Origin of the sequence: Streptomyces herbicida (assembly GCF_032656585.1) — a bacterium.
Lineage (GTDB): Bacteria > Actinomycetota > Actinomycetes > Streptomycetales > Streptomycetaceae > Streptomyces > Streptomyces herbicida.
Window position 1 is genome coordinate 169452 of record NZ_JAUYWJ010000015.1, and the last position, 57464, is coordinate 226915.

53 protein-coding genes and 3 tRNA genes (2 of these 56 cut by a window edge) are annotated in these 57464 nt (G+C 69.5%); 30 read left to right on the forward strand and 26 right to left on the reverse strand.

Going from position 1 to position 57464, the window contains the following annotated elements; genetic code table 11:
• Together trxB and trxA are read left to right on the forward strand one after the other, a co-directional pair.
• Positions 1-472 carry the end of a thioredoxin-disulfide reductase gene (trxB, locus tag Q8A52_RS29870; protein ID WP_316757004.1) on the forward strand. Its footprint begins 497 nt before the window's first position, so 472 of the gene's 969 nt are visible here — the last part of the coding sequence; its start codon lies off the left edge, out of view; it ends in the stop codon at positions 470-472.
• Positions 473-516: 44 nt separating this feature from the next.
• On the forward strand, positions 517-849 hold the full coding sequence (gene trxA / locus Q8A52_RS29875; protein WP_316757006.1) for a thioredoxin: 333 nt from the start codon (positions 517-519) through the stop codon (positions 847-849).
• 94 nt (positions 850-943) lie between these two features.
• Here the strand turns inward: trxA and Q8A52_RS29880 are convergent, their stop codons facing one another.
• The 9 genes from Q8A52_RS29880 to rpmH form a co-directional block, all read right to left on the reverse strand.
• The gene (locus Q8A52_RS29880; RefSeq protein ID WP_316757008.1) at positions 944-1561 is read right to left on the reverse strand and encodes a GNAT family N-acetyltransferase; all 618 of its coding nucleotides are present in this window, start codon (positions 1559-1561) and stop codon (positions 944-946) included.
• A 332-nt stretch (positions 1562-1893) separates the two neighbouring features.
• The gene (locus Q8A52_RS29885; RefSeq protein ID WP_316757009.1) at positions 1894-2994 is read right to left on the reverse strand and encodes a ParB/RepB/Spo0J family partition protein; all 1101 of its coding nucleotides are present in this window, start codon (positions 2992-2994) and stop codon (positions 1894-1896) included.
• A complete protein-coding gene (locus tag Q8A52_RS29890; protein ID WP_316757234.1) occupies positions 2991-4064 on the reverse strand; it encodes a ParA family protein in 1074 nt (357 codons plus the stop codon). Before Q8A52_RS29890 ends, Q8A52_RS29885 begins: the two co-directional genes overlap by 4 nt.
• A gap of 265 nt (positions 4065-4329) precedes the next feature.
• On the reverse strand, positions 4330-5046 hold the full coding sequence (gene rsmG, locus Q8A52_RS29895; RefSeq protein WP_316757011.1) for a 16S rRNA (guanine(527)-N(7))-methyltransferase RsmG: 717 nt from the start codon (positions 5044-5046) through the stop codon (positions 4330-4332).
• Between the two features lie 117 nt (positions 5047-5163).
• Entirely contained in the window at positions 5164-5676 is a 513-nt protein-coding gene (locus Q8A52_RS29900) for a Jag family protein (RefSeq protein WP_316757013.1), read from the reverse strand.
• A gap of 15 nt (positions 5677-5691) precedes the next feature.
• Positions 5692-6951: a membrane protein insertase YidC gene (gene yidC / locus Q8A52_RS29905; RefSeq protein ID WP_316757015.1), complete on the reverse strand. Its 1260-nt coding sequence runs from the start codon at positions 6949-6951 to the stop codon at positions 5692-5694.
• Between the two features lie 3 nt (positions 6952-6954).
• Entirely contained in the window at positions 6955-7320 is a 366-nt protein-coding gene (gene yidD, locus Q8A52_RS29910) for a membrane protein insertion efficiency factor YidD (protein ID WP_263210605.1), read from the reverse strand.
• Positions 7317-7688 carry a ribonuclease P protein component gene (rnpA, locus tag Q8A52_RS29915; protein WP_316757018.1) on the reverse strand — a complete coding sequence of 124 codons (372 nt, stop codon included), beginning with the start codon at positions 7686-7688 and terminating at the stop codon, positions 7317-7319. The genes yidD and rnpA overlap by 4 nt, the downstream gene beginning before the upstream one ends.
• 21 nt (positions 7689-7709) lie before the next feature.
• Positions 7710-7847, reverse strand: coding sequence for a 50S ribosomal protein L34 (gene rpmH / locus Q8A52_RS29920; protein ID WP_003956500.1), 138 nt, complete (start codon positions 7845-7847; stop codon positions 7710-7712).
• A 427-nt stretch (positions 7848-8274) separates the two neighbouring features.
• Between rpmH and dnaA the strand changes: the two genes are divergently transcribed.
• The 9 genes from dnaA to Q8A52_RS29965 all read left to right on the forward strand — a co-directional run bounded on the left by dnaA (position 8275) and on the right by Q8A52_RS29965 (position 21052).
• Positions 8275-10206 (forward strand): chromosomal replication initiator protein DnaA, encoded by a 1932-nt coding sequence (gene dnaA / locus Q8A52_RS29925; RefSeq protein WP_408649278.1) that lies wholly within the window; start codon positions 8275-8277, stop codon positions 10204-10206.
• An 863-nt stretch (positions 10207-11069) separates the two neighbouring features.
• Complete coding sequence (dnaN, locus tag Q8A52_RS29930) at positions 11070-12200, forward strand: DNA polymerase III subunit beta (protein ID WP_316757022.1); 1131 nt, start codon at positions 11070-11072, stop codon at positions 12198-12200.
• 165 nt (positions 12201-12365) lie between these two features.
• Positions 12366-13241 (forward strand): phosphogluconate dehydrogenase (NAD(+)-dependent, decarboxylating), encoded by an 876-nt coding sequence (gene gnd, locus Q8A52_RS29935; protein ID WP_316757024.1) that lies wholly within the window; start codon positions 12366-12368, stop codon positions 13239-13241.
• 52 nt (positions 13242-13293) lie between these two features.
• Positions 13294-14415, forward strand: a complete 1122-nt coding sequence (gene recF / locus Q8A52_RS29940) for a DNA replication/repair protein RecF (protein ID WP_316757026.1) — start codon at positions 13294-13296, stop codon at positions 14413-14415.
• Positions 14412-14954 (forward strand): DUF721 domain-containing protein, encoded by a 543-nt coding sequence (locus Q8A52_RS29945; protein ID WP_316757028.1) that lies wholly within the window; start codon positions 14412-14414, stop codon positions 14952-14954. The genes recF and Q8A52_RS29945 overlap by 4 nt, the downstream gene beginning before the upstream one ends.
• A 375-nt stretch (positions 14955-15329) precedes the next feature.
• On the forward strand, positions 15330-17393 hold the full coding sequence (gene gyrB / locus Q8A52_RS29950; protein WP_316757030.1) for a DNA topoisomerase (ATP-hydrolyzing) subunit B: 2064 nt from the start codon (positions 15330-15332) through the stop codon (positions 17391-17393).
• A 42-nt stretch (positions 17394-17435) separates the two neighbouring features.
• Positions 17436-20045 (forward strand): DNA gyrase subunit A, encoded by a 2610-nt coding sequence (gene gyrA / locus Q8A52_RS29955; protein ID WP_316757032.1) that lies wholly within the window; start codon positions 17436-17438, stop codon positions 20043-20045.
• Positions 20046-20063: 18 nt separating this feature from the next.
• Positions 20064-20864 carry a DUF3566 domain-containing protein gene (locus tag Q8A52_RS29960; protein ID WP_316757034.1) on the forward strand — a complete coding sequence of 267 codons (801 nt, stop codon included), beginning with the start codon at positions 20064-20066 and terminating at the stop codon, positions 20862-20864.
• Between the two features lie 111 nt (positions 20865-20975).
• A tRNA-Ile gene (locus Q8A52_RS29965) sits at positions 20976-21052 on the forward strand.
• A gap of 225 nt (positions 21053-21277) precedes the next feature.
• On the opposite strand, the gene Q8A52_RS29970 is transcribed toward Q8A52_RS29965, so the two are convergent.
• The 3 genes from Q8A52_RS29970 to Q8A52_RS29980 form a co-directional block, all read right to left on the reverse strand.
• Positions 21278-25279, reverse strand: a complete 4002-nt coding sequence (locus Q8A52_RS29970; RefSeq protein ID WP_316757037.1) for an nSTAND1 domain-containing NTPase — start codon at positions 25277-25279, stop codon at positions 21278-21280.
• Between the two features lie 408 nt (positions 25280-25687).
• Positions 25688-26236, reverse strand: a complete 549-nt coding sequence (locus tag Q8A52_RS29975) for a hypothetical protein (protein ID WP_316757038.1) — start codon at positions 26234-26236, stop codon at positions 25688-25690.
• Positions 26237-26330: 94 nt separating this feature from the next.
• Positions 26331-26894 carry a hypothetical protein gene (locus Q8A52_RS29980; protein WP_316757040.1) on the reverse strand — a complete coding sequence of 188 codons (564 nt, stop codon included), beginning with the start codon at positions 26892-26894 and terminating at the stop codon, positions 26331-26333.
• 132 nt (positions 26895-27026) lie between these two features.
• Here Q8A52_RS29980 and Q8A52_RS29985 point away from each other — a divergent pair, with 132 nt between their 5' ends.
• The 3 genes from Q8A52_RS29985 to Q8A52_RS29995 are packed head-to-tail and all read left to right on the forward strand — an operon-like array spanning position 27027 to position 29388.
• The gene (locus Q8A52_RS29985) at positions 27027-28238 is read left to right on the forward strand and encodes an amidohydrolase family protein (protein WP_316757041.1); all 1212 of its coding nucleotides are present in this window, start codon (positions 27027-27029) and stop codon (positions 28236-28238) included.
• A gap of 38 nt (positions 28239-28276) precedes the next feature.
• Complete coding sequence (locus tag Q8A52_RS29990; RefSeq protein ID WP_316757043.1) at positions 28277-28471, forward strand: ferredoxin; 195 nt, start codon at positions 28277-28279, stop codon at positions 28469-28471.
• Positions 28468-29388: an FkbM family methyltransferase gene (locus Q8A52_RS29995; protein WP_316757045.1), complete on the forward strand. Its 921-nt coding sequence runs from the start codon at positions 28468-28470 to the stop codon at positions 29386-29388. Before Q8A52_RS29990 ends, Q8A52_RS29995 begins: the two co-directional genes overlap by 4 nt.
• A gap of 58 nt (positions 29389-29446) precedes the next feature.
• On the opposite strand, the gene Q8A52_RS30000 is transcribed toward Q8A52_RS29995, so the two are convergent.
• The 3 genes from Q8A52_RS30000 to Q8A52_RS30010 form a co-directional block, all read right to left on the reverse strand.
• The gene (locus Q8A52_RS30000) at positions 29447-30202 is read right to left on the reverse strand and encodes a glycosyltransferase family 2 protein (RefSeq protein WP_316757047.1); all 756 of its coding nucleotides are present in this window, start codon (positions 30200-30202) and stop codon (positions 29447-29449) included.
• An 8-nt stretch (positions 30203-30210) separates the two neighbouring features.
• Positions 30211-30999 carry a GntR family transcriptional regulator gene (locus Q8A52_RS30005; protein ID WP_316757049.1) on the reverse strand — a complete coding sequence of 263 codons (789 nt, stop codon included), beginning with the start codon at positions 30997-30999 and terminating at the stop codon, positions 30211-30213.
• A gap of 158 nt (positions 31000-31157) precedes the next feature.
• Positions 31158-31505 (reverse strand): DUF6344 domain-containing protein, encoded by a 348-nt coding sequence (locus Q8A52_RS30010; protein ID WP_316757051.1) that lies wholly within the window; start codon positions 31503-31505, stop codon positions 31158-31160.
• Positions 31506-31853: 348 nt separating this feature from the next.
• Between Q8A52_RS30010 and Q8A52_RS30015 the strand changes: the two genes are divergently transcribed.
• Positions 31854-31982: a DLW-39 family protein gene (locus Q8A52_RS30015; RefSeq protein WP_003999697.1), complete on the forward strand. Its 129-nt coding sequence runs from the start codon at positions 31854-31856 to the stop codon at positions 31980-31982.
• Positions 31983-32259: 277 nt separating this feature from the next.
• Positions 32260-33570, forward strand: coding sequence for a hypothetical protein (locus tag Q8A52_RS30020; protein ID WP_316757053.1), 1311 nt, complete (start codon positions 32260-32262; stop codon positions 33568-33570).
• Here Q8A52_RS30020 and Q8A52_RS30025 read toward each other — a convergent pair.
• Entirely contained in the window at positions 33534-34976 is a 1443-nt protein-coding gene (locus Q8A52_RS30025; protein WP_316757055.1) for a serine/threonine-protein kinase, read from the reverse strand. The two genes, Q8A52_RS30020 and Q8A52_RS30025, sit on opposite strands and share 37 nt — an antisense overlap.
• A gap of 144 nt (positions 34977-35120) precedes the next feature.
• On the reverse strand, positions 35121-35669 hold the full coding sequence (locus Q8A52_RS30030; RefSeq protein ID WP_316757057.1) for a helix-turn-helix domain-containing protein: 549 nt from the start codon (positions 35667-35669) through the stop codon (positions 35121-35123).
• Between the two features lie 179 nt (positions 35670-35848).
• On the opposite strand from Q8A52_RS30030, the gene Q8A52_RS30035 reads away from it, so the two are divergent.
• Together Q8A52_RS30035 and Q8A52_RS30040 are read left to right on the forward strand one after the other, a co-directional pair.
• Positions 35849-35921, forward strand: a tRNA-Ala gene (locus Q8A52_RS30035).
• Between the two features lie 238 nt (positions 35922-36159).
• On the forward strand, positions 36160-37248 hold the full coding sequence (locus Q8A52_RS30040) for a Ppx/GppA phosphatase family protein (RefSeq protein ID WP_316757059.1): 1089 nt from the start codon (positions 36160-36162) through the stop codon (positions 37246-37248).
• A gap of 57 nt (positions 37249-37305) precedes the next feature.
• Here the strand turns inward: Q8A52_RS30040 and Q8A52_RS30045 are convergent, their stop codons facing one another.
• Positions 37306-37998, reverse strand: coding sequence for a DUF5324 family protein (locus Q8A52_RS30045; protein WP_316757060.1), 693 nt, complete (start codon positions 37996-37998; stop codon positions 37306-37308).
• 334 nt (positions 37999-38332) lie between these two features.
• Between Q8A52_RS30045 and Q8A52_RS30050 the strand changes: the two genes are divergently transcribed.
• Entirely contained in the window at positions 38333-38866 is a 534-nt protein-coding gene (locus Q8A52_RS30050) for a peptidylprolyl isomerase (protein ID WP_316757063.1), read from the forward strand.
• A 103-nt stretch (positions 38867-38969) separates the two neighbouring features.
• The gene (locus tag Q8A52_RS30055) at positions 38970-39857 is read left to right on the forward strand and encodes a rhomboid family intramembrane serine protease (protein WP_316757065.1); all 888 of its coding nucleotides are present in this window, start codon (positions 38970-38972) and stop codon (positions 39855-39857) included.
• Between the two features lie 259 nt (positions 39858-40116).
• Here Q8A52_RS30055 and crgA read toward each other — a convergent pair whose 3' ends face one another.
• On the reverse strand, positions 40117-40371 hold the full coding sequence (gene crgA / locus Q8A52_RS30060) for a cell division protein CrgA (RefSeq protein WP_316757068.1): 255 nt from the start codon (positions 40369-40371) through the stop codon (positions 40117-40119).
• 140 nt (positions 40372-40511) lie between these two features.
• Here crgA and Q8A52_RS30065 point away from each other — a divergent pair, with 140 nt between their 5' ends.
• Genes Q8A52_RS30065 through Q8A52_RS30090 form a run of 6 tightly spaced genes read left to right on the forward strand, consistent with a single transcriptional unit; the run spans position 40512 to position 44674 of the window.
• A complete protein-coding gene (locus Q8A52_RS30065) occupies positions 40512-41300 on the forward strand; it encodes a DUF881 domain-containing protein (RefSeq protein WP_316757070.1) in 789 nt (262 codons plus the stop codon).
• Positions 41301-41321: 21 nt separating this feature from the next.
• Entirely contained in the window at positions 41322-42011 is a 690-nt protein-coding gene (locus Q8A52_RS30070; RefSeq protein WP_316757072.1) for a class E sortase, read from the forward strand.
• A gap of 15 nt (positions 42012-42026) precedes the next feature.
• Positions 42027-42224 carry a hypothetical protein gene (locus tag Q8A52_RS30075; RefSeq protein ID WP_316757074.1) on the forward strand — a complete coding sequence of 66 codons (198 nt, stop codon included), beginning with the start codon at positions 42027-42029 and terminating at the stop codon, positions 42222-42224.
• A complete protein-coding gene (locus tag Q8A52_RS30080; RefSeq protein WP_316757076.1) occupies positions 42221-42859 on the forward strand; it encodes an aminodeoxychorismate/anthranilate synthase component II in 639 nt (212 codons plus the stop codon). The genes Q8A52_RS30075 and Q8A52_RS30080 overlap by 4 nt, the downstream gene beginning before the upstream one ends.
• Positions 42856-43914 (forward strand): class E sortase, encoded by a 1059-nt coding sequence (locus tag Q8A52_RS30085; RefSeq protein ID WP_316757078.1) that lies wholly within the window; start codon positions 42856-42858, stop codon positions 43912-43914. The genes Q8A52_RS30080 and Q8A52_RS30085 overlap by 4 nt, the downstream gene beginning before the upstream one ends.
• A gap of 13 nt (positions 43915-43927) precedes the next feature.
• Positions 43928-44674 (forward strand): class E sortase, encoded by a 747-nt coding sequence (locus Q8A52_RS30090; protein ID WP_316757080.1) that lies wholly within the window; start codon positions 43928-43930, stop codon positions 44672-44674.
• An 87-nt stretch (positions 44675-44761) separates the two neighbouring features.
• Here Q8A52_RS30090 and pknB read toward each other — a convergent pair whose 3' ends face one another.
• The 6 genes from pknB to Q8A52_RS30120 form a co-directional block, all read right to left on the reverse strand.
• The gene (gene pknB / locus Q8A52_RS30095) at positions 44762-46753 is read right to left on the reverse strand and encodes a Stk1 family PASTA domain-containing Ser/Thr kinase (RefSeq protein WP_316757081.1); all 1992 of its coding nucleotides are present in this window, start codon (positions 46751-46753) and stop codon (positions 44762-44764) included.
• A 175-nt stretch (positions 46754-46928) separates the two neighbouring features.
• A complete protein-coding gene (locus tag Q8A52_RS30100) occupies positions 46929-48404 on the reverse strand; it encodes a penicillin-binding transpeptidase domain-containing protein (protein ID WP_316757083.1) in 1476 nt (491 codons plus the stop codon).
• 274 nt (positions 48405-48678) lie between these two features.
• Positions 48679-50148: an FtsW/RodA/SpoVE family cell cycle protein gene (locus Q8A52_RS30105; protein ID WP_316757085.1), complete on the reverse strand. Its 1470-nt coding sequence runs from the start codon at positions 50146-50148 to the stop codon at positions 48679-48681.
• Between the two features lie 27 nt (positions 50149-50175).
• Positions 50176-51732: a Stp1/IreP family PP2C-type Ser/Thr phosphatase gene (locus tag Q8A52_RS30110; RefSeq protein WP_316757088.1), complete on the reverse strand. Its 1557-nt coding sequence runs from the start codon at positions 51730-51732 to the stop codon at positions 50176-50178.
• Between the two features lie 120 nt (positions 51733-51852).
• Positions 51853-52371 (reverse strand): FHA domain-containing protein FhaB/FipA, encoded by a 519-nt coding sequence (locus Q8A52_RS30115; protein WP_263210673.1) that lies wholly within the window; start codon positions 52369-52371, stop codon positions 51853-51855.
• Between the two features lie 10 nt (positions 52372-52381).
• On the reverse strand, positions 52382-53230 hold the full coding sequence (locus Q8A52_RS30120; protein ID WP_316757090.1) for a DUF3662 and FHA domain-containing protein: 849 nt from the start codon (positions 53228-53230) through the stop codon (positions 52382-52384).
• A gap of 362 nt (positions 53231-53592) precedes the next feature.
• On the opposite strand from Q8A52_RS30120, the gene Q8A52_RS30125 reads away from it, so the two are divergent.
• From Q8A52_RS30125 to Q8A52_RS30140, 4 genes are all read left to right on the forward strand, one after another.
• Positions 53593-53676 (forward strand) — tRNA-Leu (locus Q8A52_RS30125).
• 460 nt (positions 53677-54136) lie between these two features.
• Positions 54137-55564, forward strand: coding sequence for a DUF2252 domain-containing protein (locus tag Q8A52_RS30130; RefSeq protein WP_316757092.1), 1428 nt, complete (start codon positions 54137-54139; stop codon positions 55562-55564).
• 96 nt (positions 55565-55660) lie between these two features.
• The gene (locus tag Q8A52_RS30135; RefSeq protein ID WP_316757094.1) at positions 55661-56473 is read left to right on the forward strand and encodes a hypothetical protein; all 813 of its coding nucleotides are present in this window, start codon (positions 55661-55663) and stop codon (positions 56471-56473) included.
• Positions 56474-56514: 41 nt separating this feature from the next.
• Entirely contained in the window at positions 56515-56862 is a 348-nt protein-coding gene (locus tag Q8A52_RS30140; RefSeq protein WP_316757095.1) for a rhodanese-like domain-containing protein, read from the forward strand.
• A gap of 22 nt (positions 56863-56884) precedes the next feature.
• Here the strand turns inward: Q8A52_RS30140 and Q8A52_RS30145 are convergent, their stop codons facing one another.
• Positions 56885-57464, reverse strand: the 3' portion of a protein-coding gene (locus Q8A52_RS30145) for an acyl-CoA dehydrogenase family protein (protein WP_316757097.1). It continues 554 nt past the right edge of the window; the window shows 580 of its 1134 coding nt (coding positions 555-1134); the start codon falls outside the window, past its right edge — the gene reads right to left on this strand; it ends in the stop codon at positions 56885-56887.

Genomic DNA, 57464 nt, shown 5'->3' on the forward strand with positions numbered 1-57464 from the left:
GCGCTTCGCCAAGTCCGTGACGATCGTCCACCGCCGGGACACCCTGCGTGCCTCCAAGGCGATGCAGGAGCGCGCCTTCGCCGACCCGAAGATCAAGTTCGCCTGGCACAGCGAGGTCGCCGAGATCCAGGGCGACCAGAAGCTCTCGGGCCTCAAGCTCCGCAACGTCAAGACCGGCGAGCTCTCGGACCTGGCGGTGACGGGTCTGTTCATCGCGATCGGCCACGACCCGCGCACCGAGCTGTTCAAGGGCCAGCTGGACCTCGACGAGGAGGGCTACCTGAAGGTCGCCTCGCCCTCCACCCGGACCAACCTGACCGGCGTCTTCGCCGCGGGTGATGTGGTCGACCACACCTACCGTCAGGCGATCACCGCGGCCGGCACCGGCTGCTCCGCCGCTCTCGACGCCGAGCGTTTCCTCGCCGCCCTCGCGGACGGCGAGAAGGCCGAGCCCGAGAAGACCTCCGTCTGATTCCCCTTCCCGCCCCACCGCACGATCAAGTTAAGGAGCCCGCCGTGGCCGGCACCCTGAAGAATGTGACCGACGACTCCTTCGAGCAGGACGTCCTCAAGAGCGACAAGCCCGTCCTGGTGGACTTCTGGGCCGCCTGGTGCGGACCGTGCCGCCAGATTGCGCCGTCCCTCGAGGCGATCGCCGCCGAGCACGGCGACAAGATCGAGATCGTCAAGCTCAACATCGACGAAAACCCGGCTACGGCCGCCAAGTACGGCGTCATGTCCATCCCGACCCTGAACGTCTACCAGCACGGCGAGGTCGCCAAGACGATCGTCGGTGCGAAGCCGAAGGCCGCGATCGTCCGCGACCTTGAGGACTTCATCGCCGAGTAGTCGCCTGGGCCGTCGAGGCGACGGCGGATGTTTCACGTGAAACACGAATGGGCCAACCCGGAAGGGCTGGCCCATTCGACGTTTCCAGAGGCTCTTAGAGCGGCCGCAGCACGGGTTCCTTCTGCACGGCCCCCAGCAGCCGGTCGATGGCCAGCTCCACGTCTTCCTTCCAGGAGAGCGTCGACCGCAGTTCCAGCCGCAGCCGCGGATGGGTGGGGTGCTGCCGGACCGTCTTGAAGCCCACGGCCAGCAGGTGGTCGGCGGGCAGGAGACAGGCCGGCTCCTTCCAGCGGGCGTCCCCGAACGCCTCGATCGCCTTGAAGCCCCGTCGCAGTAGATCCTTGGCGACCGTCTGGACCATCACTCTGCCGAGCCCCTGCCCCTGATAGCCGGGCAGGATGAAGCCGGTCATCAACTGCACGGCGTCTGGGGAGACAGGGCTCGTGGGGAACGCGGTCGAGCGGGGGACGTAGGCGGGCGGCGCGTAGAGCACGAAGCCGACCGGTGCGTCGTCCACGTAGACCACGCGGCCGCAGGATCCCCAGTCCAGCAGAACAGCGGAGATCCAGGCTTCCTTCTCCAGAGCGGGGGTGCCCGCCCTTACCGAGGCCTCACCGCTGACGGGGTCCAACTCCCAGAAGACACACGCGCGACAGCGCTTGGGAAGGTCCTGAAGGTTGTCCAGCGTGAGCGGTACGAGCCTACGCCCCATGAAGGCTGTTCCTCGCTTCCTTCGCCCGCGGCATCGCGAGCGGCTGTCAGAGCGCTGCGTTCCCTGAGCAGACTGCCGACGAAGCCGCCGACCGCGCCCAAGCCCAGGCCCGCGCTCACCAGTCCGGTACGGCTCATCGTTCGCATGGCCCCCGCCTCCCACTCAGAGGTGCTGCCAGGTGGATGCGCCAAACCCGATCGCATCGTATCCACGATGCGATCGCATCGATACCGCCTGAAAGCAAAGAGCGGATCGTGTTCCGGTACGCACCGGACACCATCCGCTCAACTGCCTGAACAAGCGAGTCCCCATCAAGGAGGACCGCCCACGGCTCAGTCCTCCGCCTCCTCGGGCAGATCGTCCTGGACGCCCCTCTGAAGGACCGGCCCCTCGCCCGGGGCGAGCGTGCCGAGGATTCGCTCAAGGTCTTCCATGGAGGCGAACTCGACGGTGATCTTGCCCTTCTTCTGGCCCAGGTCGACCTTCACCCGCGTCTCGAACCGGTCCGAAAGACGCGTGGCGAGCTCGCTCAGCGCCGGGGAGACCCGGGCACCGGCACGCGGTCCCTTGGCGCGCTGTGCCGTCTGAGGCCGCGAGCCCATGAGGGTCACGATCTCCTCCACGGCACGCACCGAGAGCCCCTCGGCCACGATCCGGTGGGCCAGGCGGTCCTGCTCCTCCGAGTCCTCGACGGACAGCAGTGCGCGAGCGTGCCCGGCGGAGAGCACACCGGCGGCTACCCGGCGCTGGACCGCGGGTGAAAGCTTCAGCAGACGCAGAGTGTTGGAGACCTGCGGACGGGAGCGCCCGATGCGGTCCGCCAGCTGGTCGTGCGTGCAGTTGAAGTCCTTCAGCAACTGGTCGTAGGCGGCTGCCTCTTCCAGCGGGTTCAGCTGGGCGCGGTGCAGGTTCTCCAGGAGCGCGTCCAGGAGGAGCTTCTCGTCCTCCGTGGCCCGCACGATCGCGGGGATCGCCTCCAGGCCGGCCTCACGGCAGGCCCGCCAGCGCCGCTCGCCCATGATGAGTTCATAGCGCGCGGGGCCGAGCTGCCGTACGACGACGGGCTGGAGGAGACCGACCTCCTGGATGGAGGTGACCAGCTCCTGCAGCGCGTCCTCGTCGAAGACCTCACGGGGCTGGCGCGGGTTAGGCGTGATGGACTCGAGGGGGATCTCGGCGAAGTGTGCCCCCACGGGAGGCGCGGGCGTCTCCGCGAAGCCGTTCACCGACGGCTCCTCGGTTTCATGTGAAACAGGCGGCAGCGTGGCCACCTTCGCCGCGGCCACCCCACGGTCGCTCGCCAGCACCGGAACCGCTGCGGGGGACGCGTGAGCCGCACCACCGATCGCGCTCTGGGCCGGGGTCTTCTCCGTCGGGGCAGCGGGGATCAGTGCGCCGAGTCCACGGCCCAAACCCCTCCGTCGCTCGCTCACTGGATCCCCTCCACCATGCTTGGGTTGTTCTGGGCGCCGATGTGGGCCTGCGTCGGGTCATAGCTGACGCCGACACCCTTCAGCGCGATTTCTCGGGCGGCCTCCAGATAGGAGAGGGCACCGCTCGATCCTGGATCGTAGGTCAGCACCGTCTGCCCATAGCTGGGCGCCTCGGAGATACGGACCGACCGGGGAATGCTAGTCCGCAGCACCTCGTCACCAAAGTGGCTGCGCACCTCGTCCGCCACCTGAGAGGCAAGACGCGTCCGGCCGTCGTACATGGTGAGCAGGATCGTCGAGACATGCAGGGCGGGGTTGAGGTGGCCCCGCACCAGGTCGACGTTGCGCAGCAGCTGTCCCAGGCCCTCCAGAGCGTAGTACTCGCACTGGATCGGGATCAGGACCTCCTGCCCCGCGACCAGAGCATTGACCGTGAGCAGACCGAGAGAGGGCGGGCAGTCGATCAGGATGTAGTCCAGCGGCTGCTCGTACGACTGGATCGCGCGCTGCAGCCTGCTCTCCCTGGCCACCAAGGACACCAGCTCGATCTCCGCACCGGCGAGATCGATCGTGGCGGGGGCACAGAAGAGACCCTCGACATCCGGGACCGGCTGTACGACATCCGCAAGAGGCTTGCTCTCGACCAGCACGTCATAGATGGAAGGAACATCGGCGTGATGGTCGATCCCCAGAGCAGTGGACGCATTGCCCTGTGGGTCGAGGTCGATCACCAGGACGCGGGCGCCATGCAGGGCCAGCGAAGCGGCAAGGTTGACGGTTGTCGTCGTCTTGCCCACACCGCCCTTCTGGTTGGCAACGACGATGACCCGGGTCTGCTCCGGTCGTGGCAGTCCTTCGCCGGCGCGGCCCAAAGCCTCCACCGCCAGCTGGGCAGCACGACCGATCGGAGTGTCGTCCATCGGAGGCGGTGTTTCACGTGAAACATCCGCCCCCATCGATTCGGTACGGGGACCGGGGACCGGATCGGTCATCGGTCCCGCGATGTTGGCGTCGGACCGCAAGGATTCACTCTCCTCGACTTCAGGCTCGCAATGAACAGAGCCTCCCATGTCTTCGGGGTCGTGAACCAGTGAGGCCTGTTGTTCTGTGGAGAAATCCACCTCTGTGGACAACTCCGATACCTCTCCGAGTGCCCCGAGAGGCCTGCGGTCGCGGGGTTCGGCCGCAGCGCGGCCGCGACTGATGATGCCGTGCAACAGTGAGCGACGTTTCACGTGAAACACGATGCACAGCGGCCGCGGCCGGGCCCTCACGACACTCCGGGATGCATGGGTCTGGCAGCTTGTGTGGAGTACGTCTCGTCCGCAGGACGGATCAGCGCCGTCGGCGTGCCCGCCCCGTACGGGCAGCCTTCGCCCGCTTCGCCGCGAACCGAACACCACCGGGGCTCTCCCCGACCTCGACCCGCACCACCGTGGACAGCGGGTCCACGACGCCTTCACCCACGTGGAGCACGGATGTCTCCACCGCCCCGAGCTTGCTCAGCGCGGTGGCAGCGCTCTTGAGCTCTTCCTCGGCGGTGTCACCCTTCAGGGCGAGCATCTCGCCGTACGGCCGCAGCAGCGGGATGCCCCAGGTGGCCAGTCGGTCCAGGGGAGCCACGGCCCGTGCCGTCACCACATGGACCGGCGGCAGCTTGCCCATGACCTCCTCGGCACGGCCACGCACGACTGTGACGTGATCCAGGCCCAGGAGCTCGACGACCTCGGTGAGGAAGGTCGTACGACGCAGCAGCGGCTCCAGGAGCGTGATCTTCAGGTCCTCGCGGACGAGCGCCAGGGGAATGCCCGGCAGGCCCGCGCCCGAGCCGACGTCGCACACCGTCACCCCCTCGGGGACGACTTCCGAGAGCACCGCACAGTTCAGCAGGTGGCGCTCCCACAGGCGGGGTACTTCCCGCGGGCCGATCAGACCACGCTGCACGCCCGCCTCGGCGAGCAGTTCCGCGTAGCGGACCGCATCGGCGAAGCGATCACCAAACACCTCCCGCGCCTGTTCGGGCGCAGGGGGGAGCTCCGCTGCCTCCGTCACGGGGACCGTCCTTCCGTACAGCGCCGACGCACCGAGCGCCGACCACCAGAACTACCAGGCTGACAAAGTTCGGCCCCGCCTGCGCAACAGACGGGGCCGGTGGAATGTGGAGACCGATCAGGCGGGCAGCACGACGACGAAGCGCTGCGGCTCCTCGCCCTCCGACTCGCTGCGCGCCCCCGCGGCCTTGACCGCGTCGTGCACGACCTTGCGCTCGAACGGGGTCATCGGCTTGAGCTTCACGGGCTCGCCGGAGCTCTTGACCTCGGCGGCGGCCTTGGCACCCAGCTCGGAGAGCTCGGCCCGCTTCTTGGCACGGTAGCCCGCGATGTCCAGCATCAGCCGGCTGCGGTCACCGGTCTCCCGGTGCACGGCCAGTCGGGTCAGCTCCTGCAGAGCCTCCAGCACCTCGCCGTCACGGCCGACCAGCTTCTGCAGGTCGCGGCTGCCCGCATCGCTGATGATCGACACGGAGGCGCGGTCGGCCTCGACGTCCATGTCGATGTCGCCGTCGAGATCGGCGATGTCCAGCAGACCCTCGAGGTAGTCCGCCGCGATCTCGCCCTCCTGCTCCAGGCGGGTCAGGGTGTCTGCGCCCTCGGCAGCGGCGGAGGTGGTGCCTTCCGTCACGGGATGGACTCCTTCTTACTTCTTGGACGGGGACTTGGGCCGCTGCGGACCCTTGCGCTGACCGGACTGGGCCTTGCTGCGGGACCCAGCACCGGGCTTCGGGTCCTGCTTGGCGGCGGGCTTGGCGTCCTGCGGCTCGTCGGACTTCTCCAGCGAGGTGGTCGGCGTGGGATCGTCGGCCTGCTTCGGGCCGCCGGACTGCCGCTGCGCCTTGGTCTGGCGCTTGGGCTGCTGGCGTCGGGGAGCGGCGGTCGTGCCGTCCTCGGACACGGCGGCGGCCTGGCTCTCGCTCTTCACCACGGTGCCGTCGGCCTCGGCAGCGAGGCCCGCCTTGTTCAGGGCGTTGATGAACTTGCGCTCGAACTCGTTGCGGTCACGGCCCTTGGCGACGATCGCCTTGACGATGGTCTTCTCGCTGCGACGACGGGTCTTGCCGTGGCTCGTCACGTGCTTGGTCAGACGCTCCAGGTAGGCGGCCTGAGCCTTGGAACCCGGGGTCGGGTTGTTGTGGATGACGTACATCTGCTGGCCCATGGTCCACACGTTGGTGGTCAGCCAGTAGACGAGGACACCGACGGGGAAGTTGATACCGAACACGGCGAACATGACCGGGAAGACGTACATCAGCATCTTCTGCTGCTGCATGAACGGCGTCTTCACCGTCGTGTCGACGTTCTTCGTCATCAGCTGGCGCTGCGTGTAGAACTGCGACGCCGACATCAGGACGATCATGATCGCGGTGACGACCCGGACGTCGGCGAGGGAGGCACCGAGCGACTCCACCTTCGCCGCGCTGTCCGTGAACTTCGCGGCCAGGGGAGCACCGAAGATGTGCGCCTTCTGTGCGCTCTCCAGGAGGCTCTGGTTGATGACACCGATGGTCTGGCCCGACGCGATGCCGTTGAGCACGTGGTACAGGGCGAAGAAGAACGGGGACTGCGCCAGGATGGGAAGGCACGAGGAGAGCGGGTTGGTGCCCGACTCCTTGTACAGCTTCATCATCTCTTCGGACTGACGCTGCTTGTCGTTCTTGTAGCGCTCCTGGATCTTCTTCATCTCGGGCTGGAGCGTCTGCATGGCCCGGGTCGCCTTGATCTGCTTCACGAAGAGCGGGATCAGGCAGATGCGGATCAGGATCACCAGAGACACGATGGACAGGCCCCAGGCCCAGCCGGTGTCAGGGCCGAAGATGGCGCCGTACACGGTGTGGAACTGGACGATGACCCAGGAAACGGGTGTCGTGATGAAGCTGAAGAGGCTGGCAATCGTGTCCACTAATCATGCTCCTTGGGCATGGGACGAGGTCTCTGCGGCCGGGCTCGAAGGGGGCTCGGAAGGGAGCTTCCCGTCGATGGCCGGTTCGGCGGCGGAGGGCCCGCCCCTGCGTGCGCGCCAGGCGCCGCGCAGCATTTCGTGCCACCGCGGGCGCTTGCGCGGCGGAACATGGTCCACACCGCCGAGCGACCACGGATTGCACCGGAGGATGCGCCAGGCCGTGAGTGCCGTTCCCTTGATCGCACCGTGCCGGTCGATGGCTGTGTAGCCGTAGTGGGAGCACGACGGGTAGTACTTGCACACCGGCCCGAGCAGCGGACTGATCGTCCACTGGTACAGCTTGATCAGGGCCAGTAGTGGGTACTTCATCGCGCGCCCCCTCCCAGCAGCCGTTGAAGGGCGGCGTCCAGGTCTCGGGCCAGCTGTGCATGGTCTGCGTCACCCGCTCCGGGCAGCGCTCGTACGACTACCAGGCTACCGGGGGGAAACAGGGCGACTCGGTCACGCATCAGATGGCGAAGTCTGCGCTTCACTTTGTTGCGTACGACCGCGCCACCGACTGCCTTGCTCACGACGAAACCCGCACGCGTCGAGGGAGCGCTCTCCCCAGGCGCGTGCGGGTCCGTGGCACCGCTACGAAGGTGGACGACGAGAAGCGGGCGGCCAGCCCGACGACCCCGTCGTACCGCGGTCGCGAAGTCCTCGCGCCGCCTCAGCCGGTTCTCGGTGGGCAGCACGACGTCATGACCTGATCGGGATCAGGCGGACAGGCGGGCGCGACCCTTGCTACGGCGGGACGCGAGAATCGCGCGGCCGGCACGGGTGCGCATACGCAGCCGGAAGCCGTGGGTCTTCGCGCGACGACGGTTGTTCGGCTGGAAGGTGCGCTTGCTCACTCGGGGGCTCCAGTAAGAATCGGGTAGTTGCGGGGTGCCGTCCTGGCTGTCACCGTGCGCCCACGAGTAGCTCGCGTTACGCCCGAGTGCACCGCTTACCGATCACCTTCAGTGACCTGTGCCCATCGGAGGCAGGCGGCAGCAGCCATCGACAACTCGACCTGGTTACGGTACGCGCGGCTGCGCCATCCGGTCAAACCAGGGGTCACGGAGAGACACTATCCACAGGCTGGGGACAACAACTTGAACCGCACGGGCCGCGCTGACTACCGTGACTGAACTCCGATTCGTTCCTTTATCCCCGGCCGAGCGGGGTTCCTCCCGCCCGCCCACCCGAGTTACATCCCGACCCGTCCTCGAACCACACGTTCGTGGGACCTGTGAGAGAGCGTGCCCTGTGGCTGACGTACCTGCCGATCTTGCCGCAGTGTGGCCACGCGTACTGGAGCAGCTCCTCGGTGAGGGCCGCGGTCAGGGTGTCGAGGCGAAGGACGAGCACTGGATCCGGCGCTGCCAGCCCCTCGCGCTGGTCGCGGACACCGCTCTGCTCGCCGTACCGAACGAATTCGCGAAGGGCGTACTGGAGGGCCGTCTCGCCCCGATCGTCAGCGAGACCCTGAGCCGCGAGTGCGGCCGCCCGATCCGCATCGCGATCACCGTCGACGACTCCGCGGGCGAGCCCCCGGGCCCGCCGGCGCCCCCCTCCCAGCCGCAGTCCCGCTACGAGGAGCCGGAGCTCCCCACCGGGCAGTACGACGGCTACGGCCGCCACCGCGCCGACCAGCGGCAGGGCGGCGACCAGGGACCGCGCCCGGACCAGCTGCCGACCGCCCGCCCCGCCTATCCGTCCGAGTACCAGCGCCCCGAGCCCGGCGCCTGGCCGCGCCCGGCCCAGGACGAGTACAGCTGGCAGCAGCCCCGCCTCGGCTTTCCGGAGCGGGACCCCTATGCCTCGCCGTCTCAGGACTCCTACGGGCCACCGTCACGCGACTCGTACGGTCCGCCCTCGCAGGACTCCTACGGCTCACAGGACGCGTACGGCGCGGGCAAGGATTCCTACGGTTCGGGCCAGGACTCGTACGGCTCGCCGTCCCAGGACTACCGCCCGCAGTCGATGGAGCGACCTTCCTACGAGCAGCAGCGCTCCGAATACGACCCGTCACGCATCGACTACGACCAGCGCGACACCGGCCGCCGTGACCTGCCCGAGCCGTCCGGCTCCGGTCAGGCGCACCGCGGGGGTCCGGGCGGCTCCGGGCGGCCGGCGACCGGTGCTCCCGGCCCGCTGGCCGCGCAGCCCGCGCCGGCGACCGGTCCGGGCGAGCCGACAGCGCGGCTGAACCCGAAGTACCTCTTCGACACGTTCGTCATCGGCGCCTCGAACCGCTTCGCGCACGCGGCCGCGGTCGCCGTCGCCGAGGCGCCCGCGAAGGCGTACAACCCCCTCTTCATCTATGGAGAGTCGGGACTCGGCAAGACGCACCTGCTGCACGCGATCGGGCACTACGCGCGCAGCCTGTACCCGGGCACGCGCGTGCGCTATGTGAGCTCCGAAGAGTTCACCAACGAGTTCATCAACTCCATCCGCGACGGCAAGGGCGACAGTTTCCGAAAGCGCTACCGCGAGATGGACATCCTGCTCGTCGACGACATCCAGTTCCTGGCGGACAAGGAATCGACGCAGGAGGAGTTCTTCCACACCTTCAACACGCTCCACAACGCGAACAAGCAGATCGTGCTGTCCTCCGACCGGCCGCCCAAGCAACTGGTCACGCTGGAGGACCGGCTGCGGAACCGGTTCGAGTGGGGTCTGATCACCGACGTCCAGCCGCCCGAGCTCGAGACGCGCATCGCGATCCTCCGCAAGAAGGCGGTGCAGGAGCAGCTGAACGCCCCGCCGGAGGTGCTGGAGTTCATCGCCTCCCGCATCTCGCGCAACATCCGCGAGCTGGAGGGCGCGCTGATCCGGGTGACCGCGTTCGCGTCGCTCAACCGGCAGCCGGTGGACCTGGGCCTGACGGAGATCGTCCTCAAGGACCTGATCCCGGGCGGCGAGGACTCGGCGCCGGAGATCACAGCGACGGCCATCATGGGGGCGACGGCGGACTACTTCGGCCTCACGGTCGAGGACCTGTGCGGCACCTCGCGCGGCCGCGCCCTGGTCACCGCACGCCAGATCGCCATGTATCTGTGCCGTGAGCTCACCGACCTGTCGCTGCCGAAGATCGGCGCGCAGTTCGGGGGCCGCGACCACACGACCGTGATGCACGCGGACCGCAAGATCCGCGCGCTGATGGCCGAGCGGCGATCCATCTACAACCAGGTCACCGAGCTGACCAACCGCATCAAGAACGGCTGACCGCCACCCCCCTCAGACGACGAAAGGCGCCCCCGGAAGTACCTCCGGGGGCGCCTTTCGTCGTTCCACCGAGGTTCCGGCCGTCGCTCGTCAGCAACCCGATGTTCGATTACCAGCCGGGTTACGGCCGCTCTCCACAGATTCGGTGACTTTCTTCCGTCCACATCCTGGGGACTGTGGAGTTGTCCAGATCGTGTCCACAGCCGACCCTGTTGAAAGACCATCAGACCAGGTCACCAGGTTGTGGATTGGTGGACGAAGGATCTCCACAGACTGTGGACGAAGGAAAGATCCACAGGCTGTGCACGGAGTTGTCCACCGGCAGCCCACAGGCTGAGGCCGGTTGTCCCCAGCGATCCCCAGCTTCTCCACATGGCTGTCCACTGTTCGGCAACGCGGCGCACCCGATCACCGCGTCGAGTGAAAGGCGTCACATCAAGGTGCCGGATTGGGGTGTGGGAAACGTGGGTAAATCTGGGGACGCAGCTGGGGAGAAGTGCCCTCGGGCTGTGGGCGGTGTGTGCAGAACTTCCTGTTCTCCACAGAGACGCCTGGTTGTCCACTGCCGTCACCCACAGGACCGGTGGACAAAATTTCCGCGCTGAGCTGGGCAAACGTGGTTATCCACGGTATCCACAGGCCCTACTACTACTTCCGACTAGAGAGAGTGCGGAATCCGTTTCGAAGCGGGGCCTGTGCACAACTCGCCGTCTCGAGTCCGGCTGCCCCTCGGCACGACTTGACCCCGACGGGCACCTAGTGTCAGTGCCGTGCGTCAGACTGGTCCCCGGTGTTCTTCCCGTCGCAGTGGGCGGTGACACCGAGTCGTAGGACTCAGTAGCAACAGCAGGAGGCGGCTTACGGTGAAGATCCGGGTGGAACGCGACGTACTCGCGGAGGCAGTGGCCTGGGCGGCACGCAGCCTTCCGGCCCGTCCGCCGGCGCCTGTCCTCGCCGGCCTTCTCCTGAAGGCCGAGGACGGCCAGCTGAGCCTGTCCAGCTTCGACTACGAGGTCTCCGCTCGGGTGTCCGTCGAGGCCGAGGTCGAGGAGGAGGGCACGGTCCTCGTCTCCGGCCGTCTGCTCGCCGACATCTCCCGTGCCCTCCCCAACCGTCCCGTGGAGATTTCCACAGACGGTGTACGGGCGACGGTGGTCTGCGGCTCCTCGCGATTCACACTCCACACCCTGCCTGTGGAGGAGTACCCGTCCCTGCCCCAGATGCCGAACGCGACGGGCACGGTCCCCGGCGAGGTCTTCGCCTCCGCCGTGCAGCAGGTCGCCATCGCCGCGGGGCGCGACGACACGCTGCCCGTCCTGACCGGTGTGCGTATCGAGATCGAGGGCGACACGGTCACCCTGGCCTCCACCGACCGCTACCGCTTCGCGGTCCGCGAGTTCCTGTGGAAGCCGGAGAACCCGGACGCCTCGGCGGTCGCCCTGGTGCCCGCCAAGACGCTCCTGGACACCGCCAAGGCGCTCACCAGCGGGGACAGCGTGATCCTGGCGCTGTCCGGCTCGGGCGCCGGCGAGGGTCTGATCGGTTTCGAGGGCGCCGGGCGGCGGACCACCACCCGCCTCCTGGAGGGCGACCTCCCGAAGTACCGCACGCTGTTCCCGACCGAGTTCAACAGCATCGCCGTGATCGAGACCGCCCCCTTCGTGGAGGCCGTCAAGCGTGTGGCCCTGGTCGCCGAGCGGAACACCCCGGTGCGGCTGAGCTTCGAGCAGGGCGTGCTCATCCTGGAGGCCGGCTCCAGCGACGACGCACAGGCTGTGGAAAGGGTCGACGCGCAGCTGGACGGCGACGACATCTCGATCGCCTTCAACCCGACCTTCCTGCTCGACGGTCTGAGCGCCATCGACTCCCCGGTGGCCCAGCTGTCCTTCACGACGTCCACGAAGCCCGCGCTGCTCAGCGGCAAGCCGGCGCTGGACGCCGAGGCGGACGAGGCCTACAAGTACCTGATCATGCCGGTGCGCCTGAGCGGCTGAGCAGGTCGCTGTCCACAGCAGTCACCGCCCCCGTCGGACGAAGCCGCAGGTGAGGGCATACGCATGAGCGCGTATGCCCACAGATGTGCGTGAGGGTCCGGGTTTAGGCTCGGACGTAGGTACGAACGTGCCCCACACGTCACACAGCAACCTAAGGATCAACTGATGGACCTCGGTCTCGTCGGCCTCGGCAAGATGGGCGGCAACATGCGCGAGCGGATCCGCCGCGCGGGCCACACCGTCATCGGATACGACCGCAACGCGGACCTCGCGGATGTCCACAGCCTGGAAGAGCTTGTGGGCAAGCTCTCCGGCCCGCGCGTGATCTGGGTGATGGTCCCGGCCGGCGAGCCCACCCAGACCACGGTCGACCGGCTCGCCGAGCTCCTGGAGCCCGGTGACGTGGTCGTGGACGGCGGCAACTCCCGCTGGACGGACGACGAGAAGCACGCCGAGGAGCTGGCCGCCAAGGGCATCGGCTTCGTCGACTGCGGTGTCTCCGGTGGCGTCTGGGGCCTGGAGAACGGCTACGCGCTGATGTACGGCGGCGACGCCGAGAACGTCGCCAAGGTGCAGCCGGTCTTCGACGCGCTCAAGCCCGAGGGCGACTTCGGCGCGGTGCACGCGGGCAAGGTCGGCGCGGGCCACTTCGCGAAGATGGTCCACAACGGCATCGAGTACGCGATGATGCAGGCCTACGCCGAGGGCTGGGAGCTCCTGGAGAAGGTCGACTCCGTGACCGACGTCCGTGAGGTCTTCCGCTCCTGGCAGGAGGGCACGGTCATCCGTTCCTGGCTGCTCGACCTCGCGGTCAACGCCCTCGACGAGGACGAGCACCTGGACCGGCTGAAGGGTTATGCACAGGACTCCGGCGAGGGCCGGTGGACTGTGGAGGCCGCCATAGACAACGCGGTGCCGCTTCCCGCGATCACCGCCTCGCTGTTCGCGCGGTTCGCCTCCCGGCAGGAGGACTCGCCGCAGATGAAGATGATCGCCGCGCTGCGCAACCAGTTCGGCGGCCACGCCGTAGAGAAGAAGTAATCCACAGGGTCGCCCCGCGATCCACAACCCTGGGGGAGGTCGGCGAACGACCATGCACGTCACGCATCTGTCGCTGGCCGACTTCCGCTCGTACGCCCGGGTCGAGGTCCCGCTCGACCCGGGCGTCACCGCCTTCGTCGGCCCCAACGGGCAGGGGAAGACCAACCTCGTCGAGGCCATCGGCTATCTCGCCACCCTCGCCAGCCACCGGGTCGCCTCCGACGCTCCCCTGGTCCGCATGGGCGCCGACCGCGCGATCATCCGGGCGCAGGTCCGACAGGGCGAGCGACAGCAGCTGGTCGAGCTGGAGTTGAACCCGGGCAAGGCCAACCGTGCCCGGATCAACAGGTCCTCGCAGGTCAGGCCCCGTGATGTGCTCGGGATCGTACGGACCGTGCTGTTCGCGCCCGAGGATCTCGCCCTGGTCAAGGGCGACCCCGGTGAGCGGCGGCGCTTCCTCGACGAGCTGATCACCGCCCGCTCCCCGCGCATGGCGGGTGTGCGCTCCGACTACGAGCGGGTCCTCAAGCAGCGCAACACGCTCCTGAAGTCGGCCGCGCTGGCCCGTCGGCACGGCGGCCGTGCCACGGACCTGTCCACGCTCGACGTGTGGGACCAGCACCTGGCGCGCGCGGGCGCCGAGCTGCTCGCCCAGCGCCTCGACCTGATCGCCGCGATCCATCCGCTGACCGACAAGGCGTACGAGCAGCTGGCCCCCGGCGGCGGTCCCGTCGCCCTGGAGTACAAGCCGTCCGCCCCCGGCGAGGCCCACACACGCGAGGACCTCTACGCCCAGCTGATGGCGGCCCTGGCCGACGCCCGCAAGCAGGAGATCGAGCGGGGCGTGACGCTCGTGGGCCCCCACCGGGACGATGTGATCCTCAAGCTGGGTCAGCTGCCCGCCAAGGGATACGCCTCCCACGGCGAGTCCTGGTCGTTTGCGCTGGCGCTGCGCCTGGCGTCGTACGACCTCCTGCGCGCGGAGGGCAACGAGCCGGTGCTGATCCTCGACGACGTGTTCGCCGAGCTGGACGCCCGGCGCCGTGAGCGGCTGGCCGAGCTGGTCGCGCCCGGTGAGCAGGTCCTGGTGACCGCCGCGGTCGACGACGACGTGCCGCACGTGCTGGCGGGGGCGCGGTACACCGTGTCCGAGGGGACGGTGGAGCGCGTATGAGCACCGGCGAACCCACCCCCCAGGGCCGTGGGAAGACCCCCGAGCCGTCCGGAGTCGACCTGGCGCGCGTGGCGTTGCGCGCCGCCAAGGAGCAGGCGCGCGCGCGTGGCGCCGCGGCGCAGGAGAGGAAGCAGGCGCGGCGCGGTGGCCTGCGCTCCGGCGCGCGCGCCGACGGCCGTGACCCCATGGCGCTCGGTGCCGCGATCAACCGGCTGATCAACGAGCGTGGCTGGGAGGCCCCGGCGGCGGTGGGCGGGGTCATGGGCCGCTGGCCGCAGATCGTCGGCGAGGACCTGGCCAAGCACTGCGTACCGCAGCGGTACGACGAGGACGAGCGCGTCCTGAGCGTGCAGTGCGACTCCACGGCGTGGGCCACACAGCTGCGGCTGCTCGCCCCGGCGCTGGTCGCCCGGCTCAACGAGGACCTCGGCCACGGCACGGTGAAGATGATCAAGGTCAACGGCCCCGGCGGTCCCGTCCGCCGCTACGGCTCTTTGCGCGCCCCGGGGAGCACGGGCCCCGGCGACACCTACGGGTGACATACCTCACGTAGCGGTGCCGGTGCGCGGTCCGGTCGTACAGCGGAGCGCCGTCTTGTCGTACAACCGCACGCGGTTGCGAATCCCGACCTGACCCCGGAGTAGCAAAGGGTTGACAGCCGGAAGCGCTGAGTGCCTCCGTGAGCCTCTTGGAGCCCCCTTCCGTATATCGGGACCCGGCCGAGACCGGTTCAGGGCGGCACATGGGGACTCAGGTACCGGCAAACCCCCATCACTGTCGGCGCTACCGGTAGACTGGAAGCCAATCCCGCCCCACTCGTGGGGACCGTCCGGGAAAAGCTGAGCAACGCTGATCAAGGCTTACCAACGCAACATGCCGCAGCCGCTCCGGCAACCCGCCGACGAGCCCGGCTCGTGCTGTGCCAGAAAGGGCGCTTCGTGGCCGATTCCGGCAACCCCAACGAGAACATCCCGTCCACCGACGCCGGCGCGAACGGTGAGGTCACCGCCTCGTACGACGCCAGCGCCATCACCGTCCTCGAAGGGCTGGACGCGGTCCGCAAGCGACCCGGTATGTACATCGGCTCCACCGGCGAGCGCGGCCTGCACCACCTCGTGTACGAGGTCGTCGACAACTCCGTCGACGAGGCGCTGGCGGGTCACGCGGACACGATCGACGTGACGATCCTCGCCGACGGCGGCGTGCGTGTCGTGGACAACGGCCGTGGCATCCCGGTGGACATCGTCCCCTCGGAGAACAAGCCGGCCGTCGAGGTCGTGCTGACCGTGCTGCACGCGGGCGGCAAGTTCGGCGGCGGCGGCTACGCCGTCTCCGGCGGTCTGCACGGTGTCGGCGTCTCCGTCGTGAACGCCCTGTCGAGCAAGGTCTCCGTCGAGATCAAGCGCGACGGCCACCGCTTCACCCAGGACTACAAGATGGGTGTCCCGACGGCGCCGCTCGCCAAGCACGAGGAGACGGACGAGCACGGCACGTCGGTCACCTTCTGGGCCGACCCGGACATCTTCGAGACCACCGAGTACTCCTTCGAGACGCTCTCGCGGCGCTTCCAGGAGATGGCGTTCCTCAACAAGGGCCTGACCATCAGGCTCACCGACGAGCGCGAGTCGGCGAAGGCCACGGCCGGTGCGGACGAGGCGGGTGCGGACGAGAAGGACGAGGTCAAGACCGTCACGTACCGCTACGAGGGCGGCATCGTCGACTTCGTGAAGTACCTCAACTCCCGCAAGGGAGACGTGGTCCACCCCACCGTGATCGACCTTGAGGGCGAGGACAAGGACAAGAGCCTGTCCCTCGAGGTCGCGATGCAGTGGAACAGCGGCTACAGCGAGGGCGTGTACTCCTTCGCGAACATCATCCACACCCACGAGGGCGGTACGCACGAGGAAGGCTTCCGTGCCGCGCTGACCTCGCTGATCAACAAGTACGCGCGCGACAAGAAGCTGCTGCGCGAGAAGGACGACAACCTCACCGGTGACGACATCCGTGAGGGTCTGACCGCGATCATCTCGGTCAAGCTGAGCGAGCCCCAGTTCGAGGGCCAGACCAAGACCAAGCTGGGCAACACGGAGGCGAAGACCTTCGTCCAGAAGGCGGTCTACGAGCACCTCAACGACTGGCTGGACCGCAACCCGAACGAGGCCGCGGACATCGTCCGCAAGGGCATCCAGGCGGCCACCGCGCGCGTGGCGGCCCGCAAGGCCCGCGACCTCACGCGGCGCAAGGGCCTGCTGGAGTCGGCGTCCCTGCCGGGCAAGCTCTCCGACTGCCAGTCGAACGACCCGACGAAGTGCGAGATCTTCATCGTCGAGGGTGACTCCGCCGGCGGCTCGGCCAAGTCCGGGCGCAACCCGCAGTACCAGGCGATCCTCCCGATCCGAGGCAAGATCCTCAACGTCGAGAAGGCGCGGATCGACAAGATCCTGCAGAACCAGGAGATCCAGGCGCTGATCTCGGCCTTCGGCACGGGCGTGCACGAGGACTTCGACATCGAGAAGCTCCGCTATCACAAGATCATCCTGATGGCGGACGCCGACGTCGACGGCCAGCACATCAACACCCTGCTGCTGACCTTCCTGTTCCGCTTCATGCGGCCGCTGGTCGAGGCCGGGCACGTGTTCCTGTCCCGTCCCCCGCTCTACAAGATCAAGTGGGGCCGGGACGAGGTCGAGTACGCGTACTCCGACCGCGAGCGCGACGCACTGCTCGAGCTGGGCCGCCAGCGCGGCAAGCGCGTCAGGGAGGACTCGATCCAGCGCTTCAAGGGTCTCGGCGAGATGAATGCCGAGGAGCTGCGCGTGACCACCATGGACATCGAGCACCGCGTCCTCGGCCAGGTCACCCTCGACGACGCCGCCCAGGCGGACGACCTGTTCTCGGTCCTCATGGGCGAGGACGTCGAGGCCCGCCGCGCGTTCATCCAGCGCAACGCCAAGGACGTCCGCTTCCTCGACATCTGAGTCGGTCTCAGCTGACCGCACCGGAAAGGATCCTCACCAGCAATGGCCGACGAGACCCCGAACCCTTCTGCTGGCCCCGCCACGCCTGAAGAGGCCGGCGAAAGCACCGTACGCGTCGAGCCCGTCGGGCTCGAGACGGAGATGCAGCGCTCGTACCTCGACTACGCGATGTCCGTCATCGTGTCCCGCGCGCTGCCCGACGTCCGCGACGGTCTCAAGCCCGTCCACCGCCGTGTCCTGTACGCCATGTACGACGGGGGCTACCGCCCCGAGCGCGGCTTCTACAAGTGCGCCCGCGTCGTCGGCGACGTCATGGGCAACTACCACCCGCACGGCGACAGCTCCATCTACGACGCGCTGGTCCGCCTCGCCCAGCCGTGGGCGATGCGCATGCCGCTCGTCGACTCCAACGGCAACTTCGGCTCCCCGGGCAACGACCCGGCCGCCGCCATGCGCTACACCGAGTGCAAGATGGCGCCGCTGTCGATGGAGATGGTCCGCGACATCGACGAGGAGACCGTCGACTTCACGGACAACTACGACGGCCGCTCCCAGGAGCCGACCGTCCTGCCCTCCCGCTTCCCGAACCTGCTGATCAACGGCTCGGCCGGGATCGCGGTCGGCATGGCCACCAACATCCCGCCGCACAACCTGCGCGAGGTCGCGGCCGGCGCCCAGTGGTACCTGGAGAACCCGGAGGCCTCGCACGAGGAACTCCTCGACGCGCTCATCGAGCGCATCAAGGGCCCGGACTTCCCGACCGGCGCGCTCGTCGTCGGCCGCAAGGGCATCGAGGAGGCCTACCGCACGGGCCGCGGCTCGATCACCATGCGCGCGGTCGTCGAGGTCGAGGAGATCCAGAACCGCCAGTGCCTGGTGGTCACGGAACTGCCGTACCAGACCAACCCCGACAACCTCGCGCAGAAGATCGCCGACCTGGTGAAGGACGGCAAGATCGGCGGCATCGCGGACGTCCGTGACGAGACGTCGTCCCGCACGGGCCAGCGCCTGGTGATCGTCCTGAAGCGGGACGCGGTCGCCAAGGTCGTCCTGAACAACCTGTACAAGCACACCGACCTGCAGACGAATTTCGGCGCCAACATGCTGGCGCTGGTCGACGGCGTGCCGCGCACGCTGTCCCTGGACGCGTTCATCCGCCACTGGGTGACGCACCAGATCGAGGTCGTCGTCCGCCGGACGCGCTTTAGGCTGCGCAAGGCCGAGGAGCGCGCGCACATCCTGCGCGGTCTGCTGAAGGCCCTGGACGCCATCGACGAGGTCATCGCGCTGATCCGGCGCAGTGAGACCGTCGACGTCGCGCGCACCGGCCTGATGGGCCTCCTGGAGATCGACGAGATCCAGGCGAACGCCATCCTCGAGATGCAGCTGCGTCGGCTGGCCGCCCTGGAGCGCCAGAAGATCGTCCAGGAGCACGACGAACTCCAGGCGAAGATCACCGAGTACAACGCGATCCTGGCCTCGCCGGTACGCCAGCGCGGCATCGTCAGCGAGGAGCTGGCCGCGATCGTCGAGAAGTACGGCGACGACCGCAAGACCATGCTGGTGCCCTACGACGGTGACATGTCCATCGAGGACCTGATCGCCGAGGAGGACATCGTCGTCACCGTCTCGCGCGGCGGCTACGTCAAGCGGACCAAGACGGACGACTACCGGGCGCAGAAGCGCGGCGGCAAGGGCGTACGCGGCACGAAGTTGAAGGAAGACGACATCGTCGACCACTTCTTCGTCTCGACCACGCACCACTGGCTGCTGTTCTTCACCAACAAGGGCCGGGTCTACCGGGCCAAGGCGTACGAGCTGCCGGACGCCGGCCGTGACGCGCGCGGGCAGCACGTCGCGAACCTGCTGGCCTTCCAGCCGGACGAGGCGATCGCCGAGATCCTCGCGATCCGCGACTACGAGGCGGCGCCGTACCTGGTGCTGGCCACCAAGGCGGGCCTGGTCAAGAAGACCCCGCTGAAGGACTACGACTCGCCGCGCTCGGGTGGTGTCATCGCCATCAATCTCCGGGAGCGGGAGGACGGTTCCGACGACGAACTGATCGGGGCCGAGCTCGTGTCGGCCGATGACGATCTGCTGCTGATCAGCAAGAAGGCGCAGTCGATCAGGTTCACCGCGACGGACGAGTCGCTTCGGCCGATGGGCCGTGCCACCTCGGGTGTCAAGGGCATGAGTTTCCGCGCGGGCGATGAACTCTTGTCGATGAATGTTGTTCGACCCGGTACGTTCGTGTTCACTGCCACGGACGGCGGGTACGCGAAGCGGACCGTCGTCGACGAGTACCGCGTCCAGGGTCGCGGCGGCCTCGGTATCAAGGCCGCAAAGATCGTGGAGGACCGTGGGTCGCTCGTCGGCGCGCTGGTGGTCGAGGAGACCGATGAGATCCTCGCCATCACGCTGTCCGGCGGTGTGATTCGTACGCGAGTCAACGAGGTCAGGGAGACGGGCCGTGACACCATGGGCGTCCAACTGATCAACCTGGGCAAGCGCGATGCCGTGGTCGGTATCGCTCGAAACGCCGAGGCGGGGCGCGAGGCGGAGGAGGTCGACGGCGAGGATGTCGTGGACGAGACCGCCGAGGGTGCCGCGACCACCGGCACGGACGAGGGTGAGGCGCCCTCGGCCGAGTAGCACGAGGAGTGAGTCAGCGTGAGCGGAGCCACGGGCGCCGGTCCGGTCGGTAGCCCGACCGGGACCTCTGCCGGTATGCACAACGACGGCGGCGGCCGTGGCTCCGCCACGAGCGCGGGGACTCCGACGGACCCGCACACGACCAATCTCAAGCCGGTCAAGTCCTCCGGGACCGACTCCCACTCGCCCGACACTCATGGATCCCAGGGGGGAACTGTGACGGACACCCGAGGCCCGCAGACCCAGCAGCACGCGGCTGGAGCGGGCCCGGCCGCTCCGGGCGCCCAGCCCCCGGCCGCCGCCCCCGAGGCGCAGGCCGCTTCGCCGCTGCCCGGCGAGCGCCGGCAGCAGCAGCCCTCCGGGCCCTACCACCCGCCGCAGGCCTACCCGGCGCAGGCGCCGACGGGTGCCGTACGCCGACCGCGCACCGGCGCGCGCACCACGCCCCGCACCCGCAAGGCGCGGCTGCGTGTGGCCAAGGCCGACCCGTGGTCGGTGATGAAGGTCAGCTTCCTGCTCTCCATCGCGCTGGGCATCTGCACGATCGTCGCGTCCGCCGTGCTGTGGATGGTCATGAACGCGATGGGCGTGTTCTCGACGGTCGGCGGCACCATCTCGGAGGCGACCGGCTCGAACGAGGCCAACGGCTTCGACCTGCAGGCCTTCCTGTCCCTCCCGCACGTCCTGATGTTCACGACGATCATCGCGGTCATCGACGTCGTCCTCGCGACGGCCCTGGCCACCCTCGGCGCGTTCATCTACAACCTCTCCGCGGGCTTCGTCGGCGGTGTCGAGCTGACGCTGGCCGAGGACGAGTGACCGGCGTCCGAATGTTCGCTGTCGGTCCTCCGACAACCGATTTTGGGACTGCCCCGGTCGTGCGCTAATCTTCAGGAGTCAGCGCGCGGGACACACACCGCAGAGCGCGGCGGGGCTATAGCTCAGTTGGTTAGAGCGCATCCCTGATAAGGATGAGGCCACAGGTTCAAATCCTGTTAGCCCCACCAGCACGAAGACCCCCGGTCCAGCAGGGCCGGGGGTCTTCGCGTGTTGGGGCACCGCGTGTTCCGGGGGCGCACGAAAGGGCCCGACCGCTGGCGACGGGGGATGCACCAGCGATCGGGCTGTGGCCAACAGTAACAAGGCTGTCGGCGCGGCGGGAGCCGACTGCTCACCTGCACCGAGCAGTTGTGATCGGGATCACGCAAGCGCTGTCTGAAACGGTCGGTAAGTCACTGGTCGCAGGGCGGCTCGTACGAGAGCCGGGGCAGGTACTCGTGCCACTTGTCCGGGGTCAGAACGCCCCGGGTGATCGAGCAGATGTGGCCGATCGCCTCGTCCACGTCCAGCTTCCACAGCCGCACGGTGTCGGCGCCGCTGGACACCCCGAGCATGTGGCTGTTGGGACTGAACGACAGGAAGTTGCCCGTCTTGGCGTTGGGGCTCATCGACTGGCCGATGGGAGAGGCCGAGGAGGGGCGGGCGACGTTCCACAGCCGGACCGTGTCGTCGTTGCCGCCGCTCGCCAGCGTGCGGCCGTCCTGGCTGAACGTCAGCGACACGACCGCCTCGGTGTGGCCGCTCAGGACGGGGCCCAGCCCGGTTGCCCGGACGGGGTCGGCGACGTTCCACAGCCGGACCGTGCCGTCGTCGCTGCCGCTGGCCAGCGTGCGACCGTCGGGGCTGTAGGCGAGCGCGTTGACCGGTCCCAGGTGCTCCTTGAGGGGAGCGCCGAGGGGGGCGGCGTGACGCGGGTCGGTCACGTTCCACAGGCGGACCGTCGTGTCGGCGCTGCCGGAGGCGAGGGTGTGGCCGTCCGGGCTGAAGACGAGGCTGTTGACGTACCCGGTGTGCCCGGTGAGCGGCTTGCCCAGGCGTCTGGGGCGGGCCGGGTCGGTGATGTCCAGCAGCTGGATGGTCCGGTCGTCGTAGTCGGCGGCCAGGGTGTTGCCGTCGGGGCTGATGGCCAGCGCGTCGGCGCCCGCGAACCGGGTGCGCAGCGCGAGGGGCCGGCCGTGGGCGACGGGATGGCCGGGATCGGCGACGTTCCACAGCTGCACCGTGTTGCTGGTCCCGGTCAGCACGGCCAGGGTGCGGCCGTCGGGGGAGAACACCAGCGACCGCAGGTCCCGCTCCCCGGTCGTGAGGGGCTCGCTCAGCAGGACGGGCCGGTCGGGGGTCTGCACGTTCCACAGCCGCACCCGCCCGTCGCGCGCGGCCGTGGCGAGCACCCGCCCGTCCGGGCGGTAGGCCCCGATCCGGCCGATCATGTCGGAGGCCGGGATCGACCACAGCCGCACCCTGTTGTCGCCGCTGCCGGTGGCCAGGGTCCGCCCGTCGGGGCTGAAGCCCACGGCGTACATCTCGCCGCTGCTGCCCGCGAGGGGCTCGCCGACCTGGGACGGATAGGCCGGATTGCGGACGTTCCACAGGCTCGCCGTGCTGTCGGCGCTGCCGGCGGCGAGCATGGTGCCGTCGGGGCTGAAGGCCACCGACCAGATGGGACCGGTGTGCCCGGTGAGCGGCGCGCCGAGCTGCCGCCCATGGCGCGGCGCGCTCACGTTCCACAGCCGGATGGTGTCGTCCGCGCTGCCGGAGGCGAGGGTGCGGCCGTCGGGGCTGAAGGCCACGGAGTGCACCGTGGCGGTGTGGCCGGTGAGCGGGGTGCCGATCGGCGCCGGACGGCGTGGGTCGGCGGTGTTCCACAGCAGGATCGTGTTGTCGTCGCCCCCGGCCGCCAGCGTGCGGCCGTCGGGGCTGAAGGCGACGGAGCGCACGGCGCCGGTGTGGCCGGTCAGGGTGGACAGTACGGTCGGCCGGGCCGGGGCGTGTACGTCCCACAGGCGCACGGCGTGGTCTTCGTTGGCGGAGGCCAGGGTGCGCCCGTCCGGGCTGAAGGCGAGCAGATAGATCGTGCCGCCGTGGCCGGTCAGGGGTGCGCCGAGGGCGCGCGGGTGAGCGGGGTCCCGTACGTCCCACAGCCGGATCGTGCCGTCGTCCGAGGCGCTGGCGAGGGTGTGGCCGTCGGGGCTGAAGACCGCGGTGCTCACCCAGCTCGTGTGGCCGGTGAGGGGCTTGCCGAGGGGCTTGGGCCGGGTCGGGTCGGTCACGTCCCACAGCCGGACGGTCCGGTCGTAGCTGGCGGTGGCCAGGACATGGCCGTTCGGGCTGAAGGTGGTGAGGTAGACGGCGCCGGTGTGGCCGAGGAGCGGGGTGGCCAGCGGGGCGTTGACGATCGAGATCAGCCGGCTGTTCGTGCCCTCGTCGTCCGGCCGCAGACCGTGCGCCACCAGGTCGAGCTGGGCGGACAGCGACGGGTCGGTGTACTGGACGCGGTCGGCCTCGGCGACCACCTGCTGGAACACGGCGTCGTCGCGCTGCTGGCGGGCGACCACCGCCGAGCCGACGGCCAGCACGGCCAGCACGACCAGGGCCGACACCGCGGCACGGCTGATCCAGACCGTGCGCCGGCGCAGCCGGACCGAAGCCGCCAGGAACTCCACCGCGCTCCTGGTGAGGAAGGCGTCACCGGCGGATTTCACCCAGTTGTGGGCCTGCTCCAGCCGGGAACCCCGGTAGAGCAGTGACGTGTCGCGGTCGGACCCCTCCCAGGCCCGGCCGTCCTCCTCCAGCCGCTGGCGCAGCAGATTGCCGTTCCGGTCCTCGTCGATCCAGTCGCGCAGGCGGGGCCAGGCGTGCAGCAGTGCCTCATGGGTGATCTCGACGGTCTCCGCGTCGAGGGTCACCAGCCGGGCGCGCACCAGTGCCTCGAGGGACTCCTCCGTCTTGCCGGGGTCGGTCGACTCCTGTGCCAGTTGGCGCCGTGTGCCCCGCCGGCGGGTTGCCTGGGTGTCCTCGCTCAGCCGGACCAGCCTGAGCAGGAGGAGTCGCGCGGCCGTGCGGGCCGCCGGGTCGAGGCCCGACCAGGCCCGCTCGGCCGTCGCCGCCACCGCCCCCTGGATTCCGCCCGCGGCGCGGTAGCCGGCCAGCGTCAGCCGGCCCGCCTTGCGCCGTTGCCAGGTGGCGAGCAGGGCGTGGGACAGGAGCGGCAGTACGCCGGCGTCGTGCGCCCCGCGGGGGCCGTCGGTGCTCACCTCACGGACGATCAGCTCCGCGAGCCCCGGCTCGAGTTCCACGCCGACGGCCTTGGCGGGACCCGTCACCGCTTCGCGCAGCTCGGCCGTGGTGAGCGGGCCGAGGACCATGTGCCGGTGCTGCAGCGCGTCGGCCAGCTCGGGGTGGCGCAGGCACTGGTCGTAGAAGTCGGCGCGTATGCCCAGGACCACGAGCACCGGGGCCGGGTCGTCCGGGCCGGCGGGTGAGCAGGCGGTGTGCAGAAGACGGACGAAGGCGCGCCGGCTCGCCTCGTCGGAGCAGAGGGTGAACGCCTCTTCGAACTGGTCCACGATGACGACCGGACGGGCGGTCCCGGGCGCCTCGCGCCGCGCCCATGCCGACACGGCCTCCCGCACCGCCTGCCCGAACTCCGGGCTGCCGGGTTCCTCTTTCGAGGAGAGGACCTTCTCCAGTTCGGGGATGTGGCGGACCAGTTCCGCGAGCGGGTCGGCGCCGGGCACGAACTGCAGGACGCCCCGGGCCGGGCCGCCCTCCTCGGCCGCCGCGCCGCTCTGCAGCGCGGGCACCACGCCGGCGTTCAGCAGGGAGGACTTCCCCGCGCCCGAGGCGCCGACGAGCACGACCAGGCCACCGGTCCGCTCGACGGCGCGGAGCTGGGCGACCAGGGCGTCCGTGCTGCGTTCCCGGCCGAAGAACCACCGGGCGTCCTGCCTGCGGTACGAGGCCAGCCCTCGGTACGGGCACACACCGGCGACGGCCGGGGCGTCGGCCGTCGCCTGTTCGTCCTCCTCCGCGGATCCGGCGGGCCGCTCGCCCACCGGGTCGGCCACCGCGCGCTCCCACAGGCGCTGCCACTGGGCCAGGTCGTACAGGCCCGAGGAGACCGGCGCGGGCTGCGCGCGCCGCGCCTGGGGGATCAGCACGTGCAGCACCGCGGCGAGGGCGGCGAACTGCGCCGGTACGTTCTTCGCCCGCCGCCAGTCGCTGATCCGCTGGGCGGACACCCGCACCGGACGCCCTCGTTCGTCGACCCGGTGAAGCCGGTCGACCGCCTCGGCCACGCGTTTGAGGGGAGGGTTTCCCGCCTCCTTGTACAGCAGCGCGAGACGTTCCGCGAAGGCTGTGCGTGCCCCTGAGTCGGAACTCAAGGTGTCCACCCCTAACTTCCCGCCGCACCTGGGCATCCGGACCGGAAAACTCACTTTATACGGCTGACCTGCGAGGAAGCCGGTGTCCGGACGTCGGAACCTCCTCGGCGGGGGCCTCAACTGGCAGGATTTCGCCGTACTGGCGGGTCCCACTGGACGCCGCCCGGACAGGCCACCTGCTCAGCGTTCGAAGAGACAGCTCACGACGCCGCATGTTCTCGGTCACCTTCCGCCGGACTCACCGGACGGCGGCGTCGCTCTCGTCGTTCGAGCTTGAAGGACCCGTGCAGCCAGTCCCTCGAGGGCTGCGTCCGCCGACCACGGGTCCGGCCTCATCCGCGTCGTTCGGCGCCGGTCCCCACGTGGGGAGGGACCGGAGCCGAACGACGCGGCACCACAGAGGTCTCAGCGACCCAGCTAGCGGATCCAGCCCGCGACACGAGCGGCGGCGACCGCGTGTCCCTCCGCGTCCTCGGCCGTCTCGTTCAGGGACGCGTCCCTTCCCGCCGCGGTCCCGCCTGCCGCGACCGCCGCGGCCTGGGAGGCGGCCAGGGCCGCCCGCAGCGCGTCGAGGGCCTCGGTGCCGTCGTCGCGCGACTGGGCCACCTGCGCGGCCAGCGCCGCGGCGGCCGCGGCGTTCCGGGCGCACCGGGCGTCCGCGGCCGGATCGGGTGCCCTCTCGGTGAGGGCTGCGATCGACTCCGCGGACAGGCGCAGGGCGTTGGCGGCCCGTCCGACGGGGCTCTTCGGCACGATCTCGGCCGCGTCCTGCGCGATTCCGGCGTGCCGGCACGTGGCCGCGGCGCGGTCGTACGCGCTCTGCGCGCGGGCGGCGTGGAGTTTCCTGAGGGCCTCCACCGACATCGGGTTCCGTGCGGCCTGTGCTTTCCGTGCGTCCTGCGCGTTCCGTGCGTCCTGCGCGTCCTGTACGTCCTGTGCCTCTTGCGCGTCTCGCGGTTCGGCCATCCCTGCCTCCTCGTTCGCCGTGATGACGCCTGACGCTGCTCGGCGGCGCGGGCAGGGTGCCACGACGGAGCCGAAGAGACCAGAAGCGCGGGTGTCAGGCCTCGGGGGACGGGTGGCGGGTCGGCGGGACCAGGAGGTCGCGTTCCGGGTGGTTTTCGCCGGTGACGTTTCCCTGGATCCCCAGGTCCTGGCGTGCCGCCTCGTGGAAGGCGTTGATCAGGCGGAACGCGGACCGGTGCCGCTCGCGCCAGTCCGCCAGGCTTCCGGTGATCCTGCCCGTCGCCTGCCAGTCGATCTCGGCGAGCACCGCGTTCAGCTCATGGCCGGCCTCGATCGCGTCGTCACCGCCGAGGAGCATGACCCGCTCGAAGCCCGAACCCCAGCGCCGGCCCGCCTCCGACAGGTCGTCGCGGAGTTCCTCCTCGGGCCGGTGGTCCTCGCGCAGGCCCTCCCGGAACTCGTACAGCCGGACGGACGCGGCGATCCTCGTCTTCGCCGCCTCCACGTACTCCGCGTACGCCTCGACCTTCTTGTCGTCCCACCGGGTCAGGAGCTGGTGGCGGTTCCTGCTCCGCTCCATCAGATGGTTGGTCACGTGAGTGGTCATCGCGCCGAGCAGCACGGCCCCCACGGTAACCAACTGCTCGCCGGCTCCCATACGTCCCCCGAATCGCATCCCGAAGTTGGCCCGACGATCTTTCAGACGCTCCCCTTGCCCGTCAAGTGAGTCGGTCCTAACCTGCTTCTGACGGTCCGTCAGATATTGCATCGGTCAGTGAGAGGCGAGGCCATGGTCACCAGCGCCGGCGAAACCAGCGAGCTGCCGAAGGTCATCAGCGTGGACGATCACGTGATCGAGCCCGCGCACCTCTTCGAGACGTGGCTCCCCAGCAAGTACCGCGACAAGGGGCCGACGCCGTTCACCGCGGGCATCGGCGAGCTCCAGTACATCGGCGGCAAGTACCGGTTCACCACCGACCCGGACGGCCAGATCACCGACTGGTGGGAGTACGAGGGAGGCCTCTTCCCGTACAAGCGCATCATCGCGGCCGTCGGCTTCTCCCGGGACGAGATGACACTCGACGGCATCACCCGTGAGCAGATGCGACGCGGCTGCTGGGACCCGAAGGCCCGGCTGGAGGACATGGACCTCAACCATGTCGAGGCCTCCCTCTGCTTCCCGACCTTCCCGCGTTTCTGCGGGCAGACCTTCGCCGAGGCCGAGGACAAGGAGGTCGCCCTCGCCTGTGTGCGCGCCTACAACGACTGGATGGTCGAGGAGTGGTGCGGTGACAGCGGCGGGCGCCTGATCCCGCTGTGCCTGATCCCGCTGTGGGACATCGGGCTCGCCGTCGCCGAGATCCGGCGCAACGCCGCCCGTGGCGTACGGGCCGTGACCTTCAGCGAGATCCCGACCCATCTGGGCCTGCCCTCGATCCACTCCGGCTACTGGGACCCGTTCTTCGCGGCGTGCGAGGACACGGGCACCGTGGTCAACATGCACATCGGGTCCTCGTCACAGATGCCGGCCGCGTCGCCGGACGCTCCCCCCGCGGTCCAGGCCTCGCTGAGCTTCAACAACGCCATGGCGTCGATGATGGACTTCCTCTTCTCCGGGGTCCTGGTCAAGTTCCCGCGGTTGAAACTCGCGTACAGCGAGGGGCAGATGGGGTGGATCCCGTACGCCCTGGAACGCGCCGACGACGTGTGGGAGGAACACCGGGCCTGGGGCGGGGTGAAGGATCTGATCCCGGAGCCGCCGTCGACGTACTACTACCGGCAGATCTTCTGCTGCTTCTTCCGCGACCGGCACGGCATCGAGGCGATCGAGACCGTGGGCGTGGACAACGCGACCTTCGAGACCGACTATCCGCACGTCGACTCGACCTGGCCCCACACCAAGCGGGTGGCCCAGGAGCATGTGGGCGGCCTGCCGGCCGACGTGGCCTACAAGCTGCTGCGCGGCAACGCCATCCGGATGCTGGAGCTGCCCTTCGAGTAGGCCGAGTAGGAGGGGGCACCGCTGGGAAGGGACCCCGCATGAAGGTCTCCATCGACGCCGGCCTCTGTTACGGTTCCGCGGAGTGTGCCCACCGCGCACCGGCCGTGTTCGCGTTCGAGGACGGGTACGGCACGGTCCGGCCCGGCCATGAGGATGCCGGCGACGACGGACTCGTACAGGAAGCCGCCGAGCGGTGCCCCTCCCAGGCCATAAGGATCAGCGAGAACGCATGAGCAGTGCCCTTTCCGAGGCCATGGTCACCCTCGGCCGACGTTATGTGCGCGACGCCCCGGGCTCCCTCGGCAAAGCGCTGCTGGCCGGGCGCTATCTGAATCCGTACCTGCGCGACCACCCCCGGCGGCGTGTGGTCGAGACCCTCTCCGGCGTCCGGTTCGCGGTCGACACCCAGGACCTCATCCAGCGCTATCTGTATCTCTTCGGGGTGTGGGAGCCGCACATGACCCGCTGGCTCCAGGGCCGACTGCGGCGCGGTGACGTCCTGGTCGACGTCGGAGCGAACGTCGGCTATCTGAGCCTGGTGGCGGCCCCCCTGGTCGGCGACACGGGCCGGGTGGTCGCCGTCGAGGCGTCACCCGCCTTCCACCGCCGGCTGCTGCGGAACATCGAGCTGAACCGCTGCGGCACCGTCCGCGCGGTCAACGCCGCCGTCTCGGACAAGCGGGAGACGCTGACCTTCGTCCTGGCCAGCTCCAACAACATGGGCGCCAACAGCATCGTGCCCTACGACGGTCCCGCCGAGTCGAGCTTCGAGGCGCAGGCGTGTCCGCTGCCCGAACTCCTGGAGCCGGAGGAGATCGCCCGGGCCCGGGTCATCAAGATCGACGTCGAGGGCGCCGAGGGCGCCGTCGTCCAGGGTCTGGCCCCCGTCCTCGACCGGCTGCGCCCGGACGCGGAGATCGCCGTCGAGGTCACTCCGGAACGCATGGCCCGGCTCGGCTACTCGGTCGACGACTTGCTGGAGACCATGCGAAAGGCCGGGTTCCATACATACCGCCTGCTCAACGACTATGCGCCGGAGAGCTATCCGGCTGCTCTGGGCCGGCCGGCGGCCCCGGTGCGGTGGCGGGGACCGGTCGTGGGCGAGAGCGAGCTGGTGTTCTCGCGGGTCGACGCCGAGACGCTCGGGTGACGCGACTTCCGCGAGCGGCCCGGCCGCTTTGGCTCTTCCCGCCGACGGATCCGGCGGCTCACGCCGGCGGATAGTGCCAGTCGACGTCCGCCAGAGCCCGCGCCCTCGCCTCGACGACCGCCATGCGCGCCTCGCGTTCCGCCGGATCGACGTGGGAGGCCTGTCCGGTCACCTGCCCCTCCCACTTCCGGTAGAGCAGCCCCACCTCCGCCGAGAACCAGCCACGGCTCACGGCGTTCAGCGCGAGCAGCAGGCCGGTGTCCTCGGACGCCGGGAGGGCCATCCAGCCGCCGAGGGCGAGCAGCAGGCCGCGGCGGACGAAGAGCGTCGCGGGGTGGACCTGGGCGCGGTAGCCGTTGGCCTTCCAGAAGCCGAGCACGGCCCCGCGCTCGACGGGGCCTTCGTCCGGATCGCCCGGGAAGCCGGCCGTCGAGCCGTCGGGCAGCAGGTCAAGGACCCGGGAGGTGGCCCACCCGAGGGTGCGGTCGGCCTCCAGAGCGGCCAGGTCCCGGACGAGTGCGCCCGGCGGCAGCTGGTCGTCGGCGTCCAGGATCTTGATGTACTCGCCGTCCGCGTGCGCCAGGGCGATCGTGCGGGCCACGCCGGGACCGCCGGGCCGGCCCTGCCGGAAGGTCACCCGCACATCGTCGGGGACGTACGGACGGACCTCGTCCGTCCTCCCGTCCTCCTGGACGACCCAGTGCCACTCCCAGCCGTCCGGGAGCCGCTGCTCGCGCAGGGACTTGTACGCCTCCGGCAGGAACCGTGCCGAGGGAGCGTGCACGGCGGTGACGACGATGATGCGCCGGCTCACGGCAGCACTCACCACCTTTCCAGGGTCGTGGTGAAGAGCAGTTCCGTGCGGTCGCCCGGCAGCGTGACGACGGAGACGTCCACCACGCGGTCGCCGATGTCGTACGAGGTCTTGCTGAGGACGATCACCGACGTGCCCGCCGGGAGGTCCAGCGCCTTGGCCTCCTCCGGCGTCGGGGGGCGTGCGGTGAAGCGTTCCTCGACGCGGTCCACCTCGATGCCGACGGTGTAGAGCTGGTGCTGCGTGCCGCCGGGCCAGGGCTCCTTGGTCTCGTCCAGGAGATCGGGGTTGGCCGCGATCATGTCGCGGACGAGATAGGAGGTGACGAGGTTGAAGGGCGCGGTCTCGGCCGCGTACCGCGTTCTGTACGTGCGTTCGAGCAGCGTCGTGCCCACCGGCACTCCGAAGGCGTCCGCCAGCTCGTCGGGGGCCTCGATCTCGCGGTATTTGGCGTAGAAGACGAGGTCGTCGAGGCGCAGACCGGTGTCGTGCTCCGTGGCCCCGGTCTCGGCCCGGGTGGCCTCCGGCTCCCGGGCGCGGTTCTTCTCCCACTGGTGCCGCCCGTTGTCACGGATCGCGAGCGTACGGGGGCGGCGGACGAAGTTGCCGCGGCCGTGCTGCTTGTCGATCAGGCCTTCCTCGCTGAGCAGCCGCAAGGCGTTCTGCACGGTCGGCACGCTCCGGCCGTAGTACTTCGCCAGGGCTGCCTCGGACGGCAGCCGGTCGCCGGGCTTGCGCAGGCCCTCCCGGATGGACCGGCGTATGTCGTCGGCGATCTCCTCGTAGGCCTTGGGCACGGATTCAGTCTAGCGACTCCTAAAGAGGTGTTGACGAGTTGTCGAGGTGGCTGTTTTGGGCGCGACGAGGACCCCCGGCCCGTGCGGGCCGAGGGTCCTGCCTGTTCAGTACGCAAGCTCGCCGTCACATCTGTCCTGCTCGTACCGCATCGTGTCCGTCAGCAGGCGAGGGGGGCTGTGAGCTCGCCCAGGGCGTCCAGCTCGTCCGCTTCCGTGGAGTCGTCGAGGGGGCGGTGGCGGCAGCTGGGGGCTTTGCCGTGGGCCTCTGCGCCGATCCGTTGCTTCATCGTGGGGGGCAGCGCCCTGACGTGGGGCCAGGACCAGGTATGGGACCAGGACCATCGCGACATCGACGGCAACGTCGGATGCGCCTCGCTGTTGCGCGGGGTCTCGGTCTGCGGTACCGCCGTGGCGGTGCTGGCCGAGACGAGTCCGAGCGCCGTGAACAGCGCGAGGAAGGCGGTGACGATGGTGGTCCACAGCTTCATGACCTTGTTCCGGGCCATGGCCCCTCACTTTCGGGTCGGGCGATTTGCGTACTTTCCTCATGATGTGTATAGGGGTCGCGAAGTGGTGGACCTCCGCCCGTGGCGCGTCGATGTTCTGATGAACACCACCCGGATGGAGGCGCGGGCGTCGGAAATGTTCCGGAACGGGGTGAGAGGGCCCGAAGAGAGAGCAAAGTGACCGTCCGTGGAGGTGTGATCACCCTCCGATCGGAGCGGCGCGATCCTCACCCATTGCCCTGTCGCGGGCGGGAGTTGGCGTCCGACGCAGGTCACCGATCGGTATCGGTCGGTGTGTATAGTCGGGCGGCAGAGGTCCCCTACGTCAACGAAAGACGAGGTCGCGCGGTGAAGAAGCTTCTCCTGGTCGCACTGGCCGCCATCGGCGGGCTCCTCGTGTACCGCCAGATCCAGGCGGATCGCGCCGAGCAGGATCTGTGGACGGAGGCGACTGACTCCGTGCCCACGGGTTCGTGAGTACAGATACCGGAATCTGATCAGACCCCGACCGCGCTCGCGGTCGGGGTTTTGTGTTGCCGGGGGGCCGGGGCGAGGGCCCCGGGGCGGCGCTTTTCGGACGCTCGTCCGGATTTCACGGATGGTGCGGGGGCGGGCGGGGCAGGATGGCCACGGTCCGGTACGACTCGGTCACAGCGGCCGGTGCACGACGACGAGGGGGCGCGCGATGATGCGGCGTACGGCGTGGCGGTGGACGGGGGGACACCGGAGCCGCCGTCGTCCGCGCGCTGCCGCTGTGCGAGCCGTCGTCGCGGGCGCGGTGCTGTGCGCGGCGTCGGTACTGCCGGGCGGGAGCGCCGTGGCGGCCGGTGCGCCGGGCGGCAGCGCCTATGCCTTCGCCGAGGACGACCGCAGCGTCGCCGGAGCGAGGAGCACCACGGACGCCGCACTGCTGAAGCCGGGCCGGACGTACCGCAGCTCCATCTCCAGGGGCGTCAAGCTCTCCTACCGCCTCGAACTCGACGCCACGACGACCGCGTACGTCCCCGTCACCCTCGTACCCCCCGCGAACGCCACCGTCACCGCCTCCGACGGCATCAGGGTGTCGCTGCAGGACGCCGACGGCACCCCCTGCTCCTATGCGTCCGCCCGCTTCGGCGGCGGGCTGAGCCCGCGTCCCGTCACGGCGCTCGGGATGCGCGAGACCGGCAAGACGCTCTGCCAGGGGGACGGCCCGTACTACCTGCTCGTCGAGCGTCTCGACGCCACCGGGTCCGAGAACGCCTCCTCGTCCGGCGCCTGGGACCTTGAACTCGCCCCCGTCGCGGAGCCACGCCTGGAGAAGGCAGGGGCCACGACGGCGCCCGAGGCCTGGGACTCCGCCTCCCCCGAAGCCCTCGCCGGCGACCCCGGGCAGCGCAGTGGCGGAGCGGGCTTCGCCACGGCACGGGCGCTGGAACAGGGCGTCTGGCGGACCGGCATCGAGCCCGGACAGACCCTCTTCTACAAGGTGCCGGTCGACTGGGGCCAGCAGCTCTACGCCACAGCCGAACTGGGCAGTTCGAGCAGTGACGGCGGCTATGTCAACGGCGCCCTCGACCTCGCGCTCCACAACCCCGTCCGAGGCCACGTCGACGACGTGGCCCGCGGCTACACGGGCAGCCAGACGACGGCCACCGTCGCCCCCCTGCCACCCGTCGAGTACCGCAACCGGTACGCCGTCGCCGACGACGTGCGCGGCATGCGCTTCGCGGGCTTCTACTACGTCGTCGTCCATCTCAGCGCCAAGATGGCCGACACATTCGGCAAGGGACCCTTCGGGCTGACGCTGCGCGTGCGCGTCAGCGGCACCCCGCACGCCGGACCCGGATACGCCGGACAGCCCGAGCAGCACAAGCTCTTCGAAGTCACCCCGCAGGACCGCCAGGCGGCGGCGGCCGGCGCCGCGGCGGACTCCGGCGGCGGTGACCCCGCGATGAAGGCGGTCGCGGTCGCCGGCATCGGCACGGGCACCGCGCTGCTGGTCCTGCTCGGGGCGTGGACGGTGGTGGCCCGGCGGCGGGCCGGCGCTCAGATCCGGGTCAGCGCCCAGAAGCCCACGGCATAGCAGGCCAGCGCGAGCAGCAGGATCGGGACCGCCGCCTTCGCCGGGGGGCCGGGGCGACGGGCGCGGCGCGCTCGGCGTCTGGAGCGCTGCGGCGGAGTTCCCTGCGCGGGAGGCGGAAACTGCGGGTCCTGGGCGGTGTACGAAGCGGTGGAGGCGTCGACTCGCTGCTGCGGCACCGGTGTCAGAACCTGGGTGGGGTTCCACGGGTGATGCGGCTGGAACGGCTGGTACGGCTGCTGTTGCGGCTGGAACCCCTGGGGAGTGTGCGCGGTGTACGTCGGCTGGGCGGGCGTTTCCGGTCGCTCCTCCGGCTGGGCCGCACGCGGCGGCGGCAGATGGAAACTGCCGGTGTCCGACATGGTGGAGGGCTGCGAGCCGGTGGTCAGGCGTGGATCGACGGGTATGGCGGTGTCGGCGGCGGGTGTGGCCGCGTCGGCGGCCGGCCTGGACGGCCGGGAGCCCGTGTCTCCCGCTCCTGCAGCCTCCGCCCCCGTGTCCATGCCTGCGTCCACCCCCGGAGCCCGCTCGAGGGGCCCCTCGAGCCCGAAGCCCGGTGGGAGGGGGCCGAGTTGGTCGAAGATCTCGATCCACTCGTCGTCGGGGCCCGGCTCCGGCAGGAGCTCCCTGGCGGAGGCGAGGGCCTTGCGCGCCCCCGTCGCCGTGCGGAAGCGGGCCTGCGGATCGGGCTGGATCAGCGTGGCCACGACCTGCCAGAGCGGATCCGGGATGCTCTTGGGCGCACCCGGTGTCCCGTGCTCGGCGAAGTACTGCACGAGCGCCTTGGCATCGGGCTTGGCACCCTCCAGCAGATACAGCGCGACCAGGCCCACGGCGAACAGGTCGGACGGGAAGTCCGGCTCCGCGCCCATCATTTGCTCGGGCGCGAGGTAACCGGGCGTCCCCACCACGAGGTTGGTCTCCGTCAGACGCGGTTCGCCGAGCCGCATCGCGATGCCGAAGTCGGACAGCCGCAGCCGCGGGCGGCCGGTGCCGGTCGCTTCGAGCAGGATGTTGGCGGGCTTGATGTCACGGTGCACCACACCTTCCCCGTGCACCGCGGCGAGCCCGGACAGGAGCTGGTCGAGCAGCGTGCAGACGAACACCGGCGGCAGCGGGCCGTAGTCCCCGACCAGATGGACCAGCGAACCACCGGCGACCAGATCCATGGTGAACAGGACCTGGTCGTCGTCGGCGGCCCAGCTGGCCGGTGCGAGCACATGCGGATGGTCGATCCGCAGGGCCTGCTCCCGAACGAAGCGCAGGAGCGAGTGGGCGTCGCGCTGCTGCAGCACTTTGGCGGCCACATAGCGCCGGCGGCGGTGGTCCCAGGCGCGCCACACGGCGCCGACTCCTCCGCGACCGATCGGGTCGACCAGTTCGTACCGGCCGGCGAAGACCTCACCCATGGCTGCCCGTCGCTCCTCCCCCTGCGGTTGCCCCCTGCTTCCCCCGAGCTTCCCCCGTGATGAGTGATACGACCCCTCCGCGCCCCCGAGCCGTTCCCCGGACCCCGATCCGCCAGACCCCCTCCGGTGGACCGGGTCCTGGGATCAGCTCTGGTGGGACTGGTAGTGCGCGACCGCGTCGGAGGTGCGGCCCGCGCCGTACACCCGGAGGAACTCTGCCAGTTCCGGGTGGGTCGGGGCGAGAGTGTCGGCGGCCTCGATGATGTCCCCCGCGGCGGCCACCGAGCGCAGCAGCGACTGGATCTCCCGCACCACCCGCTTGACCGTCGGCGCACCCGAACTGCTCGTCGGCTGCGAGGTGTTGCTGAGCACGGAGCCCCCCTGCGACTTCTTGATCTCGTCCATGCGGTCCGTCGCCTCGGCCGCGCTCACGCTGCCGTCCGCGACCTGCGCCGCCAGGTCCTGCAGCAGCTGTACCCGCTGGACCACCGCGGGATTGCCGATCTTCGCGCGCTGTCCGCTCATCAGCTGCGACAGCATCGGCGCGGACAGTCCCAGCACTGCCGCGAGACGAGCCTGATTGAGGCCAAGATCGTCGATGAGCTTACGGAAGAGCGCCCCCAACGGCTCCCCGTACCAGTTCCGCTGCAGCTCCCGCGCTCTTGCGGTGGCTTCCTGCTGTGCGGCGTCCATTGCGTCTCCCCATCGCTTCCCCAGAACGTGGTTCGCTGTAGCGAACCACGTCGAGCATCTTACGGAGAGTGGTCGTCCACGGGGACCCCCAAGTTTTTTGCGAGATACCGGGGGTGACCCGGTACTCTGGTCTGCGGCGCCCACCGGAGTGTGATCCTTCCGGAGGTCGTCTCTTACGCGGGGCCTTAGCTCAGTTGGTAGAGCGCTGTCTTTGCATGGCAGATGTCAGGGGTTCGACTCCCCTAGGCTCCACACAGGAAAACCCCACCTGGCCTGCGGAAACGTCGGCAGGTGGGGTTTTGTGCCGCTGGACCTGCCCGCGCGGGCGGCGGGCGGAGGCCCGAAGGAGGCGGCTTCTTTCGGCCAGGGCGTACCGCTGCCGCGGGCCGGGTTCTCCCGCCTCTCTCCGCCGCGATCAGCGGCCCGGTCCCGCCCCTCGTCCGAGGCCACTCGGTGTGACCTCGGTGAGTGTGGGCGGCCAGGTGGGATCGTGGCCGCCGAGCCTGGGTACGCGAAGGCCATGCGGGTGAGCGTGGTGGACGCGGGATCCAATACGGTCCGACTGGTGGTGGCCGACGCGGAGGGCGGTGTTCCGCTGCCGGTCCACACCGTCAAATGGCGACTGCGCCTGTCCGAGCAGGTCGAGCCCGACGGGACGATCGGCGAGGAGGCGGCGGCGCGGCTGGTGAAGGCCGTTGCCGCCGCGGGCGGCGCGGCGGAGCAGTGGAGGGCTGCGGGCCCGTTGGCGTTCGCGACCGCGGTCGTGCGCAACGCACCCAACCGTCAGGAGGTACTGGACCGGGTGCGGTCGGAGACGGGCATCCGGATGTGCACCCTGCCGGGGGAGACGGAGGCACAGCTGACGTTCCTGGCGGCCCGCCGCTGGATGGGCTGGCAGGCCGGCCCCCTCGCGCTCCTGGACATCGGGGGAGGCTCGCTGGAGGTGGCCTTCGGGCGCGGCCGCCTGCCCGACTTCGCCGCCTCCCTCCCGCTCGGCGCGAACCGGCTGACCCGGGAGTTTCTCTGCGCCCAGGACCCGCCCGCCCAGGCCGAGTTGAAGGCGTTACGGCGCAGAGTCCGCCACGAGCTGCGGGACGTTGCCGCGCGGGTCCGCTGGGAGGGCCCGCGCACCGCTGCCGTCACCTCCCGCACCTTCCAGCAGCTGGCCCGGCTGTGCGGCACCGCCCCCGGACGCCATGGCCCCTTCGTGCAGCGGGACATGCTCCGCAGCGATCTGCGCCAGGTCATCGGCGCGCTCGCCGCCCTTCCCGCGGCCGAACGCGCCCAGCTGCCCGGGATCTCCGCGCCCCGCGCCGCCCAGAGCCTGGCCGGAGCCCTCGTCGGGCACACCGCCATGAAACTGATGGGCCTGCGCAGGGTCGCCGTCTGCCCCTGGGCCATCCGCGAAGGAGTCCTGCTCCGCTATATCGAGGACGGAGCCGACTGGTGGGCGGACGTCACCAGCGACATCGGCACCGATACCGACGCCGATCCCGCCATCGAGCCGTCCACCGCACTGCGTATCGCCATCCCGGCGGAGGTTCCACGTGAAACATCGCCGGGGGGCAGAAGACCCTGAAGTCTTCTGCCCCACAGCGATGTTCGCGATGCCGGATGCCGGCGGCGGTGCCGGAGGTCAGTGGCGGTGCTTGTCGTCCTTCGCCGCCTGTTCCTCGGCCTCCTTGGCCTGCACCTCGGGGTCGAGACTGCCGTCCACCGACGACAGACGGCCGGACTCGGGCACCTCCGTGGCGGCGGGCGGTTCCACCAGCCAGTCGGGGTTGGTCTGCTTGTCCCACCACTTCCAGGCGACGAAGGCACTGGCCGCCACGGCACCCAGAGCGACCAGCACCTTGGCGACACGGCCGGCCTTCGCCTGCCGCTCGTGCTTGCGGACCAGCTTCTGGATCTCCTCCGGTGAGACCTGACCGCGCAGCGCGGCCAGCGCGGCGACACCCCGCGCGGTGGCCTCGTCACGCATCGGCCCCGCCGCCGCGACGGCCTGCTCGATCCTCGGCCGCGAATAGTCGGCGGCCTGCCGGGCGGCCTTGCGGGTGAGCACGGCCGCGTCGTGCGCGGCTTGGTCGACCTTCGGCGGCACATGCGCAAGGGCCTGTTCCAGGCGCGGTGCGAGATGGGCGTCGTACTGGACGCGGGCCTGTTCGGCGGCTTGGGACACCACGGGCGCAAGCCGTACGCGTGCCTCCTGCGCGTAGTACGAGGCACGCTCCTTGGCCGTGTCGGCGTAGGGCGCCACCACTTCCGCGGCGTGCAGCACGCTGTCCTTCGCCGAGCCGGTCGCGGCGCGCACGCTGTCAATGCGGGTCACGGCTTCCTCCTCCTCGGTGGCGTACGGTGTTTCGACTTTCCACACTTTTACGGATCATGCCTGTCAAGCATCTGCGCGGCACGCGAGGGAGGGCATACGGGTGCCGATGCACTCGATCAAGCGACAAGCGAGAATGAATGACAAATTCTGGACAACAGGAGCTTGTCGTCGACAATGCCACGGATCGCCGCCGCGCGCTCCCGCCCAGAGATGACTCGACCTGTTTTCCGCAAGCGATTCGCGCGGATGAGCGCGCATCGACCTCAGCCGGGCGACGCGATGGCCCGCCCGTGCGAGGATCGGGGGATCACAGGAAGACAACGGAAGGCAGATCGTGGCCGAGCAGCTCTACGCCACCCTGAAGACCAACCACGGCGACATCGAGATCCGGCTGTTCCCGAACCACGCGCCGAAGACGGTCAAGAACTTCGTCGAGCTCGCCCAGGGCGAGCGCGAGTGGACCCACCCCGAGACCGGCGTGAAGAGCTCGGACCGGCTCTACGACGGCACGATCTTCCACCGGGTGATCAGCGGCTTCATGATCCAGGGCGGTGACCCGCTCGGCACCGGCATCGGCGGTCCCGGGTACGAGTTCGAGGACGAGTTCCACCCGGACCTCTCCTTCAACAGGCCCTATCTGCTCGCCATGGCCAACGCCGGCCCGGCCACCAACGGCTCGCAGTTCTTCATCACCCTCGGCCCGACCACGTGGCTGAACCGCAAGCACACCATCTTCGGCGAGGTCGCCGACCCGGCCGGCCAGAAGGTCGTCGACGCCATCGCCAACGTGCCCACCACGCGTCCCAACGACCGGCCGGTCAACGACGTCGTCATCGAGTCGGTCGTCGTCGAGAAGCGCGAGGGCTGAGCCCGAGGGGCTCGCCGGTTTCTCCCGGAGGGAACCAAACGCCCCGCTCGTCCGTAAGGATGAGCGGGGCGGTGTCATTGCCCACCACGACCGAGGGGATCTCATGGACCAGGCTGCAGACAGCGCGCAGGACGCCCAGCGCGTGCCGGTGTGCTATCGGCACCCGGACCGCGAGACCGGCGTCCACTGCACCCGATGCGAGCGTCCGATCTGCCCCGAGTGCATGGTCAGTGCGTCCGTGGGCTTCCAGTGCCCCGAATGCGTCCGCGGCGGCTCGGGCACCGGGCACTCCCCGGCCGCGTCCCGGCCCCGGACGGTCGCGGGAGGCACGGTCACCTCCGACCCGCGGCTGGTCACCAAGGTGCTGATCGGCCTCAATCTGGCCTTCTTCCTGGTCCAGCTCGCCGTCGGCGACCGCTTCACCGACCGGTTCGACATGATCGGCCAGGCCTACGTCCCGCTTCTCGGCACGGTCCAGGGCGTGGCGCACGGCCAGGACTACCGGCTGCTGACCGCGATGTTCCTGCACGCCGGCTTCATCCACATCCTGTTCAACATGCTCAGCCTGTGGTGGATCGGCGGCCCCCTGGAAGCGGCCCTCGGCCGGGCCCGGTACATCGCGCTGTACTTCGTCTCGGGGCTGGCCGGGAGCGCCCTCAGCTACTTGCTGGCCGCACCCAACCAGCCCTCGCTGGGCGCCTCCGGAGCGATCTTCGGCCTCTTCGGCGCGACCGCCGTCCTGATGCGGCGGCTCAACTACGACATGCGCCCGGTCATCGCCCTGCTGGTGATCAACCTCATCTTCACGTTCAGCTGGAGCGGCATCGCCTGGCAGGCCCACATCGGCGGGCTGGTCGCGGGCGTCGTGTGCGGCTACGCCATGGTTCACGCCCCGCGCCGGCACCGGAATCTGATCCAGTACGGCACCTGTGCGCTGGTCCTGGTCGTGGTCGTGGTCATGACGCTGCTCAGGACCGCTCAGCTCACCTGATACCGAACCGTTGTCCACAGCGTGTGGCGGATCTTGTGCACGCTGTGCGGGAACAGCTGTGCCCCCTGCCGCTCAGGTGTGTTTTCCCAGGTCGGGCAGGGGGCGAACAAGTTTGCGGTCACCGGTAGGCCAGTCACACCGGCGTCAACACTCGATGAGTTATCCACAGATCGTCGTTCTTTTTCCCCACTGTGGAAAACAGCTGTGGATAACTCAGCGGATAGCCCTGGGCAGAGCTGTGTTCACCGGGAGGTGGCCGCTACTTCCACTGGGTGGAGACGCCGAATCCCGCCGCGATGAAGCCGAAGCCGACCACGATGTTCCAGTTGTCGAGCTTGTCGATCGGCAGCGAGCCGTCGGTCACATAGAACACGACGATCCAGGCCAGACCGATGAGGAACATCGCCAGCATGACCGGCGCGACCCAGGCGCGATTGTTCAGCTTGATGGCCGTCGCCTGCTTCGCGGGCGGCGGCGTGTAGTCGGCCTTCTTGCGGATACGTGACTTCGGCACGAGGGTCTCTCCTGTCGATGCGCTGCGTGGCCGCGCAGGTAACTGGGTCGGTCCGGGGCAGCGTACAAGGGGACACTTAGTGCTCCCCCGGGCGTCCGTTAGCGTAGTGCTTCCGCGGCGCCGAAGGAGATAAGGGTACGTTGAGCAATTCTGCCGACTCCCCCGGGACGGGATCAACGGGTCCCGGCCCTGCTCTCGCATCGCGTGTCAGGCCGGTGCGGATCCTCACGGCTGCCGTGTTCGCCCTCGCCGGGCTCATTTTCTTCACCAGCTTCAATACGGCCAAGGGCACCGACATCCGTACGGATGCCTCCATGCTGAAGCTCTCCGACCTGATCCAGGAGCGCAGCCGCAAGAACAAGGGGCTGGACGAGTCCAACGCGACCCTGCGCGACAGCGTGGAGTCCCTGGCCCAGGGCGACGACGGCAGCACGGAGGCCGAGGACCGCAAGCTCGCGGCGCTGGAGAAGAACGCGGGCACCCAGAAGCTGACCGGCAAGGCGATCACGGTCACGCTCAACGACGCCCCGCCGAACGCCACCGCCAAGCTCCCCGGCTATCCCGAGCCGCAGCCCGACTACCTGGTCATCCACCAGCAGGACCTGCAGGCGGTGGTGAACGCCCTCTGGAAGGGCGGTGCCGAGGGGATCAAGGTCATGGACCAGCGGCTGATCTCCACCAGCGCGGTCCGCTGCGTGGGCAACACGCTGATCCTCCAGGGCCGCGTCTACTCACCGCCGTACAAGATCACGGCGGTCGGGAACCCGGACAAGCTGCAGAAGGCGCTCGCGGCGAGCCCGGCGATCCAGAACTACATGGTGTACGTCAACGTCTACGGCCTCGGCTGGAAAGTCACCGAGGACGGGACGGTGACTCTTCCCGGCTACTCGGGCACAGTGGATCTGCACTACGCGAAGCCCGTGCAGTAGCCGTCCGCCCAGGAGCCGCCGGTGCGCGTGATCGTCAGGTCCGTCAGCGAGCTCTGCATCACCGCCGGCGCTCTGATCGTGCTGTTCGTCGTCTATGTGCTGTTCTGGACCGGTGTGAAGGCCGACAGCGTCATGGACGACCAGATCGACCAGTTACAGCGGGAGTGGTCGAAGGGTGCGGTCGAGCATCCGGCGGCGGGCCCCGGCGCCTCCGTGAGCCCGGCCGAGCCCGAGGCGTACCACTACGGCAAGCCCTTCGCGATCATGTACATCCCGCGGCTCGGTTTCACGTGGAACAAGCCCGTGCTCGAGGGCACCGGCACGGATGTGCTGAAGAAGGGCCTCGCCCACTACGCCCGCACCGCCCGGCTGGGGCAGGAGGGCAACTTCGCCGTCGCGGGTCACCGGCGCACCTACGGCGACCCGTTCAAGGACTTCCCCGAGCTGAGGCGGGGGGACGCGGTCGTACTGACGAACGGGACGACCTGGTTCACGTATCGGATCGACAAAGGCCCCTACAAAACAGTTCCGACGGACGTTGAAGTGATCGACCCTGTGCCACGTAAGTCGGGGTATACGCATCCAGGCCGCTATCTCACGCTGACCACGTGCGATCCGGAATGGGGGCACAGTCACAGGCTGATCGTCTGGGCGCACCTGGACTCCACACAGCCCGTGGAGGCAGGCAAACCGAAGGCTCTGCGCCGTTAGTCTGGTGGCTACGGCGTGAGTCAGGTGCCGTGGCGCGACGGAAGGGACGGCATGTACGGCTGGATCTGGCGGCATCTGCCGGGCAACGCATGGGTGAAGGCACTGACCTCACTCGTGCTGGTCCTGGCCGCGGTCTACGTCCTGTTCCAGTACGTCTTCCCGTGGGCCGAACCGCTGCTGCCCTTCAACGATGTGACGGTGGACAACCAGTGAGTGCGCGGATTCTCGTCGTCGACAACTACGACAGCTTCGTCTTCAACCTGGTCCAGTATCTGTACCAGCTGGGCGCCGAGTGCGAGGTGCTGCGCAACGACGAGGTGTCCACGGCGCACGCCCAGGACGGTTTCGACGGCGTGCTGCTGTCGCCGGGCCCCGGCACCCCCGAGGAGGCCGGCGTCTGTGTGGACATGGTCCGCCACTGCGCCGCCACCCGGGTCCCCGTCTTCGGCGTCTGTCTCGGCATGCAGTCGATGCAGGTGGCGTACGGCGGCGTGGTGGACCGCGCGCCGGAGCTGCTGCACGGGAAGACCTCCCCGGTCGAGCACGAGGGCAAGGGCGTCTTCGCCGGACTGCCTTCCCCCTTCACGGCGACCCGCTACCACTCGCTGGCGGCCGAGCCGGCCACGGTTCCGGCGGAGCTGGAGGTCACGGCCCGTACCCACGACGGGATCATCATGGGCCTGAGGCACCGTGAGCTCCCGGTCGAGGGGGTGCAGTTCCACCCCGAGTCGGTGCTGACCGAACACGGGCACCGGATGCTGGCGAACTGGCTGGTGGAGTGCGGGGACCAGGGCGCGGTGGCGAGGTCGGCGGGGCTCGCCCCGGTGGTGGGCAGGGCCACGGCGTGACCGCGCTGCGCCCGGAGCGCGAGACCGATGCCTCGTACGGGGATCAGTCGTACGGGGCTTCCGGTGCGCTCGGGGACCAGTACGGGCAGGGGGGCTACGCAGAGCCGTATCTGCCTCCCCTCGACGAGGAGACGGTGGCGCTGCGGCTGCCGGATCCGCCACCGGGGGCCGGGAGCAACGCCACATACGCCTCTGGCGCCTCATCCGCCTCCTCGGCCACCGGAACCCCGGTGGGCGGCCGGGCGGCCCGCAGAAAGGCCGCCAAGCGGCGTGGCGGGCGTCATGGCGGCGGGGCGCGGGCGGCGGAGCCGCGCAGGGAGGAGGGCGGGGCCAAGGCGCCGCTCTCCCGTGTGGAGGCCCGGCGCCAGGCGCGGGCGCGCAAGCCGGGCGCGGCCGTCGTCGCGAGCCGGGCGATAGGCGAGGTGTTCATCACCACCGGCGTGCTGATGCTGCTGTTCGTCACCTACCAGCTGTGGTGGACCAACGTCCGGGCCCATGCGCAGGCGGGCCAGGAGGCGAGCAGCCTGCAGAACGACTGGGCGAGCGGGAAGCGGGAACCGGGGACGTTCGAGCCGGGTCAGGGTTTCGCCATCCTGCACATTCCCAAGCTGGATGTGGTGGCGCCGATCGCGGAGGGCGTCAGCAACAAGAGGGTGCTCGACAAGGGCATGGTGGGTCACTACGGCGAGAGCCCGCTGAAGACCGCCATGCCGAGCGCGAAGACCGGCAACTTCGGGCTGGCGGCGCACCGCAACACGCACGGCGAGCCGTTCCGGTACATCAACCGGCTCAAGCCGGGCGACGACGTCGTGGTCGAGACCCAGGACGCGTACTACGTCTACAAGATGACGTCGATGCTGCCGGTGACGGCGCCCAACAACACGAGCGTGCTGGACCCGATCCCCAGGGGATCGGGCTTCACCCGACCGGGCCGCTACATCACCCTCACCACGTGTACGCCGGAGTTCACCAGCAAGTACCGGCTGATCGTCTGGGGCAAGATGGTCGAGGAACGGCCGCGCAGCAAGGGCAAGCCGGATGCGCTCGTCGAGTAAGGGCAGATGAACAGTGGCAGCGACCGCCGACGACACCGAAGAGCAGACGGACGCGCCGGATGCGGCGCCGGTACGGCGGCGCCGGGGCACCGGGCGTATCGCCACGGCGGTCAGCGTCTTCGGCGAACTTCTCATCACGGCCGGCCTGGTGCTCGGCCTGTTCGTCGTCTACTCCCTGTGGTGGACGAACGTCGTCGCCGACCGGCAGGCGGACCGGCGGGGTGACAAGGTCCGCGACAGCTGGGCCCACGACGGCGGTCCCGGCGCGCTGGACACCAAGGACGGCATCGGCTTCCTGCACGTGCCGTCGATGGACAACGGCGAGGTCCTGGTCGAGAAGGGCACGTCGACGAAGGTCCTGAACGACGGTGTGGCCGGCTACTACACGGACCCGGTGAAGGCGGCCCTCCCCATGTCCGGCAAGAAGGGCAACTTCGCCCTGGCCGCCCACCGCGACGGCCACGGCGCCAAGTTCCACAACATCGACAAGGTGGCGAAGGGCGACCCGATCGTCTTCGAGACGAAGGACAAGTGGTACGTCTACAAGGTCTACGCCGTGCTCGACGAGACCTCGAAGTACAACGTCAAGGTCCTCGCCCCGGTCCCGAAGGAATCCGGGAAGAAGAAGCCGGGCCACTACATCACACTGACGACGTGCACGCCGGTGTACACGAGCCGGTATCGGTATGTGGTGTGGGGGGAACTGGTGCGGGTGGACAAGGTCGACAGCAAGCGGACGCTGCCGGAAGAGCTGCGCTGACCGCTCGAGGTGCCGTGATGCCGTAAGACAGGGCCCCGGCGCTCCTGCGTGAGGAGTGCCGGGGCCCTGTCTGTCGTGGCCGGTCGGTCAGCCGAAGGTACCGCCGAAGAGGTTGGTACCGCCGTTGTTGCCGCCGTTGTTGCCGCCATTGCCGAAGCCGACGGTCGTGAGGGTGATGGTGGTGCTGTTCGGGTCGGCCGCGCTGCCCGCGCCCGGGTCCTGCTGGCTGACGAACGCGTTGTCGTCCTGCGAGCTGCCGTCGGCGAACTGGATGTTGTTGAAGCCGTTCTGCTGCAGGATCTTCTTGGCGTTCTTCACGGTCTGACCGACGACGTTCGGCACCTGCGTCTGCTGCTGCTGCGCCTTGCCGATCTGGATCTGCACCGTGGAGTTCTTGTCGACCTGCTGGCCGGCCTGCGGGTTGGTCGAGATGACCTTGCCGACCTGGTTCGGGTCGCTGGTGTCCACCTCGACGCAGTTGCCGGTCAGGTTGTTGTCCGTCATCTGGGCCTTGGCCGCGTCACAGCTCTGGCCGGTGACGTCCGGGACGGTCGACTTCTCCTGGGCCTTGGCGACGGTGAGGGTGATCACGGAGCCCTTCTCGCGCTCTGTGTCGCCCGCCGGGTTCTGGGCAATGACGACGCCCGGCGTCTGGTCGGACACCTGCGTCTTCTGCTCGACCTTGAAGCCCTTGTCCGTGAGCTGGGCCTCCGCCTTTTCGAAGGTGAGGCCCTTTACATCCGGCACCGTGACCTTCGGGGCCCCCGTGGAGACGACCAGGGTGATGGTGTCGCCCTTGTTCACGTCCGTGCCTGCGGTCGGGTCCTGGGAGCAGACCGTGTTCTTCGGCTGTTTGTCGCACGGCTTCTTTGTGAACTTGAGCTTCAAGTCCACGTTCTCGGCCATCCGGCTGGCGTCTTCCTTCGTGTGATCGACGAAGTTCGGAGCAGCGAAAGGCTTGTCCGCGCCGTTGTTCCCGTTGAACGCGTACTTCCCGATCAGGATCGCGCCGACCAGGACCAGGATGCCCGCGACGATGAGGAGGATCGTGGAGGTGTTGTTCTTCTTCGGCTGGCGGCGGCGGTCGGGGCGGTCGTCGTAGCCGTAGCCGGCGTCGTCCGGGTTCATCGGCGGCAGCATCGTCGTCGCGCCCGCGTCCGCGCGCAGGGCCGTCGTCGGCTGGTCGTCGGGGTAGCCGCCGTAGCCGACCGAGCCCATGGCCGCCGTGGCCGCCACCGGCTGGCCGTCGAGGCAGGCCTCGATGTCGGCGCGCATCTCGTCGGCGGACTGGTAGCGGTAGTTCGGGTCCTTGACCAGCGCCTTCAGGACGATGGCGTCCATCTCGGGCGTGATCTCGGGGTCGAAGACGCTCGGGGCCTGCGGTTCCTCGCGGACGTGCTGGTAGGCGACCGCGACCGGGGAGTCCCCGACGAACGGGGGCCGTACCGTCAGCAGCTCGTAGAGCAGGCAGCCCGTCGAGTAGAGATCCGAACGCGCGTCGACCTGCTCGCCCTTCGCCTGCTCCGGGGAGAGGTACTGGGCGGTGCCGATGACGGCCGCCGTCTGCGTCATGGTCATGCCGGAGTCGCCCATGGCGCGGGCGATGCCGAAGTCCATGACCTTGACCTGGCCGTTGCGCGTCAGCATGACGTTCGCCGGCTTGATGTCACGGTGGACGATGCCGCTGCGGTGGGCGTACTCCAGGCCCTGGAGGATGCCGATGGTCATCTCCATCGCACGCTCGGGCAGGAGCTTGCGACCGCTGTGAAGCAGCTCACGGAGCGTGGACCCGTCGACGTACTCCATCACGATGTACGGGATCGAGACCCCGTCGATGTAGTCCTCGCCCGTGTCATAGACCGCCACGATCGCGGGATGGTTGAGCGAGGCGGCCGACTGGGCCTCCCGGCGGAAGCGGGCCTGGAAGGACGGATCACGCGCGAGGTCCGCGCGCAGCGTCTTCACCGCCACGGTGCGGCCGAGGCGGGTGTCATGCGCGAGGTAGACCTCCGCCATGCCACCACGACCGAGCACCTGGCCCAGCTCGTACCGGCCGCCGAGGCGACGCGGCTCTTCCATAGCTACCTACCAGCCCTCTCGTCGGTCTCGGCCGCGCACGTGCGTGTGCGGCCGGAGGCTGCCGTCCGGGCCTACCGTACCCGGCTGGCGCTGTGTGACCTGGCCAAGCCCGTCACCCGATACAGGACCGGTATCGCAACGTGCACCGATGTGAAGGGGACGTGAGCGGGGTCACTCACTTCTTGGACTCGATGACCGCCTCCATCACGTTCTTGGCGATCGGGGCCGCGAGGCCGCCGCCGGAGATGTCGTCTCGGTTGGCGTGGTCGTCCTCGACCACGACCGCCACGGCGACCGGCGCGCTGCCGTCGCTGAGCTTGGCGTACGAGATGAACCAGGCGTAGGGGTTCTCGCTGTTCTCCACGCCGTGCTGGGCGGTACCGGTCTTGCCGCCCACGGTGACGCCGCCGATCTGCGCGTTCTTGCCGGTGCCGTCCTTGACGACCGTCTCCATCATCGACTGCAGGATCTGCGCGTTCTTCGCCGACAGCGGCTCGCTGAGCTGCTGCGGCTCGGTGGTCGACACGGTGTCCAGGTTCGAGGACTGGAGCTTGTCGACCATGTACGGCTTCATGAGCTTGCCGCCGTTGGCGACGGCCGAGGCGACCATGGCCATCTGCAGCGGGGTCGCGGCGGTGTTGTACTGGCCGATCGAGGACAGCGCGGTCTGCGACTGGTTCATGCCGTCGGAGAACACCGAGGCGCTGGAGCGGGTCGGGACGAACTGCTCCTCGTCGAAGCCGAACTTCTTCGCCTCCGCCAGCATCTTGTCGTTGCCGAGATCGGCGCCGATCTTGCCGAAGACGGTGTTGCAGGACACCTGCAGCGCCAGACGCATGGGCGCGTTCTTGCAGGGGATGTTGCCCTCGTTCTTCAGCTGGGTCGTGGTGCCCGGCATGGTCCACGGCAGCGGCGACCTGGTGTTCGTGTCGGCGTCCGGGTACAGGTTGTTCTCCAGCGCGGCCGCGGCCGTGACCACCTTGAAGGTGGAGCCCGGCGGGTAGGTCTCGCGCAGCGCCCGGTTCAGCATCGGGTCGGCGGGGTTGTACTTCTTCTGGAGCTTCTTCCAGGCCTCGGCGTCGCTGTTCCGGTCACCCGCGAAGGTCGAGGGGTCGTACGACGGGTAGGAGGCCAGCGCCAGGATCTTGCCGGTGGACGGTTCCAGCGCGACCACCGCGCCCTTGCCGCCCTGCTTCGCCAGGCCGCTGAACGCCGCCTTCTGCGCGGCCCCGTTCAGCGTGGTGACGATGTTGCCGCCCTGCTGCGGCTTGCCGGTGATCATGTCGAGGGTCTTGCGGAAGAAGAGCCGGTCGTCGTTGCCGGTGAGGATGCCGTCCTCGATCTTCTCCAGGAAGCTGCCGTCGAAGGCCTGCGAGGAGTAGCCGGTGATCGGGGCCCACATGGGGCCGTTCTTGTAGGTGCGCTTGTACTTGTAGTCGCCGCTCTTGGCCTCGACCGAGCCGGTTATGGGGTTGCCGTCGACGATGATGTCGCCGCGCGGGTACGCGTAGCGCTCGATGGCCACACGGCGGTTCTTCGGGTCGGTGCGCAGTTTGTCGGCCTGGGCGTACTGCAGCCAGTTGTCACGGATCAGCAGCGCCAGGACCAGGAGTCCGCAGAAGATCGCGATTCGGCGCAATGGCTTGTTCACGTCCGGCCTTTCCACAAGCTAACAGGTGCGCCTGTTTGCTTCAGTCTCTCGGTGTCGCTGGTGCTGGCGCTCATCCTTGGCCGCCCACAGTCTAGAGGCAGTGGCTGTGCCTCCAGGCGGGACAGTCGACAACGACTGATCCATAGACGTACTGGAGGGGCGGAGGGTTCCAGGAGAAGCGGACGGCTTCCGGTCCCGGTGAGTGCGGGGAGCGGAAGCCGTCCGTCGGAGGTGTGCCGAGGGGCTGGTCAGCGCTTCGGCGAGGTGATCACGATCACCCGGTGGGGCCGGAGCTTCCGGGGCGTACCACCTGGGTCATCTCGGCGTCGGGGTTGCTGGCGGGGCTGGGGGCGGGGCGGCGGGCCGTATCGCTGATACGGATGAGAATGCCGATCAGTGCCCAGTTGGCCAGCACGGAGGAACCGCCGTACGCGAGAAACGGCATCGTCATACCGGTCAGCGGGATGAGCCCCATCACACCGCCGGCCACGACGAACACCTGCAGCGCGAAGGCGCCGGACAGGCCGACGGCGAGCAGCTTGCCGAACGGGTCGCGGGCGGCGAGGGCGGTGCGCACACCGCGCTCCACGATCAGGCCGTAGATCAGCAGGATCGCCATGATGCCGGCCAGGCCCAGCTCCTCGCCGAAGGTGGCGAGGATGAAGTCGGAGTTGGCGGCGAACCGGATCAGGTCCGAGTGGCCCTGGCCCCAGCCGGTGCCGAGGGTCCCGCCGGAGCCGAAGGCCCACAGCGCCTGCATGGCCTGCTCCGAGTGGAGCCTCCCGTCGTGGACCCCGGCCCGGCTGAGATTGAACTCACGCATGGGGTCGAGCCACGCCTGCACACGCGTCTGGATGTGCGGCTCGAAGCTCGCCACGCCGACGGCGCCGACCGCGGACATCAGCAGACCGAAGACGATCCAGCTGGTCCGCTCGGTGGCGACGTACAGCATGATGACGAACATTCCGAAGAACAGCAGCGACGTACCGAGGTCGGTCTCGAAGACGAGGATGAGGATCGAGATCGCCCAGACGACGAGGATCGGGCCGAGGTCGCGGCCGCGCGGCAGGTACAGGCCCATGAAGCGGCGGCTGGCGAGGGCCAGGGCGTCGCGCTTCACCATCAGGTAGCCGGCGAAGAAGATGGCGAGGACGATCTTCGCGAACTCACCGGGCTGCAGTGAGCCCAGGCCGGGGACCCGGATCCAGATCTTGGCGCCGTAGATGTTGGCCCCGAGGCCCGGTACCAGCGGGAGGATCAGCAGGACCAGCGCGCCGAACATGGAGATGTACGTGTAGCGCTGCAGGACACGGTGGTCCTTCAGGAAGATCAGCACGACGACGAACAGCGCGATGCCCAGCGCCGTGTACAGCAGCTGGCGTGGCGCGGCCGTGACGAAGTTGGGCAGCGACTGGAGCAGCTTCGACTGGTCGAGCCGCCAGATGCACACCAGCCCGAGCCCGTTCAGCAGGGTGGCCAGCGGCAGCAGCAGCGGGTCGGCGTACGGGGCGAACTTCCGCACGCCGAGGTGGGCGACACCGGCCAGCAGACCGAGGCCGAGACCGTAACCCAGCAGGCCCGAGGGCACCTGGCCGTCGATGGCCAGGCCCACGTTGGCGTACGCGAACACCGGGATGACCACCGCGAAGACCAGCAGGGCCAACTCGGTGTTGCGCCGGCTCGGTGCGCCGATGGCGCCGATCGTGGACGTGTGGTGCGTCGAACTGTTGGAAGTACTGCTCATCGTGTGACGGGGCCTCTCACGGCTTGCCTACTGCTTACCGCACAGCGAGACGACCTTCTGCTCATCCTCCGAGAGCGTGGGCCCGGGGCTGGGAGTCGCGGTCGCGGACGGGGTCGAGGACGGAGACTTCGAAGGGGACGTCGTAGACGGAGCCGAGTTGGACGGGTTGGGTGTCGGTGAGGCCTTGGACGTGAGGGAGGTACGCGTGGTTCCCGTGGTGCCCCCGGCCTCGCCCTGGCCCGTCTTGGCGTTCTTCTCGCTCTCGGCGGCCGTGCGCTCGGCCTCCTTCTTACAGGCGGAGGCCTGCACGGACAGCTCCTGGACCTTCGACTGGGCCTTTGCGAGGTCGCCCTGCGGGATCGTGTTCTTGACCTGCTTCTGCTGGTAGGGCGGCAGGTACTTGAGTTCGATCTCGGGGTGGTCCTTCTCGACCTTCGACAGCGACACCCAGGCCAGGTCCTGGTTGATGCCGCGGTACAGCGCGACGTGCTCGCCCTTCGCGCCGACGTAGTACTGCGTCTGCGTCCAGCGGTAGCCGCCGTACAGGCCGCCGCCGATGACCGCGAGGGCGAGACCGCCGTACAGGGATCTCTTCAGCCACTTGCGGCCCTTGCTCGGCTTGACGAAGTCGTCGTCGGTGTAGTCGCCGAAACTGCCCTGAGGGACGTAGCCGGTGGTGTCGCCGGAGCCGGGCGGGCCGAACTCGCCGCCGCCCTGGCCGTGCCCCTGGCGGCCGAGGTGGGAGGCGCGGCCGGCCGGGGTCTGCATGATGCCGTTGTCGTGCAGATGGTGCTGGTTCTCGGCGACCGCGCCGACCACCACCGGGGTGTCGGACAGCTGGCCGGCGAGGGTGTCACCGGTGTCCAGGTCGAGGACGTCGGCGACGATGACGGTGATGTTGTCCGGGCCGCCGCCGCGCAGCGCGAGCTGGATCAGCTCCTGCACGGTCTCCTGCGGGCCCTGGTAGCTGGCGAGGGTCTCCTCCATCGTCTGGTGGGAGACGACGCCGGAGAGGCCGTCGGAGCAGATCAGATAGCGGTCGCCGGCGCGGACCTCGCGGATCGACAGATCGGGCTCGACATGGTCACCGCTGCCCAGTGCCCGCATCAGGAGGGACCGCTGCGGGTGCGTGGTCGCCTCCTCCTCGGTGATCCGGCCCTCGTCCACGAGGCGCTGCACCCAGGTGTGGTCCTGGGTGATCTGCGTGAGCACGCCGTCACGCAGCAGATAGGCGCGGGAGTCGCCGACGTGGACGAGGCCGAGCCGCTGCCCGGTCCAGAGCAGGGCGGTGAGCGTGGTGCCCATGCCCTCCAGCTGGGGGTCCTCCTCGACCATGGAGCGCAGCTGGTCGTTGGCGCGCTGCACGGCGGCGCCGAGGGAGGTGAGGATGTCGGAGCCGGGCACGTCGTCGTCGAGCGTGACCAGCGTCGAGATCACCTCGGAGGAGGCGACCTCCCCGGCCGCCTGGCCGCCCATGCCGTCGGCGATGGCGAGCAGGCGCGGACCGGCGTAACCGGAGTCCTCGTTGCCCTCCCGGATCATGCCTTTGTGCGATCCGGCGGCGAAGCGCAGTGACAGACTCATGCGCACCTCGCCCGTCGGCTCCGGGTACATCCGCACGGTGCCCACCCTCCGGTCGGGAGCGCGCCGACGGCCGGTTTGCGGTCCGCCGTTGCGTGCTCGCTCCGCTCGCTCATTGTCGTACTACTTCCGCAGCTCGATGACGGTCTTGCCGATGCGGATCGGCGCGCCCAGCGGGATCGGTGTGGGGGTCGTCAGCCGGGACCGGTCCAGGTATGTGCCGTTGGTGGAGCCGAGATCCTCGACGATCCACTGACCGTCGCGGTCCGGGTAGATCCTGGCATGGCGGCTGGAGGCGTAGTCGTCGTCCAGCACGATCGTGGAGTCGTGTGCGCGGCCCAGGGTAATGGTCTGGCCCTGGAGCGCCACCGTCGTGCCCGTAAGGGTGCCCTCGGAGACGACCAGCTTGGTGGGGGCGTTGCGGCGCTGACGGCCGCCCGCCTGCTGGCCGCGCTGCTGCGGGGGCGCGGCCTGCTGCTGCCGTGCGGCCTGCTGCGGCCGTGCCGCCTCCCTGCGCGATCCGCGCTGGGTGACGCGCGTACCGAACAGGTCGCTGCGGATGACCTGCACGGCCACGATCACGAACAGCCACAGTACGGCCAGGAAACCCAGCCGCATGACCGTGAGGGTCAGCTCTGACATTGCCCCCGCTTCACCCTTCGGCTTGCCGGTAAATGATGGTGGTGCTGCCCACGACGATCCGCGAGCCGTCGCGGAGCGTAGCGCGGGTGGTGTGCTGCCCGTCCACCACGATGCCGTTGGTGGACCCGAGATCCTGGATCGTCGAGGGCGTTCCGGTCCGGATCTCACAGTGCCGGCGGGAGACGCCGGGGTCGTCGATCCGCACGTCGGCTTCGGTGCTGCGGCCCAGCACCAGCGTCGGGCGGGAGATCTGATGGCGGGTGCCGTTGATCTCGATCCAGTAGCGGGTGCGCCCGCCGCTCGCGTGGGCGGCCGGGGGCCGCTGGGCGGCGGGCTGCGGGTACCCGTAGCCGCCGGGCCGGCCGCCCGGCGGCGGCGCGGACGGCATGGGCGGGGCTCCTGCGGGCGCGGCGGGCGGCGGGTATCCGTAGCCGCCCGGGGCGCCCTGGCCGGGCCGGCCGGACGGCGGGGCCTGCTGGCTGCTGGACGAGGCGAGCGTCCGGCTGCGCACCCGGTACAGACCGGTGTCCAGGTCGTCCGCCTTCTCCAGGTTGACCTTGATCGGCCCCATGAAGGTGTAGCGCTGCTGCTTCGCGTAGTCACGCACCATTCCGGCGAGCTCGTCCCCGAGCTGGCCGGAGTAGGGGCTGAGGCGCTCGTGGTCCGGCGCGCTCAGCTCCACGATGAAGTCGTTGGGCACGACCGTCCGGTCGCGGTTCCAGATGGTCGCGTTGTTGTCGCACTCCCGCTGGAGCGCTCCGGCGATCTCTACGGGCTGGACCTCGGACTTGAACACCTTGGCGAAGGTGCCGTTGACCAGACCTTCGAGACGCTGCTCGAACTTCTTCAGGACTCCCATGGGGCACCTCCTCCATCGCGGTTGCCTTACTGCCTTGCCTGGTACTGCTTACTGATCGTATCCACGCGCCCGGCAATCAGCCGGTTCCCCGAGGGAGCCCCCTTCGAACTCCCTCTGTCAAGGATCGTAGAGGCGGGCCACGACCAGTGTCCCGCACCTGACTGTGGACCCGGTCCGCCTCCTGGGGAGATGACCGGGACCGGTACGAGGTTGATACGTGAACCGGTACTGCCTGATACCTGGTCCAGGGTGCCTGTCCCGGCCGGAACAAGGGATGTGAACCCACCCTGTCCGACGTGCTAATGTTCTGGATGTCGGAAGGGGCCAGCCCGAAAGGGCCGGAGCCGGAGGACACACCCAATGCGCGGGTGGCGGAATAGGCAGACGCGCTGGATTCAGGTTCCAGTGCCCGCAAGGGCGTGGGGGTTCAACTCCCCCCTCGCGCACAGAGGCAAGGGCTCATCGTGATCACGGTGGGCCCTTTGTCGTGTTTGCGGGTTATTTCACACTGTGATGAGTCTCTCAGGTCCGCGGGGGGTGCGCGGCGGGCGCAGCGTGCTCCGCGAACCTGGCGGCCTCGGCAGGCCCGGCAGGTCGGGCCCGGCAGGTCGGGCCCGGCGACCGGAAGTCACGGCAGTCCCGGCAGTCGTGGCGCGGTGAGGGCCCGGAGCCGGTCCGCCGCCCGGACGGTGCCGGGACAACTCGCCCGCAGCTTCCGGTCCTTCGTCATCGCCGGGTCGCCCGGGGCACTCCGACCGCGCCCGCACACGGGTCGCCCGGGGTCCCGGGATGTCCACAGCCGTGGAGTTGTCCACAGGGTCTGACGCGTTTCGGCCACCGGTTGTACGGTCTGCACGAGTTGATGTTCGGGCGAGTGCGTATGTGGACACGGGGGAGGCGGTCGCGGTGACCGAGGCCGGAGCGGCAGTGGGGGAGTCGGCGCGGGCGCAGGGGCGGCTGCCCCGGGTGCGAGGATTCGCCCAGTGGCCCTCGCAGGGTTCGCCCAAGGAGCAGGGCAAGGCGCTGCGCTCGAGCGTCCCGCGCCGCACGCACAGCGCGCTGGACCTGGACGGCTCCCGGCCCGGCGCGGTGAGCGCGGTCGAGGAGTCCAACCGGGGCCGCATATCCGAGCTCACGCCGATCCGGGTGGGCAGGATGGCCGCGACCCCGTTCGCCTTCCTGCGCGGCTCGGCCGGCCTCATGGCGTACGACCTGGCGCGCACCCCCATGACCCGGATCGGCACCCAGATCTGCGGTGACGCGCACGCGGCCAACTTCGGCCTGTACGGCGACGCCCGCGGTGGCCTGGTCATCGATCTCAACGACTTCGACGAAACCGTGCACGGTCCCTGGGAGTGGGACCTCAAGCGGCTCGCCGCCTCGCTGGTGCTGGCCGGCCGGGAGGCGGGTGCCGACGAGGACATGTGCCGCAAGGCGGCGGGCGACGCGGTGGGGGCGTACCGGCGCACCATGCGGCTGCTCGCCAAGCTTTCGGTCCTGGACGCCTGGAACGCCATCGCGGACGAGGAACTCGTCTCGCACACCGACGCCCACGACCTGCTCGGCACGCTGGAGCGGGTCTCGGAGAAGGCGCGGGCCAACACCAGCGGGCGGTTCGCGGCGAAGTCGACCGAGGCCGCCGAGGACGGGGGCCGCCGTTTCGTCGACGCCCCGCCGGTGCTGCGGCGCGTGGAGGACGCGGAGGCGGCGGCGGTGGCCGCGTCCCTGGAGCCTTACGTGGAGACGCTCTCGGAGGACCGGCTGCCGCTCCTGGCCCGGCACGCGGTGCACGACGTGGCGTTCCGAGTGGTCGGCACGGGCAGCGTGGGCACGCGCTCGTATGTCGTCCTGCTCCTGGACCACCGCGGTGAACCGCTGGTCCTCCAGGTGAAGGAGGCCCGCCCGTCCGCGCTGGTCCCGCATCTGGCGACGGCCGGCTTCGACGCTGCGCCCGTCGGTCACGAGGGCCGCCGGGTGGTGCTGGGCCAGAAGCGCATGCAGGTGGTCAGCGACATCCTGCTGGGCTGGACGACGGTCGACGGCCGGCCCTTCCAGGTCCGGCAGTTCCGCAACCGCAAGGGCAGCGTCGACCCCGCGGCCCTCTCCGCCGACCAGATAGACGACTACGGCCGGATGACCGGCGCCCTGCTGGCCCGCGCCCACTCCCACAGCGCCGACCCCCGCCTGATCGCCGGATACTGCGGCAAGAACGAGGAGCTCGACGACGCGATAGCCGCGTTCTCGGTCGCCTACGCCGACCGCACGGAGGCGGACCACGCGGACCTGGTCACGGCAGTGCGGTCGGGGCGGATCGCGGCCGAGATGGGTGTGTGAGGGGCCCGCGCAGCGAAGGGCCGGAGGTGCCGTGAGGTACGTCGAGCCGGGCGGCGCCGAGGGCCGCGGGTTTCGGCCGTGGCCTACGCTGGTCGGGTGACGACCCCGGAAGCTGATCAGTCCCAGGCACCGCGGCCCGAGGAGCGGCTGGAGCGGGCGGTGCGGGCCGCCGAGCAGGCCTTGATCGACTATGAGATCGCGGTGGAGACCTTCCGCGTCGAGGTCGAGAACTTCTCGCGGCTGCACGACCAGAAGCTCGGTCCGATGTATACCCGGCTGGAGGAGCTGGACGCCCGGATCGCCGAGGCCAAGGCCGCCCGCAGCGGCGACCCGGAGGACATCCGGCTCGCCGAGGAGGCCCGGGCCCGGGTCATGCCGATCCCCGGCGTCGAGGAGCTGCTGAACGGCTGGATGGACGGCCACGGCCTGTTCCCAGAAGCCGCCGCGATGCTCACGGACCAGGCGGTACGGCCTCCGGAGCGGGTGCGCCCGAGCGAGGAGGCCCGCAAGCTCTATCGCGAGCTGGCCCGAAAGGCCCACCCCGACCTGGCGCAGGAGGAGGCCGAGCGCACACGGCGCGAGGAGTTCATCACCCGCGTCAACGCCGCCTATGCGCGCGGCGACGAGGCGCTGCTGCGCGAGCTGGCCGAGGAGTGGGCCGCGGGACCGGCCCCCGCCGAGCCGCGCCCGAGCCGCGGCGAGGAGCTCTACGCCCGCCTGGAATGGCTGGCTCAGCGAAAGGAACTCCTCACCCTGGTCGCCCGGGAACTGGAGGACACCGCGATCGCGGCGATGCTCCGCCTGGCCCCGGACGACCCCGACGCTCTCCTGGAGGAGATCGCCGAGAAGCTGCGTGCCGATGTGGCGGAGCGGGAGGCGGAGCTGGCGGGGCTGCTGGGGCAGGGGTAGCGCGGCCCGTCCTCGGCCCCCGTTCGGGTAGCGTCGGAGGCATGAGTTTCGCAGCGCGTGTACCCACGGTCGAGGTCGTGGACCTCAAGGACGGCGACTTCCTGCTGGACGTCCGCGAGGACGACGAGTGGCAGGCCGGCCATGCCGAGGGGGCGCTGCACATTCCTATCAGCGAGTTCGTGGCCCGCTACGGCGAGCTGACCGAAGCGGCTCCGCAGGACGGCCGGGTCCATGTGATCTGCCGGTCCGGCGGCCGCTCGGCCCAGGTCACGATGTATCTGGTCCAGCAGGGTATCGACGCCGTGAACGTCGACGGCGGCATGCAGGTCTGGCAGGCGGCCGGCCGCCCGGTCGTCACCGACGCGGGTCAGCCGGGCTTCGTCCTCTAGATCACAGCCCCCGGGGGTTCGGTCAGCCCAGCGGATGCGCCGCCAGCAGGTCGCCCAGCGCCTCCTCGTGCGCCGCGGCCGGGCCGAGCGCCAGCTCCAGGTGCTTGGCCCAGGCGTGGTAGCGGTGCAGGGCGTAGTCGGTGTCGGCGCCGAAGCCGCCGTGCAGATGCTGCGCGGTCTGCACCACCCGTCGTACGCCCTCCGCAGCCCAGATCTTGGCCACGGCGACGTCCGCGGAGGCGGGCAGCACACCCGGCGCCCCCGAGCCGATCCGCCATGCCGCCTGCCACAGCGTGGCCTCCATGGCGCGCAGGTCGACATAGCGGTCGGCGGCCTGGACGGCGACGGCCTGGAAGGTCGCGATCGGGTGCCCGAACTGCTCCCGCTTGCCGGTGTACTCGCTCGTCATGCTCAGCACCCGCTCGCCCAGCCCGAGCGCCAGCGCACACGTCCCCGTGACCAGCAGCTGCCGCAGCCACTCCCAGGCCCCGTCGGCTTCGACGACATCCCGGGCCGTGATCCGCGCGGACTCCAGGCGCAGCTCGCCCAGCCGCTCCCCGCTGGTGGAGACCTGCTCGGCGAGGGCGACGCCGTCGTGATCG

Coding starts and splice junctions, on each gene's coding strand:
- Q8A52_RS29880 (WP_316757008.1), bottom strand. CDS start 1,561: ATGGGGCGTAGGCTCGTACCGCTCACGCTGGACAACCTTCAGGACCTT.
- Q8A52_RS29890 (WP_316757234.1), bottom strand. CDS start 4,064: ATGGGAGGCTCTGTTCATTGCGAGCCTGAAGTCGAGGAGAGTGAATCC.
- yidD (WP_263210605.1), bottom strand. CDS start 7,320: ATGAAGTACCCACTACTGGCCCTGATCAAGCTGTACCAGTGGACGATC.
- gnd (WP_316757024.1), top strand. CDS start 12,366: ATGGACCTCGGTCTCGTCGGCCTCGGCAAGATGGGCGGCAACATGCGC.
- recF (WP_316757026.1), top strand. CDS start 13,294: ATGCACGTCACGCATCTGTCGCTGGCCGACTTCCGCTCGTACGCCCGG.
- Q8A52_RS29945 (WP_316757028.1), top strand. CDS start 14,412: ATGAGCACCGGCGAACCCACCCCCCAGGGCCGTGGGAAGACCCCCGAG.
- gyrA (WP_316757032.1), top strand. CDS start 17,436: ATGGCCGACGAGACCCCGAACCCTTCTGCTGGCCCCGCCACGCCTGAA.
- Q8A52_RS29975 (WP_316757038.1), bottom strand. CDS start 26,236: ATGGCCGAACCGCGAGACGCGCAAGAGGCACAGGACGTACAGGACGCG.
- Q8A52_RS29980 (WP_316757040.1), bottom strand. CDS start 26,894: ATGGGAGCCGGCGAGCAGTTGGTTACCGTGGGGGCCGTGCTGCTCGGC.
- Q8A52_RS29985 (WP_316757041.1), top strand. CDS start 27,027: ATGGTCACCAGCGCCGGCGAAACCAGCGAGCTGCCGAAGGTCATCAGC.
- Q8A52_RS29990 (WP_316757043.1), top strand. CDS start 28,277: ATGAAGGTCTCCATCGACGCCGGCCTCTGTTACGGTTCCGCGGAGTGT.
- Q8A52_RS29995 (WP_316757045.1), top strand. CDS start 28,468: ATGAGCAGTGCCCTTTCCGAGGCCATGGTCACCCTCGGCCGACGTTAT.
- Q8A52_RS30010 (WP_316757051.1), bottom strand. CDS start 31,505: ATGGCCCGGAACAAGGTCATGAAGCTGTGGACCACCATCGTCACCGCC.
- Q8A52_RS30025 (WP_316757055.1), bottom strand. CDS start 34,976: ATGGGTGAGGTCTTCGCCGGCCGGTACGAACTGGTCGACCCGATCGGT.
- Q8A52_RS30030 (WP_316757057.1), bottom strand. CDS start 35,669: ATGGACGCCGCACAGCAGGAAGCCACCGCAAGAGCGCGGGAGCTGCAG.
- Q8A52_RS30055 (WP_316757065.1), top strand. CDS start 38,970: ATGGACCAGGCTGCAGACAGCGCGCAGGACGCCCAGCGCGTGCCGGTG.
- pknB (WP_316757081.1), bottom strand. CDS start 46,753: ATGGAAGAGCCGCGTCGCCTCGGCGGCCGGTACGAGCTGGGCCAGGTG.
- Q8A52_RS30105 (WP_316757085.1), bottom strand. CDS start 50,148: ATGAGCAGTACTTCCAACAGTTCGACGCACCACACGTCCACGATCGGC.
- Q8A52_RS30110 (WP_316757088.1), bottom strand. CDS start 51,732: ATGAGTCTGTCACTGCGCTTCGCCGCCGGATCGCACAAAGGCATGATC.
- Q8A52_RS30115 (WP_263210673.1), bottom strand. CDS start 52,371: ATGTCAGAGCTGACCCTCACGGTCATGCGGCTGGGTTTCCTGGCCGTA.
- Q8A52_RS30120 (WP_316757090.1), bottom strand. CDS start 53,230: ATGGGAGTCCTGAAGAAGTTCGAGCAGCGTCTCGAAGGTCTGGTCAAC.
- Q8A52_RS30140 (WP_316757095.1), top strand. CDS start 56,515: ATGAGTTTCGCAGCGCGTGTACCCACGGTCGAGGTCGTGGACCTCAAG.